The following is a 57,457-nucleotide window of genomic DNA, read 5'->3' as shown; positions in this document are numbered from 1 at the left end:
TGGCTTTGAACACAGGAGCATTTTCATAACCGCGATCGGCTCCCAATACGGAAATGAAGACAAAATGCTCTACGCCATTGGCTTTCGCTTGGTCTATTAGTTCAATATTGGCGCGGTAATCTAAAGATAGGGCATCGCTATCAGAACCGTGAGCGCTGATAATATACTGGACACCCCGACTAGCTTTCTGGATATCCCTTTCCTCTAGCAAGTCACCGATGAAGATTTCTGCACCCCGGTGTTCTAACTCGCTGTAGCGCGAGGTAAGGCGGACAAATGCCCGCACAGACTGTTCTCGTTGCCGTAGGAGTCGCACAACTCTGCGACCAATTCCTCCCGTTGCTCCAGTTACCAGAAACATATAAATACCTAAATTGAATACTTTCAGCGTTTATAGTTCTTGAAATACTCGATATATGCTCAAAATCCGTTGAGCAATACTTAAACAACCTGAGCATATCTTTATACTTTGTTACTATGATCAAGATATCCTCACGCCAACTAAGCCAATAGGTCACACTTTATCCATCTTAATACTCTAAAAATGATCCCCCACATCCTTGTAGATGCAAGGGATAAGGTAATTGGATTAGTTTTACTGGCTCAACAAGTCAATAGCTTGTTCAAGCGACATCTTAGCCTTGTGCAAGTTCAGCAGGTTCTCCTGGTCGTAGCGGTCAGGATAGCTTATTTTCTTACCCTCTAAAGTTATCCAAATTAGTGCTCGAGTGTGTGAATTACTGGAATGAGTCAGCAATCAAGCATATTGCCTTCTCAATATGCTTGATTACTTGCGGAATACATCAAAAAAAGAAAGTAAACTGGGGTTTGAGTAAGTAAAAGCTGATTTTGCTTGCAGAATACACTGAAATGAGAAAGCAAACATAGCTTTTGAGTACGAATTTGTAGAGAGAAACTGTCCTGTGATTCCCGTTTTGCTTGAGAATACACCACAGCAGCCTAAACTCCCAATTTTTCTTAGGGGTCATACGTGGGTTGACTTTCGGACAGATACTGATGAGGCTATGGAGCAATTAATTTGGGGCATTACTGGAAAGCCGCCAGAGCGAAAACCAAAGCTACAGCCAGTAATTCAAGCCGATGACCTCAGTTCTGAGAAGGGAGTAACCTACACGCAATTGCGAGATTTGCTAGCAGCAGGCAAGTGGAAAGAAGCGGATGAGGAAACTTTAGCTGTCATGCTCAAGGCATCTACCAGGGAAGAGGAAGGCTGGTTTGATACCGAATCTATCAATAATTTTCCCTGTACTGACTTACGCACCATTGACCAACTTTGGGTAAAATATAGCAAGGGGCGCTTTGGCTTTAGCGTTCAGAAGAAAATTTATCTCGAATCTGGTGGAAAGGCTGACGGTGAATATTATGAAGAAGCCTGGGAAAAATTTGGCGATCGCGTAGGATGGAGAGTGAAAGGTGAGTGGATATTTGTTGAGAAAGATGTAGTTTTTAACACTTTAGCGCCTAAAGGACACTTACCCTTCGGGTGTGAAGGTTGGTGGATTTTGACAACTGAATCTAATGCTTTGTGGGGAGAATCTTTTCTCGCATTTAGACTTATGAAGTTTAATATATAAGCACTTCAGACTTTTATAAATATTTGTAGTAAGGTTGTTTTCAACTAGTTAATCAACATTTCAGAGATTCGATACCTGGCACTGTAGGTTGATAACAATTAGCTTGAATAAACTTTTCTGCTACCTCCTGCACTTCAGTACTTTCTGACACCTTCAAGGTGACTGAAATTCTTGTTTTCCCAATTTAAAATCTCCCCACATCTTTGTAGATGCAGGGAGAGTATTAACAATTAAAAATTGTTTCAGACGGGGATTTAAACGCTTTGTGCAAACAGCCCACTTCAAAACTATTCAGCAGCTTTGTTATTAGCCCTATTAGCACGCGCCTCAGCCGAAGCCATCACCTCATCAAAATTCTCTAGCACTTCGCCAGGGAAGTTTTCCAAAACTCTGGTAGAAAGCGCAACCCGCCCTTTACCCTCATCCAAGTCAATAATTACAGCTTTAATTGGCTGACCAACTTGAAATACTTTCTCTAAAGAATCAATGAATTTTTGGCTTACCTGCTTGATATGAAGCAAAGCCCCCATACCATTTAAATCGACAAACACACCAAAAGGTTTGATGCCAGTAACTTTACCTTCCACCAATTGACCTAGTTCTAATAAGCTGAAGTTGCTAGAACGAGTTGCTAAACGCTGGGAAAGAATAAGTTTGTTGGTGTTTTTATTAATTTCCAAAAAGCCCACAGTCAAATTTTGACCTTTGAGTGCTTCTAAATTATCACGCTCTGCCAGGTGCGATCGCGGAATAAATCCCCGCAAAGAGAGAATATCGACAGTGACACCACCTTTATTCACACCCATAACCCGTACTTGCACAGTCTGAGCATTTTCCTGCATTTCGGTCAGTCGTTCCCAAATCTGCTGAATTTCTAACTGCTTTCGCGAAAGGGTGACTTGACCTTCTGCATCCTGATCTCGGATAATCAAAAACTCCAGTTCCTCTTGTAATGGCAGCACCTCCGATAAATCAGTAACTGCTCTCAAAGAAGCCTCATCGCGTGGCAGAAAAGCTGACGACTTGCCACCAATATCGACATAAGCTCCATCATGGTCAAGTTGGAACACTTTGCCATGTACAACCTGTCCTTTTTGAAACTGATAGTCGTGTTTTTCTAGTGCCTTAGCAAAATCGTCCATTGTAAATGACGAATTGGCTGTTTGAGAAAGTTTCGATTCGGAGTTCATGACTTTTGAAGATTAATTGTTATTTGATATGGTGCAACTGAAGTTTAGATTGTTATTTGTCATTTGTCCCTTGTCTGTAAGTTACGCGATGTGCAACTTAATATTCTGACCTCAATTCCATTCCTTTATCCTAAAAGGAGAGAGGCTTTGAATTTTCCCCGTTCCTTATGAGGCAAGGGGGTTGGGGGGTTAGGTTTGAGTAAAAGTTGCACACAACGTTGTGGTTATTAATAATGACAAATGACAAAAACGAACTTGGCTGCGTATACTTCAGTTCAGTTGACCAAAGAGTTGTTTTACTTGCTCCCAAGCATCAGCAGCAGCTTTAGGATTATAACTGGCACGATGGTCACAGAAAAATCCGTGGTTAGCTCCATCGTAGCGAAACACACGATGAGGAATTTTATATTTTTCTAACTCTGCTGCAATTTCATCTACTTGTTCAGGTGGGATGCTAGTATCTTCTTTGCCAAAGAAGGCATAGAGAGTGCCTGGAATCTCTTTGGTGCGGGTGACAGTGGGAGCGCCACCTCCTGGTGTGCGGGTGGTAATTCCAGCACCGTAGAAAGAAGCCGTAGCTTTAATATCTGGTAAGGTGGCTGCAAGATATGCAACATGACCCCCAAAGCAGAAGCCAATACAGCCAAAACCATCTTTTTTCACTTGAGGCAGATTTTTCAGGTAGTCAATTGCTAGTTGAATATCGCTCAATAACTCTGATGCTTGAGTTTGCATAGCGTAGCCTCTGCCCGTTTCAATATCTTCGGGTGTGTATCCGGTTTCAAAACCAGGAGCAGTACGTTGAAAAAGTGCAGGTGCAATCGCTACATACCCAAGTTTCGCAATCCGTTCTGTAACTTCCCGAATGTGAATGTTGACACCAAAAATCTCCTGCAATACTACGACTCCTGGGTAAGATCCAGATTCTTTTGGCTCTGCCAGATAAGCAGACACTTGAATATTATCTTGCAAAAGATTAACCGTTGTGGTAATTATTGCTTGCTCTGTCATAATAATTTTTACTAGTGCTATGTGATTAGCCCTGTGTTTATTTGATATAACTATGCCAGTATGTCCAGCTTATTTGCAATTAAATTATCAATTACCAATAATGAGCGCATTAGAAATTTCTACCAGAAAAACTTCATGTGTAAATAAAATATTTGACATGTAGCAAATGCAGCTGGTCACTAAAGTAGTGCTGAGTTAAAAGTGCCGAGTGCCGAGTAGGAAAGCAACACTTAATACTCAAAACTCAGCACGGGCTAAACGCCCCGCTATCGCTAACAGCACTTACTATTCAGGAGGTTTGCTGATGATTCAATTCCGTATTCAGCCAGACAGCGAAATTCCCGCATCAACCCAGCTGTTTAATCAAATCCGGTTTGCGATCGCTTCCCGGCAATATCCCCCTGCTTACAAATTGCCGAGTACACGAGCGCTGGCAATGCAAACTGGGTTACATAGAAATACCATTAGCAAAGTTTATCGTCAACTAGAAGAAGACGGATTTGTTGAAAGTCTGGCTGGTTCGGGAATTTATGTGCGTGCCCAAGGTCATGAGGGCGGTAGTAGGTTGCAATCACCAATTCTCAAACAAAATCCTGATGCATATCAAGTTGTTCAGCAAGCACTTGATGATCTGCTCTCCCAAGGATGTTCACTCAATCAAGCTAGAGAGCTATTTTTAGCGGAAATTGACTGGCGCTTGCGTTGTAGTGCGCGGGTACTAGTTGCAGTTCCATCTTATGACATGGGTGCTGGTGAGTTGATGGTCTATGAATTAGAACGATCGCTAAAAATCCCAGTACAGTTGGTAGCAATGGAAGAATTAACAGCTGTGCTAGATAAAACTACCTCTGCGACAGTAGTCACAAGTCGGTATTTTATCAGTAATGTGGAAGCGATCGCCGCTCCTAAAGCTGCACGGGTAATTCCTCTGGATATCTACGACTACACCAAAGAACTCAACCTATTGAAAACCCTACCAAAAGAAAACTGCGTAGGCATAGTTAGCCTTAGTTCCGGGATTGCACGAGCAGCAGAAGTTATCCTCCACGGTCTGCGGGGAGATGAATTACTAGTGATGACTTCGCAACCAAAAGATGCTTATAAACTTAAAGCTATGGTTAAACGGGCTGAGGTAATTATAAGTGACCAAGCCAGTTTTGCGGCAGTGCAAGCAGCCGTGCAAGCATCTGATGAAGATATTATTCGTCCACCGAAGCTGATTAAGGTTGAAAATTATATCGGCGCTAACTCGATTAACTTGCTAAAACGAGAACTGGGTTTAAGTTAATCTCAAGATAATTCTACCAACATCTTTGAGAGCAACTGATACAGGAGGGATAGGATAGTGCAGATTGTGATTGTAGGCGCAGGCCCAACAGGTGCAACACTTGCCCTGCTTCTTGTAAAACGTGGTATTACTGTAACGTTAATTGAAGCAGCAAAAGACTTTCATCGTGTATTTCGCGGTGAAGGATTAATGCCCAGTGGCTTAGAAGCTTTAGAGGAAATGGGTTTATCGGCGTTGTTGGAGGATATTCCCCATCGACAACTTGACGCGTGGGAATTCATTATCGGGGACAAGCAGTTGTTTCGAGTTGATGAACCAATGGGGACAACCCGACCCTGTACACTGGTTTCACAACCACCACTGCTCAAAGCACTGATTTGGTCAGCTCAAACCAATGATGGGTTTGAATTTATCCAGGGTTTTCCTGTCAAGGATTTGCTATGGAGTAATCAACGTGTCGCAGGTGTAGTATTGAGCAATGGAAGAGAACTTACTGCTGACTTAGTGATTGGGGCAGATGGTCGAAATTCCCTAGTGCGACAACGTGTAGGATTGGAATTAATACGCCAGCCTAAAAATATTGATATTCTTTGGTTTAAACTTGCCGCCAGCCCTGAGTTTGCAGAGAACAATGTGTTTCGTACAATTTTAAATGGCGATCGCGTATTTACCATCTTTCACGGAGCAGAGTCAGGAAAACTGCATCTGGCTTGGATAATATCCGCAACCGAAAACACTGATTGGAAACAAGCTAACTGGGCAGAGATTTTTGCCTCACTATCGCCCTCATGGCTAGCAGAGCATTTCCGTAATCATGCAGACACCATCGAATCTCCTATTCGGCTCTCTGTTGTGGTCGGTTATTGTCCACAATGGCAAGCACCAGGGGTATTGCTTCTGGGTGACGCTGCACACCCAATGTCTCCTATCCGTGCTCAAGGAATTAATCTCGCATTGCGTGATGTGATTGTCGCTGCTAATCATCTTGTGCCGCTGTTGCACAGAGAAACCGAACACCAGGATATTGACATGGCACTATCGCACATCCAAGCAGAACGTCAGCCAGAAATTATCCACGCCCAGCAACTCCAGTTGGAGGAAGCTAAACAAGGTGAACTACTGCGAAAAAATGCACTGCTGCGTTCGCTGTTGATTCAACTTGCTCCCTTGCTCCGTAAAACAATTAAAAAGTCTTGGTTAAAGCGACAAGATAAAATGCGTCAAGGTATTACACAGGTACACTTAACTGTTTAAAAAACCGCTATTAGTTATCTGACTTGTGGTTTTGGCGTGTTAATTTGCAAAAACTCTTGTACACGTTGCAGATAAGTTGGTACATCTTCCAACATTGGGAAATGCGCTGTATTGGGAATCATCGCAAATTCCACTTTGTCACTCAGTGCCGCTGCTTGACGCCCCATCTCGGCTGGAATAATTTTGTCATACTCCCCCGCCACCAGTAGAGTTGGCACTGTCAGCTTGGCAAATTCTTGCGGCATCAATTCAGCTTGAGCCTTACTGACTGAAGTAAAAATTGTCCCTAAAGCCGCGTCATAATCTGCTTCGAGAAAATCTTGCAAAAAAGCTTGACGCTCAGAATGTGGTATGGAACTATGCAAAAATCTGGCCATAAACATTCGGTCAACAAATGGGATTTTGCTTAACCACTTGGGACGGAATTTTACTACATAGCCACCAAATTTATGAAAAGCACTAAAAGATTTTTCGTCGTACTCAAAAACGCCGCTACAGGTTAAAATTCCTCGTTCTACTCGTTGAGGGTAGCGGTTAAAAAATAAAGTCGCAACAGAAGCGCCCATCGAGTGAGCATGGATATAGACACGCTGAATATGCAACCCATCTAACAAAGCTGCCAAATCATCAGCGTATTCCTCTAATTCATAGGTTAATTCTCTAACTGCCTCTGATTCTTCCTGAGGGGACTCGGACTCGGCAACAGCTTCACTTGCTTGGGCTATGGTTAGTTTACCACGAGAACGGCCAAATCCCCGCAAATCGTAGAGTAAACAATCAAATTGCTCTGATAAAGCATCAGCAGTATTTTGCCAATATCTAGCTGAACCAGCCCAACCGTGAATGAAAACCATCACTGGTTTTACCGAAGAACCAGATGGTTTTTTCACCCATTCGTAGTAATGCTCAACTCCACGAACATTAATATAAGGCATTTGTCATTTATCCCTTGTCCTTCGTCCTTTGTCATTAGCCATTTTTTACTAATGACTAATGACTAATAACTAATGACTATTAAGCTGATTCTGGCTTCGGTAGTGAAGACGGATGTATTATCAATTCAGCAGTTGATCGCTTCTCGACCATCTCCCGTGTTACTGTACAGCGTGTCACATCCTTACGGGATGGTAACTCATACATTACATCTAGCATTAATTCTTCGACAATACCACGTAATGCTCTAGCACCAGTTTTACGGCGGTAAGCTTCTTGAGCGATCGCTCGTAAAGCATCTGGTTTAAAATCTAACTGGACATTATCCATCTTCAGCAGCTTTTGGTACTGCTTCACCAAGGCGCTGCGTGGTTGGGTAAGAATCGCCATCAGCGCTTCTTCATCTAGCGGATCTACTACTGCTACCATTGGCACGCGCCCAATAAATTCTGGAATCATGCCAAATTTTACTAAATCATCCGGTTCTAGATGGCGGAGAGTGTCTGCTGCTCGTTTCTCCTTCGATTGGCCTTCTCCCGGTTGCACAAAGCCTATCGCTTTTTTGCCAACTCTTTGATCCACCACTTTTTCTAAGCCCACGAAAGCGCCACCACAGACGAACAAAATATTACTTGTATCAATCTGGATGCAATCTTGATAGGGATGCTTGCGCCCTCCTTGGGGTGGTACATTGGCGATCGTTCCTTCTAACATTTTCAGCAAAGCTTGCTGCACACCTTCGCCAGAAACATCGCGGGTAATTGACGGATTCTCACTTTTACGAGCAATTTTATCAATTTCGTCAATGTAAATAATTCCCCGCTGCGCCTCCTCTATATCTAAATCTGCTACCTGCAAAAGTCGCAGCAAGATATTTTCTACATCTTCTCCCACATATCCTGCTTCCGTCAGCGTCGTAGCATCAGCCACGGCAAAGGGTACATCCAGGATTTTCGCTAGGGTTTGCGCTAACAGAGTTTTACCGCAACCAGTCGGGCCAATTAACAAAATGTTGGACTTTTGCAGTTCTATTGCATCATCCGCCCCAGCTTTGCCACTGGCTTTAGACTGAACGACCGCCAGCCGCTTGTAGTGATTGTAAACAGCTACTGACAGCACTTTCTTCGCTTCGTCTTGACCAATGACGTGTTCGTCTAGATACTTTTTAATCTCTCTTGGCTTGGGTATTTGATTAAAAGAAATACTAGAAGAGTGGGTACGCCGTTTTTGAGGTGGTTCTGCTCTTGGTGCTGGTTGTGCTGCCGCACCATTGGTATCGAGTAACTCCTCGTCTAGTATTTCATTACACAAGTCAACGCATTCATCGCAGATGTAGACTCCCGGCCCCGCGATTAATTTACGCACCTGCTCTTGAGACTTGCCACAAAATGAACATTTTAAATGGGAGTCGTACTTAGACATACCAGCCTCTTATTTCAGAATGGTGACGTTTTCCCCTGCTATGGGAAGATTTTGCCTGGAAATGACCTGATCAATCAAACCGTAGTTCTTCGCCTCTTCTGCCGACATAAAAAAGTCGCGCTCAGTATCTGCTTCAATTCTTTCTAAAGGTTGACCAGTATGATGAGCCATTAACTGATTCAACTTAGCCTTAATGTAAAGAATTTCTCTGGCTTGAATTTCAATGTCAATGGCTTGACCTTGAGCGCCACCAAGCGGTTGGTGAATCATAATCCGGGAGTCGGGCAGAGACATTCGCTTCCCGGCAGCCCCTGCTGTCAACAAAAATGCCCCCATGCTCGCGGCTAATCCAAAACAGATGGTAACAACATCAGGGCGAATTTGCTGTATTGTATCATAAATTGCCATCCCTGCGTAGACCGAACCACCAGGAGAATTAACATACAGTTGGATGTCCTTTTCTGAGTCTTCGGCGTCTAGGAATAACAACTGAGCCACAATTGAGTTGGCTACAGCATCGTCTATTGGCGTTCCCAAAAAGATAATCCGCTCTCGCAGTAGGCGGGAGTAGATGTCGAAAGCCCTTTCTCCCATGCCAGATTGTTCTACCACCATCGGCACGATGTTGCTAGGGCTGTTCAACTGGGAGTTAATCTTTATTCGACTTAAGTTGCTGATGGGGTAATTTCCCGATTGCGATCCAAGCATACAATCAAATTTGACGATAATTGAGGACAAATGTTTCAACAGCATGTGCTGCCTTTTCAAGGAATGGGATTTTTATAAGCTACGTGTTAACCATTATGCCTCATATAATTTCCTCTCGTGTAACACAGTATCAAGCTCAGGCGATAACAGGTGTCACTATTTGCTGAAAATTCATTAATTCTTTAATTCTTCTGCCTTCATCTTTGAGTTTTGAGGAGTCAAGAGGCAATGGTCTTTTATTTCCTCCTGCTCCCTCATCTCCTTTACCTTACCCATTTCACCAGTACTTTAACTCAGAACTGGTGAACTCATGGCTGTGGAATTTTTTATTGTCCTTCTGTGACTTCTGTGGAAGCTTCGCCGCTTTCTAGCTCGGTCTGAGGTGCATCAGCATTAACATCTGATTGTGCCAGTTCCGTTTCCTCTGTGGCACTCAAGGAACCTTCGGGTACAAGTTCAACTGAGGAGTGTTCTAAAAGCCAATCGATGATTCTTTCGGTTAATAGTTCGTTTTCCACCATTGAACGCAGTTTATCTTCATCAACGTCTTGTTCCTCCGAGTACTGCTGTAAAAGTTCTGTGACTCTGGCTGCGATTTCTTCTGGTGTTACCTCGATAGATTCGCGTTTACCGACTTCCCGTAAGGATAAGGAGCGTTTGATGCGTTCAATGGCCTCAGTGCGCGATCGCTCCCGCAACTGAGGAATAATATCTTGAGTAAACAACTTTCTCACATCCAATCCCTGCTGAGACAGTCGGATTGCTGTTTGCGTTAGCATTGCATCCACTTCTTGCTCAATCAATGTTGCTGGTAAGTCAACTTCTACGTGCTTGAGCAGTTCTGTTAACAAGGCTTCCTGCTTATTTGTTTTTGTTTTGTCGTCCGCCTCTTTTTGATATTGCTCTACCAAAGAAGCGCGTAACTCCTCTAAGGTTTCAAAATCGCTGATTTCTTGGGCGAAATCGTCATTTACTTCTGGTAGCTCCTTTTCCTTGAGTTCTTTGAGCGTCACGGTGAAAGTTGCTGCTTTTCCAGCTAAATCTTCATTAGCATATGGATCTGGGAACTGCGCTGCAATTTCTCTAGTTTCTTCCGGATTCATCCCTACTATTCCCGAAATAAAGCCTGGAATAAACTTATCTTCCTGCAACTCAACTTGAAAATCAGTTGCTTCGGCTCCGGGAATAGGTTCTGGTTCGGCTGTTTCGTCTTCGCCCTCGACTTTAGAGAATACACCTTTAAAATCGACTACGGCGATATCACCGATTTGGGCTGCACGTCCTTCCACAGGAATCAATGTCGCCAATTCTTGACGTTCCTTATCCAGCGTGTTCTCCACTCGTTCTAAATCGTACTTGACTTCTTCAGCCTTGGCTTGCAAATCAGTGTACTGCACTAGATTCACTTCTGGTTCTACATCGACAGCAGCCGAAATCGTCAGGGGTTTTCCAGGTTCATAATTCTTAATCAAATCCTCAAAGGAGGAGCGCAATTGCGGCTGGCCTATTGCCGGGATAGCTTCTTGTTTGACTGCTTGCTCAATGCCATCTTGAATTAGTTCTTCCAGCGCTGCTGCCTTGATTCGAGTGGTACCCAGCCGTTGTAGCAATATCGGCCGAGGCACCTTGCCTTTACGAAACCCAGGAATATTGGCAGTACTCGCTAAGTTTTTAATGACCTGTTCGTAAGTTTGCTTAGTAATTTCCGGCGTAATCTCTATTTCCAGGCCAATTTGGCTGGCGGGAAGTTTTTCCTGGGTAACTTTCATGCTTCGTCTCTAGTTTTCTGGTATTTTATACTCCGAGTACACACAAGACGCAATAATTGTTCGCGTTTATGGCTTGATGTCTCTTAAGGGAATGGGAGTTTGCCAAAAGGTCTTATGACATCCAAGGATGGATATTTGTCCTGGGACAAAGATCCAGTTTACTGCCAATGACCAAGGACTTGACATTTTACCTTCATAACAAATAGTTAATAGGGCATTAGTCATTAGTCAAGAGTTATTCTCCCCCTGCTTCCCCTGCTCAAGAACTGCTGCCCCACTCTCCACTCTCCAGTCACTCTGAACTTAGGAATTAATTATTCAGCGGGTTAACACCGTGATATCCTGGTTTTCAGCGAGTGGTTAGTACTCCCAAGTTAAAGTTATAGTATTGAGTCTAGCTATTATTAAGTTGTGATAGGAGAGTGGATCTATACCTAACCGCATAGCTCAGTTTTATCCTGTACTGGTTTTATGCATTTCGATCCTAGTATATTGATCATCTTGGTAAGTAACTTGCAGCCAAGACGTTTGTTGCCTTACAGGTGGGATGCCTGTTAAACGTCTAAGTGCAGATATCTCCATTCTTCTGCTAAATGGCGGTTTGTTGTATAATAATATATAGTTTAAATCGATAGAAAAATTGGATAGCCATTGTTGTAGAATGCAACATTACTTAACTTATAAAACAAATGTATTAGATATATAGAGATAGACTAAATTAGAGAAAAATCAAAACCTATTCAAAATGTCTTTCAAAATTGCGATCACTATTTAAATAGAAGTAAATTGTCAATTGTTCCAAGAAATTGCACATAAATCTCTTAAAGGAGGAATCAAGTTTGTCGAAATCCTATCGTGTAGCTATTTTGGGAGCGACTGGTGCAGTGGGTACAGAGTTGCTGGAATTATTAGAAAGTCGTAATTTTCCTGTTGCTGACTTGAGGTTATTGGCATCAGAACGGAGTGTCGGGCGATCGCTGCCATTTAAAGATGAAAATATATTAGTAGAGCAGGTTCGTGATCGCGCCTTTGAAAATGTGGATATAGTACTGGCTAGTGCAGGTGGTTCCACATCCAAAAGTTGGGCAGCAATTGCCGTCGAAAAGGGCGCAGTGGTAATTGATAACTCCAGTGCTTTTCGGATGAACCCGGAAGTTCCCTTAGTCGTACCAGAGGTAAATCCATTAGCCGCAGCTAATCACCAAGGCATTATTGCCAATCCTAACTGCACAACAATTTTAATGACTTTGGTAGTATGGCCATTGCATAAAATTAAACCAGTGCAACGCATCGTCGCCTCAACCTACCAATCTGCTAGTGGTGCTGGTGCTAGAGCAATGGCAGAAGTCAAAACCCAAACAAGCGCTATACTACAAGGACAGCCAGCAGTTGCCGAAATATTGCCTTACCCATTGGCATTTAATTTATTCCCGCATAATTCACCATTAAACGATTTGGGTTATTGTGAGGAAGAAATGAAAATGGTCAACGAAACCCGAAAAATATTTGGCACGCAACAAATTAAAATCACTGCAACCTGTATACGGGTTCCCGTACTCCGTGCCCACTCAGAAGCCATTAATTTAGAATTTGAAACTCCCTTTAGTGCAAAGGAAGCCAGAGAAATTTTAAATTCCTCCCCCGGAGTAAAATTGGTAGAAGATTGGGGAACTAATCATTTTCCGATGCCAATTGAAGCAACAGGTCGAGATGAAGTTTTAGTGGGAAGAATTCGTCAGGATATTTCTCATCCTTGTGGTTTGGAATTATGGTTGTGTGGTGACCAAATCCGCAAAGGGGCAGCATTGAATGCAGTACAAATCGCCGAGTTGTTGGTAGAAAAAAATCTACTCAAACCATTAGCTATTAGTCATTAGTCATTAGTCATTGGTCATTGGTTAAGTGACAAATGACTAATGACACTTGAAAGCAATTTGCAAATAGGTTATTACAATAAAAAACCACCAAGATACAAAAACATGGGTAATCAGGAGTGAAAAAAGGGTGGGAGATTTTGGCAATGTTTTAACCGCTATGATTACGCCGTTTAAAGCAGACGGTAGTGTGAACTATGATGTAGCGGCAGAACTGGCAGCACATCTAGCTAACAACGGTACAGATACATTGGTGATGTGCGGCACAACAGGAGAATCCCCTACGCTAAGTTGGGATGAGGAATACCAATTATTTGTCGAGGTGTTGCAGTCCGTGGCAGGAAAAGCCAAGGTGATCGCAGGTTGTGGATCAAATTCCACCAAAGAAGCGATCGCTGCCACCCAAAAAGCGTCTAAAATAGGAGTACATGGTTCCTTACAAGTTGTTCCTTATTACAACAAACCGCCACAAGCGGGATTGGAAGCGCACTTTCAGGCGATAGCACAAGCCTGTCCCGACCTACCGTTGTTGTTATACAATGTCCCTGGTCGTACGGGACAAAACCTTCAGCCAGAAACAGTTGCCCGGTTAGCTGAGGTTAGCAATATTGTCGGGATTAAAGAATCCACTGGTAGTATAGATCAGGCAAGCGAAATTCGTCGCTTGACACCAAAAGAATTTTACATCTACTCTGGTGATGATTACATGACTTTGCCCTTGTTAGCGATCGGGGCAAAGGGTGTGGTAAGTGTGGCTTCTCATCTGGTAGGAAATCAACTACAGCAGATGATCCAAGCTTTTAGTGCAGGGAAAATTGAGGTAGCCAGCGAGATTCATCTCCAACTCTTCCCGTTGTTTAAAGCTCTATTTCTAACTTCAAATCCCATTCCAGTAAAAAAAGCACTGAAACTTCAAGGTTGGGAGGTTGGTTCAACTCGTCCGCCGCTATGTGAAGCTGATTTAGAAGTCAGTCAAAAGTTAGAAGCGGTTCTGAAAGAACTTAGTTTAATCTAGCCACCACCTGGTTAAGCGCTGGTAATCTGCTCCTTACCAAAGATACATATAAACAATGACCATAATTGTTCATAAGTTGCAATTTAAAAACCTGTGTTAGGACTGATAGATATACTATGAATCCTTCAGTGTAGTATCCATTTTATTGAATAAACAATTGAAGATATCAATTAAAACTTGATTGCTTTGGAACTGACTTAACAGACAAATGATGTTGTCTAAAATACAAGGAAAGTTAACTATCAACTTAATTAACCACAAGTAACAATCTAAGGAGAAAATGGCTAAAAACGAAGCTAATAATTCCGCCTTGAAAATTATTCCTTTAGGCGGTTTGCATGAAATTGGCAAAAATACCTGTCTTTTCGAGTATGACGATGAAATTATCCTGTTAGATGCAGGATTAGCTTTTCCCACAGAGGCGATGCATGGAGTAAATATTGTTTTGCCAGATACAACCTATCTGCGGGAAAATCGCCACAAAATTAAAGGGATGATCGTTACTCATGGTCATGAAGATCATATTGGCGGGATTGCTTTTCATCTCAAGCAATTTGATATCCCGGTGATTTATGGCCCTAGACTAGCAATGGCAATGCTAGAAGGTAAATTGGAAGAAGCGGGAGTCCGCGATCGCACAGAAATCAGAACTGTTCTACCCCGTGATGTCGTGCGGATTGGCAAAAACTTTTTAGTGGAATATATCCGTAACACCCACTCCATCGCTGATAGTTTCACTGTTGCCATTCATACTCCTCTTGGTGTAGTAATTCACACAGGGGATTTCAAAATTGATCACACCCCAGTAGATGGTGAAAAGTTTGACTTGCAACGCCTAGCAGAACATGGCGAAAAAGGCGTCCTTTGCCTGCTGAGTGATTCAACTAACTCCGAAGTCCCAGGATTTACACCTTCGGAACGTTCAGTTTATCCCAATCTGGAGAGAGTATTTAGTCAAGCTACCGGGCGATTGTTCGTTACTACCTTTGCTTCCAGCGTGCATCGGATCAACATGATTTTGGATATCGCGAAGAAGCAAAACCGTGTAGTGACGGTTGTGGGGCGTTCCATGCTGAACTTGATTGCTCATGCCCGCAATTTAGGTTACATCAAGTGTGAAGATAATCTGCTGCAACCATTGCACGCAGTCCGTAATCTACCTGACGAAAAAGTTTTAGTTTTAACTACAGGTTCTCAGGGTGAACTGATGGCAGCAATGACTCGCATTGCCAACAAAGAACATCCTCACATCAAAATCCGCCAAGGAGATACGGTAGTATTCTCTGCTAACCCAATTCCCGGAAATACGATCGCTGTAGTCAACACCATTGATAAATTGATGATTCAAGGGGCGAAAGTGGTCTATGGTCGAGATAAAGGGATTCACGTCTCCGGTCACGGCTGTCAGGAAGAACAAAAGCTGATGATTGCCTTAACTAGACCCAAGTTCTTTGTGCCATTTCACGGCGAACATCGAATGCTGGTGAAACATGCAGAAACGGCTCAGAGTATGGGCATTCCCGCCGAAAACATGATTATTATTCAGAATGGTGATATTGTCGAACTAACTGAAGATGCCATTCGCGTCGCTGGGAAAGTGCCATCTGGTATAGAACTGGTGGATACTACTAGTTCGGGTATGGTAAGTGCCAAAGTTTTACAAGAACGGCAACGCATGGCTTCAGAAGGCATTATCACGATCGCAGCTGCCATTGATTGGAATGGTAAACTGTTGGCAAAACCAGAAATTCACCTCCGGGGTGTAGTCACAAGTGTAGAGCGATCGCTGTTACAAACCTGGGTAAAACAACGGATTGAAGAAATCCTGACTGTGCGCTGGTCAGAATTTGCTGCTGGGGAAGGTGAAGCAGCAGATATAGACTGGGGTGGATTGCAAGGTACTTTAGAACGAGAATTGCAACGTTCCATCCGTCGGGAATTACAATGTCAGCCATCTGTGACTTTGTTGATGCAAATTCCTGATGAGCCGCCTGTGAAAGTTGCTGACGGGAGAAGACGCCGCACTCGGACTGCTGCTCAGGTAGCATCGTAGAGAATTTAAGATAAAAATCTCACTGCAAAGCGCACAGACGTAAAGTTTTTCTAACGTCTTTGCGTTTTGGCGTGAAATGTCTGGAGAACAATAACAACAAGGTGGATTTAGGGTTTTTTGTCCTCATCCTTGTATAAAGTTTTTTGCTTGGCGCTGACCTTAAATTCTGCTCTGCCGTATGGTTCCTCTAAATGTATATCGTTAATTTCGACTTCATAGGGGTAGTTTATTAACTCACTCAAAGCTTTTGCTAAGGCTTCTTCAATCTGAAGGGGAGACACAACTTTAAGAAAATGTCTCTTTGTTTTCGCTTCGCGCTCCCAAAGATCATCTAGCTCTATATCTCTAATGTAGATTACAACGAATAATTATTTTTAATTGTGGCATAATGCATCTATCCAGGAGGATTCCTCGGAGGCGATCGCTATGACTAAAACACCAACAAAAATTAGTACTCTTGAGGAATACATCAATTTTGATGATGGCACAGACAAGCGCTATGAACTTGAGGATGGGGTGCTGCTAGAAATGCCTCCTGGTACTGGTAAGCATGAGGCGATTATCACTTCACTGTTAGTTCGCTTCTTTTTAGAAATTCAAAGAATGGGACTGCCTTTACAACCGCGTCCTAATGGTACAGAGGTGTTGACTAATAAACAACCCAGGCGACCTGATATTTGTGTGATTACCAATCAACAGGCACAAAGTATTGAGAGTACTTCGGCTATCCTCAAAACTGCTCCACCCCTATTAGTTGAGGTGGTAAGTCCTGAATCTGTTGACCGAGACTATAACCAAAAAACCTCTGAGTATGCAGCTATTGGTGTGGTCGAGTATTGGATTGTTGACCCCTTAAAAAATAAGATGACAGTGTGTTTGCTAGACAATGGTAGTTACAAGCAAACTGTGTTTACTGGAAACCAGCAGATTATTTCTCAAACATTCGTAGAACTAACCCTGACAGCCCAGCAGGTGTTTTCAGCTTAGGGTTGTTGTTACATATCCTCAATGAACCCAGAGGTATAGTAGAACTAAAGTACATAACGTTAGTGGCGCTCCAAAACGCAGGTGTTCCCAAAAAGTTAGCTTGTAGCCTAAATCAGTAGCAGCTTCTACAACTATCAAGTTGGCGACTGAACCAAACAAAGTCAAATTACCAGCCAAAGTTGATCCGGCTGCTAACAATAGCCAATACTTACTGTCACCTGAAGGAACCAGGGGATGCAGCAGAAGTACAGCAGGCACATTAGAAATTAAGTTAGATAAAATAACAGTTACACCCAAAAAACTTGCAGCAGAATTGATTGCATGGGTAAATGGCTGGAGCAAATTCAACTTTTGCGTGACTCGCGTCAGGATAAACAATCCAGAAAACATTACCAGCAGGTTCCAATCGACCTTTTGCAAAATGCGTTGCGGTTTAATCCGGCGAGTGATTAGCAATAAGCTAGCAGCAACTAAAGCAGACTCCGCTAAAGGTAAACCGACAGTAAATGCAATCAGCAGCCCAATTGTGATGACTAATGTTTTTTTAAATAAAGGTTTAAAAATACGTTGATTGCCAACTGTTACCTGTTGGCAAGGTTTGACTGAACGCACATCTGGGTAAAATAGCCACAGTAATATTACTTGAATTACCAAGCCGACAAGGGCAACTGGAGCCAATACACGCAGAAAATCTAGATAGGAAATACCTGAAAAGGAGCCAATCAGGATATTTTGAGGATTACCGCTCAAGGTAGCTACCGAGCCTATATTAGTTGCACCTGCGATCGCTAGTAAATAAGGAATTGGATTTAAGCCCAAAGCTTGAGTCAGGCTCAAAGTTAAGGGTGTGAAAATCAACGCTATAGTGTCATTGAGAAAAAAGGCGGAGAGAATACCACTACCAAAAGTTAAGGCAATTAACAAACCTAGAGGACTGCGAGTGATACTCAATATCACTGAGATTGATCGTCTAAAAAACCCTGCAAAGGATAGGTTGGCATTAACTACCATCATGCTCAAGAGAAATACAATGGTATTGGCATCAATGGCCTGCCATGCCTCCTGTAAATTCAGAATACCTAAAGCAATTAAAAAGGCAGAACCGACTAAAGCAATGGTGGCGCGGTTCATGCGTAAACCAGGAATGTAGCCCAATGCTAACCCCAGATAAGTTAGCCCTAAGACGCTATAGGTTGCAAATTGCAGAAGAATCACTTTTTTTACCGAGACTTTGCGACGAGCGATGTTTCATGACTAGCTGCTCTATATTTACTGAGAAAACCAACCCACCTGGCTTTAAGCCGCAGCCGCGTCTACAGACTTCTCTCTACTTCTACGGCATCCAGCCAGCAATTAACAGGACGCTCTGAAGTGGGGAAGCGGGAATACGGAGAGGAAAAACCCCTACTAGGGTATAACTGATATTTATACTTAGCAAAAATACTTCCAAGAAAACCTTGTATTAAGGTTTGTAAATGTTACACTAAAACCTATCCAATGACAGATGTCTTTACTAAAATCTTAAGTATGTCAAGTTATGAACAAGATCGTAATATTACACTACCGATCCCTAGAAAATTGCGATTAACTTGACGTAGTAATAAATTAAGTTCTGACTTAAGTGGCTAATCAGATATTACATTATATCGCAGTCAGGACGAGATTCTTCCGGGAAACTTCGTTTCCACATTGTATATATTCATCAAAAAGATGAATAGCCTCAATAACACAGGGGATTAACCATGAAGGTATTCGACAATACCACAAAAAAGATTTTTCTGGCAAGCTGGGTATCAATCAATCAAGCAGAGACTAGTGACCATAAAGTAACCCAGCTGAACCCTTCTGTTTCCAAATCTTACTGGAATATTCTCCAACCCCTACGGCAGCGTGTAGATAGCATTCAAGTCCGCGATCGCCAACTAGCTCACCGCTTGTGCAAACTGATTCCATCTCAGTGTCCCTTTGAGCGAGATGTCAAATTATTCGGGAAAACCCTGTTTCACATTCCGCCCATGTGCAAGCTCAACCCCTTATATGACGAAGTGGTTGGTTTACGTTTCCGAGCACTGTGCTATCTAGCCGACGATTGTGGCGAAGATGTGTCACAGTACTGCTAATACAGAGTGCTGTTAGCGGTAGCGGGGCATTTAGCCCGTGCTGAAGGAAAAGTTACGAGTAAGGAGTGAGGAATTAAAAATAAAACTCCTAACTCTTAACTCCTAACTTCTAACTCATAACTATTTTTTTTGCCATTTTTGGATAGCATCCTGAGCATCTTCGTAAGCGCCTGTCTCCTCTGGCACTAAAGCAGCGGTCGCAATTGCCGCATTACGTTCTCCTTCGGCGGCGCGATGCTTGGCCAAATCTAAAATTTTCTCACTCCATTTATTGATTGATTTTTGGGCAGTATCAAAGCCTGGTTGACCTGCTGGTACTTTCTTGGCAACTTCGATCGCACGATTGTAGGTAGATGCCTGTCCGGACTTAATTAAGGCATTAGCTGCATCTAAAAGAGTTATGTTACTCACATACTGCTTCCCTTCTAGCCGCCATAGGTTCATTGCTGCTTGTGCTTTGGCATAGGGGGCTTCATCTTTGGTGATTAATTGTGCGGCAGCAATGGCGCTAGCATACTGTCTTTGTTTAGCACGACCTTCTGCTAAATCTAAAATCATCCGGCTCCAAATCTTAATATTCTCCTGAGCTTGTTCATACAGTGGTTCACCGGGTTTAATTTTCTCGGCTGTAGCGATCGCCAAGCTCAAATCGCTAGCCTGAGTTTGTCTGAGCGACATTTTTGCCAAGTCTAATACTGCTTGATTCCGGTTTTTCGACTCGGAACTAGAGGCTATTTGAGCGCTAGATTGGTTGTTGCGTCTAACTGGTAGAGTGCGTAGGCGTAGCCCGTCGTAGACATCGTTTGGTAAATTCTGGACAACCTTGGGGTTGCTAGCAGTAACATTGGGTGATGTCCTTGATATTTGCTTAATTCTAAAAGTTTCTTGATTACGAAGAAAAACTACGGCGATTAAACCTGCTACCAGCAAACTGCCTCCGCCCCACAAGATAAATTGTTTCCAAAAAGGGATACTTGGCTGATTCGATGGCAATCGAGAGACGTAGCCTTGGGAGGAATTAGGGATAAATCTTCCTTTGGTGTTTACTCTTAAAGAAGTTTCCGGCATTGGCTGGGAAACTAAATCAGCAGCCGACTTTTGGACTTGTTGACCCTTGGACTTCTCAACTTTGTGAGCCACCTGTTGGGAGGAGTTCACAGTAGCTTCTTTCCATCTGCCTTGAGCTGCTGAAGTTCTAGGGGAATCGTCGAGGGGGGGAGCCGCAAGGGCAACAGCAAAGGATTCTTCAGGGTAAATCACCGGATTTGCTTGAAAGTCGCTTTCTATTGCCAATTTTGGCAAGATTACTTGCTGCCTTGATGGGATGATAGTGGCAGGGTTTTGAACAGGACGCCAGTGGTGTTGACATAATTTTGGCATGAGCAGACTCAGGTAGCTTTCTAAATCTGCTAAGTTGCTGCCATTACCAGAACGCAAAGCTTCTAACAAAGCTGCTGTAAAGAATCCGTGACCTAATTCGCTACTTTCGTGAGAGAACTGCTCTGGTTGACAAGAAAGAATTGTAGCGATTTGTAGTTCTTGAGCTAGTTCTATTGTTTCTTCACCAACGGGAGCATCCGCTTGGGTGCCAAAAGCGCGGTTGATATCGAGTATTAGCAATACATTCAGGTCAGCAAGTTGCAGACTTTGTGTTAGCGATCGCAATTCTATGCCAGTCTCTTGTACAAGTTCGGGGTTGCCCTCTGCTGGCATTAAGTAATCTTTGCCTTTGTAATTGACACCATAACCGCTAAAGAATAACCACAGATAGTCTTGCGGTTGCCAACTTGTCGCTGCCAAATCTTCAAGCAGCAGCAAAATATTCTCTTTAGTCGGATAGGTGGATCTATCCCCAATCGGCGGCGAAGTATCTGTCATTAACAGGCAGTGTTTAGGGAAAAAACCTGCATCTGTCACCAAAAAATCCTCTAGTGCCTCAGCATCTGCTTGAGCACAACTTAAAGGTTGAAATAACTGATATTGATTGATGCCAATCGCGATCGCCCAGTAATTTGCCATCCCGCTCTTTGTCAGTTATTGTTTGCTGGTCTTAAAATTGCGGTCGGCTTTGCCAAAAAAACAAAGCTAACCTATGTTTTATAGTCTAGGTGATTCTGAGCGAATCTTCAGTTAAAATGTAATTTTTATTACGTTATTTTACTGGAAAATACCTTTCACCTAATTTTAATAACAGATCATCATTAAGGAGATAAAAGGTCATGAGCAAGATTTCTGCTCACCTACCATCATCGATCACTCCCTTTTCAGTTATTAGCCAAATTGCCAGAAGAATCCGGATAGTTCCTTTAGTAGTTTTGCTGTTATCTACCGTTCCTGCGTGGTTTGTAACGGAAGCGATCGCACATAAGGTTGTGCGAGCTTACACCGCTAGAGTTGACCTGGCGATTGACCGCCTGCCAGATGAAAACTACGAAACCGTTCTCACAAGAGCGGAAGCAGCCGCTAGGGCAGCTGCTCAACGGAGTTTCGACCAAGATATCTTGGTGACAGATGTTTCAATCATTGTGTCCGTACAAAATTATGGATTGATCGCACCAGTTCTGACATTAGAAGTTAGTCGTCCACAATGGCGATCGCGCCCCGATGCTCAAAATTGGGCAACTTACTTCAAAACTGCGCGATCACTACTTTTCTTTGAAAAAGAGCCGACAACCTCTAATACAGTTCCAGCAGCTAGCAGTCTGCCAACCCAAAAATAGCGGCGGGGACAATGGGATACAAAGACGCTCCTAAATCCCATGTCTAAAGTCTCTTGATTCAAACAATAAATATTTTTCTTCTCCATGTCCTCGTTGGTCACCATTGAAATTCCCCGCGTCTTTGCACGCCAGTTGCTAAAGAGCGGGTTCCGCTTTAGCGGTACAAGTCGGCACCGGACGGCAATCACTAGATAAGGAAAAGCCTTTATTCCTGCTGGCTTCCCAACGCACTAGCTCGTCTCTATATCCCCACTTCAGTCTCAACCGATCAATTCAACTTATTTATTCCTGACTCAACTGTTGTCCTTGGCGTCAGTGGATGGCCTAGAATAAGAAGGTTGTCAAGAATCGCGATATCTGCTGACATGGCTGTTCCTAAGAAGAAAACTTCCAAATCAAAACGAGATAAACGTCGAGCTACCTGGAGGCATAAAGCCGTCGTCGAAGCTCAGAAAGCTCTATCTCTGGGTAAGTCGATTTTGACTGGACGTTCTACATTTGTTTATCCAACTGCTGAAGAAGAGGAAGAAGAATCATAATTTCCCAGTCAGGAAAAGCATGAACAGCACCGATAGATTTGATTGCCAAAGTCACCAATCAAACTTATTACTAGTGGATAAACGCTTTTTCTTAGCTTTCCTGATTGCATTATCAGAAAAATGCTGAAATCCCCTGATCAAGAGCAACGCAATTGCGCTTTTCGTACTTCAGGCAGGAGAGTGTCAAGAATCATAGATACTCTACACAAGCTGATTAGATCAAGAAAAATTGGTAGTGAGTAATTGGGAACATCCATTACCCATTACCTATCATTCATGAGTAATGATCAAGTAACTATATAAAAGTAAAATATCTGCTGCTGTTGGCAACTCAGCAAAAAAGCTTGTAAATATCTTAAGAAAACTTATTTTTCTCCAACTATGCTAGGAAAATTTTTTCATAAACCAGGGAAGGAAGAGGGGGAACGTGTCCCTCCAGGTCAACACTTAGCTAAAGGTTTCCCCGTATTAACTTACGGTGCAACTCCCCAAGTTAGCACTGAAGAATGGGAGTTTCGAGTTTGGGGTTTAGCAAAACCTACTACCTTTAGTTGGTCAGACTTTATGGCGCTGCCTCAACACGAATTCACAGCCGACTTCCACTGTGTAACCCGCTGGTCTAAACTGGATGTCAAATGGACTGGCATTAAAGTCATAGATTTCATGGGTCTGATTGAGCTAGACCCGAAAGTAGCCCACATTATGGAACACTGCTACGGCGGCTACACTACCAATATTTCTATAGAAGATTTTATACGGGAAGAAAATTTCTTTGCCTTTAAAGTATTTGGTGAAGACCTTCCAGTTGAACACGGTGGCCCGATGCGGCTAGTTGTGCCCCACCTTTACGCTTGGAAAAGTGCTAAGTGGATTAATAGTTTAGAATTTTTAGCTAGTGAAGAACTTGGTTTTTGGGAGCGGAATGGTTACCATCGCCGTGGTGAACCTTGGGCTGAGGAGCGTTACAGCAACGCTTTTGGGTTTTAATAGTTAGGAGTCAGAAGTTAGAAGTTAGGAGTTAAAATTTCATAACTCATAACTCATAACTCATGACTATTAACCCAGAAGTTTTTTGATTAGCGGTAATTTGCCCTTATAAGGAGCGTATCGCCATTTTAAATCCAGCCAGAAAGAGTTTTGCAATACACTTTTATCATGGGAAAAAGTGTCAAAACTAGCTTTGCCGTGATAGTTGCCAATACCGCTATCTCCCACCCCACCAAATGGTAAAGATGAGACACCAACCTGCATCACTGTATCGTTGATACAGACTCCACCAGAGGAAGTTTCCTGCAAAACTCGCTTTTGTAGATTTTTGTTTTGAGAAAATAAGTATAACGCCAAGGGTTTAGGTCTAGAGTTAATCAAGGCGATCGCTTCTGCAATGTCAGTATATTCAATAATGGGTATAATGGGGCCAAAAATTTCTTCCTGCATTACAGAATCTTCTAAGGAGACAGTATCAATCACTGTAGGGGCAATATAACGCTCTGAAGGTTGATTTTCTCCACCGATGATAACTTCACCATCTTTGAGAAAGTTAACCAATCTCTCAAAGTGTTTTTGACTGATAATCCTGGCATAATCAGGACTGTTTGCTGGATTATCGCCATAAAATTCTTTCAAGCATTTTTCCAGCCCATCTATTAAATCTTTTTTGATTTTTTTATCAACTAAAAGATAGTCAGGGGCGATACAAGTTTGTCCAGCATTAATAAATTTGCCCCAAGTGATTCGTCTGACAGTGTGTTCAAGATTAATGTCAGTATCTACGATACAAGGACTTTTACCGCCTAATTCTAAAGTAACTGGTGTGAGATATTTGGCCGCTGCTGCCATGATGATTTTGCCGACGGCTGTGCCACCAGTAAAAAAGATATGGTCAAACTTTTCTGCAAGTAGTTTTTGACTTGCTTCTACGCCTCCTTCTACCACTGCAATATAAGCTGGGTCAAAATGTTTAGCAATAATCTTAGCAATGATACTAGAGGTATGAGAAGCAATTTCTGAAGGTTTGATAATTGCACAATTCCCGGCTGCGATCGCACCTATTAAAGGTGAGATAATTAAGTTAAACGGATAGTTCCAAGGCCCAATAATTAAGACAACCCCTAGCGGTTCTGGATAAATTTGGGCTGAGTAAGAAAAAAAATCAAAGGAAACGGCTGCTTTTTTGGGCTTAGTCCAGTTTTTCAGATGTTTTATAGCATAATCAATTTCCTTAATTACGCCGATTTCTGTAAGGTAACTCTCCAATTCTGGTTTATGTAAATCTGCTTGTAATGCTTCGACTATTGACCGTTCATGCTCAATAATTGCTTGCTTGAGATTTTTTAGTTGTTCAATGCGAAAATTGACATCTTTAGTTTTGCCAGTTTGAAAAAACTCTCGTTGATTCTGGATAATATGACCAACGTTAGATAATTCAGTCGTAATCATTGTTTTGTCCCTTAAAAAACTATTTTTTTGATGTTAGCGCTGCTAAATAAGCATATTTAATTAGTCAATTTTTAGGGTTTGAATTCACAATGGGAATATTTACTTTAAATTATTGAAAGATAGTAGTAAAGTTATAAATTAGCAATTATTATGGTAAGAATTCGATAATTTATAATTTATAATTGCTAATTTTCTCATGTTTTTGTGGGTAGAAGGACAATAAATATACTGCCTTTGCCCAACTCAGAATTAAGCAGAATAATGCCTTGATGTGCCTCGACAATTCGGCGAGCAAGATACAGTCCTAAGCCACTACCAGAAGTTTTGTGGCTGCCTTGGCGAAATCGTTCAAATATGGTGGCTTGTTCTTCAGGGGGAATACCTGGGCCTGTATCCGCTATTTCAATTCTAATGTAGTCAACGGAATTGGATTTTCCAGATAACTGAGATTGACTACTTTTATCAAACTGGGGTTGAGAAGTAAAACGAATAGTAACAGACCCAGACTCGGTAAATTTGATCGCATTCCCGATAAGATTAGTGAATAGACGATGCAATTCTAAGCGATCGCCCATGACTGTGTTTGTAGTTGACTCCTCAGTAAAGTCCAAATTTAGGGACAGTGTTTTATCTTGAGCTAGGGGTGCTAATTCTCCATTCACCTCCTCTAGCAATCGACTCAAATTAACTGGTTGAAATGCCAAAGTTTTGCGACCTGCTTCAAAGCGATAGACTTCCAATAAGGTATTGACCATAGAAAGGAGGTTGATATTGCTACGGGACATGATAGCGATTACTTCCTGCATTTGCGATGATAATGCTCCCAACGCTCCTTGCTGAAATAGCATCAACATGCGATCAGCCGCCACCAAGGGAGTGCGTAAGTCGTGGGTGAGGCGGGAGACAAAATCTTCTCGCTGGCGGGCAATTTCATCACGTTCATCCATACTATGCTTCAAGCGCAGGAGCGATCGCACTCGTGCCAGCAATTCATCTACTGTTACAGGTTTGCGGATAAAATCATCAGCACCCAAGTCTAAACCGTGGGCGACGTTGGGCGCATCATGGGCAGTGATCAGCAATATGGGGATGTATTGCGGTAATTTCATTTCTCCGCGAATGTGCTTAGTGACTTCGTAGCCGTCCATACCTGGCATCATCAGATCCAGCAGAACCAAGTCACAAGGAGAAGCTTTCAATTCTGCCAAGGCCGAAATCCCATTTTCTGCGGTGCTAATCGTGTAACCTTCTTCCTCCAAAATAGTTTTGATCAAAAACACGTTATCAGGAGAGTCATCGACAACTAGAATTTTGTCAGAGCGAGAAGATTGTGAAGTCATATAGATGCAAGGTACGGGGTAAAAGTAAATTTTTGTAAGACTAGCTGTATTTGTAACAATTTGTCTGCCAAGTTTTTTAGTAAGCCTCCCTACCTAAGAAGTATTTTTTACTATTAAATTATGGCTGGTAAAATTTTAGCTTTGGATACAGCAAATGGTGGAATGACTTATATAGTCTTTGATGTATCGGTTTTCGTAGGTAACTGGAGATATAATTGCGTAGGCGATCGCCCAAGAGTTAAGAGTGCCTTCTGAGTTACTTAGGACAATATACTTCTTATGGTAGAGCGAACTTTCCCGTATTTAGGATAGGCCCTGTTCAGCATTCTGCACAATATGTTTTCAAAATTAGAACATAGAGGAAACCGTTGCCTTTTTCACAACTAGCCACTTGTGTCTGAATTGCTCTCTTTTGCTAGCTCCGGCAGAGATTTTAGAGATGTTTTGAGCAAAATCCAATCTAGATAGAGTACAAAAATCTGCATTTTCAGAAAATGGTTAAGGCGTTGGAAGCTTTTATCCGTCAATAACCATGCCCAGATTTTTTCCAGTAGTAGCTTTAGGATGACTTCAATAGACTTGTTGATAATTAGGGGGATTAGTGTTTCTAGCATTGCGTTGCGATCGCCTCAGTTACTTGATTGAGTTCAATGTCGCAATTTTGTTTTGTAGTTATTTATTTGACTTCTAGTGACTTAGATTGACTTGTCTTGACATATCTTTACTAGCCGCCAATCTCTGTAAACACAAGCTAGACTGAACTTTAAAGCGATTTCACATTAGGTATATGTCGTTACCAAGAGACTTCCTGACACAACTAGAGCAATACAGCGAATTGTCAAACCGAGAAAAGGCAGTCTTTTTGGAAATCTTTGGTAATGGCAAGAGTCGAGTTCAAGTTACACAAGTGCTAAACATTTCTGACAGCAATCTCAGCAGTTGTCTAACGGGGATTTACAAAAAATTCCATATCAATGGCAGTGGGCCTGTGAAAGAAACCCGCTTTCGGGAATATCTCCAAAAGCGATATTCACAGCAGAAACCTGCTGATAGCTTAACTGCTGATATTGTAGAGGATGATATTGATTTTCTAGTTCAAGAAATCCGCGAAAAGGTTAAACCCAGCATTAAAGAAAAATGTGGAACCATGCGCGTGCTGGATATGCCTCAGCCGATTGAGTTAACTGGAGAGCGAGGTATTTATACTAACGTCAACATTTTAGAGAAAATTACAGGACGCAGGCGACTAGATATCCCTGAACTGTTGCATAACTGTAATCCAGAACACTTTGATCGCTTTGGACTCAGCCGAGTAACAGAGAAGCGAGTATTGGGACTAGAAGTGGTGCAACGCTACAGTAAGCTAATGGTTTTAGGAAAACCCGGAGCAGGTAAGACCACATTTTTGAAGTATTTGGCGATGCAGTGCATTGAGGGACAGTATTTGACAAACCGAGTTCCCTTATTCATCACCCTCAAGGACTTGGCAGAAGCGCCCAAACAGCCAAATGTATTGAAATATATTGCTCAACAATTATCAAGTTGTGGAGTGAATAATGCCAGCATTAAAGCAGATCAACTATTGAAAGAAGGTAAGACATTAGTGTTACTAGATGGGTTGGATGAAGTTCGTGAAGAGGATACGAAGCGTGTCTTACGGCAAATTCTGGATTTTTCTGAGCAATTTCATACCAATCAGTTCCTGATTACCTGTCGAATTGCTGCCAAAGAATATACCTTTGAACGCTTCACTGAGGTGGAAATGGCAGATTTTGACCAAAAGCAAATCGCCATTTTTGCTGAAAACTGGTTTCGGTTAAGTGACCCGGTAAAAGGTGAGCATTTCATCCAAAAACTGAAAGACAACAGACCGATCCAAGAACTGGCAACCAATCCACTATTGTTAACACTGCTGTGTTTGGTATTTGGGGAAAGCGCAGATTTTCCAGCAAATCGTTCCGAACTCTATAAAGAAGGGTTGGATGTATTGCTCAAAAAATGGGATGCTAAACGCAACATTGAGCGTGATCAAGTTTATAAAAATCTGTCGCTGCACCGTAAAGAAGATTTGCTGAGTCAAATTGCCCTTACTACCTTTGAGCAGAAAGATTATTTCTTTAAGCAAAAAACAGTTGAAGCATACATTGCTGATTTCATTCGCAATTTACGTGATGCTAGTACTGAGCCAAAGGAATTAGAACTAGATAGCGAAGCAGTTTTGAGGTCAATTGAAGCACAACATGGATTATTGGTAGAAAGAGCAAAGGGAATCTATTCTTTCTCCCATTTGACGTTTCAAGAATATTTCGCTGCTAGGGAAATAGTTGCTAATTCTGCCTGGAATAATTTAATGGAAAATGCCACTGATAAACGCTGGCAAGAAGTATTTTTACTCACAGCAGGCATGATGCGGAAGGCTGATGATTTAGTACAGTTGATGAAGCATAAAATTGATTTAATAGTTGCTTTAGATGATAATTTGCAGAAGTTTTTGAGGTGGGTACAAGAAAAATCATGTACAATAGATATTTCCTATAAACCAGTTGCTATACGTGCATTTTATTTTAGTTTATTTAAGATTTTTAGCAAAAATGATTATCATCATGTTGATATTACACTTGCTATCTCTCTTGATACTGATATTAATGACATTCTTAGCAGCCTGAAAGCAGATGACGAACATTTATCAATTGCAAATAACTTGAGTCTGGATTTTCACCTTATTGCTTCATATAGTATGGTAAAAAAGCAATTTTTTATTTACGAAACAAAAAATAATATCTATCTAATGACTATACAGGTAATTGATATACTTAAACACGTATATGCCTATGTCTCTGAATATAAACTGAAGCAATCTATACAAAAGCTCAAAGATGAACTTCCTAGTAAAGATCAAGTTCCTAATAAAAATACAAATACCAGAGACAAGCTAATTAATATAAAAAGCTTTAAAGAACGCTTTCCAGATTGGTGGTTAGCAGATGGTGAACATTGGACTGAGCAACTGAGATTATTGATGATTGAGTATCGTAACATCGGTCATAAATGGCGGTTTAGCGATACACAAGAGCAACTGTTACAGCAGTATTACACTGCCAATTTACTACTAATAAATTGTCTTAATAGTGATTGTTATGTTAGCCGCGAAGTTAGACAGGAAATTGAAAATACTTTGCTATTGCCGATGAGTGAGTTAAAAAATAAAAATTAGAAATTTAACTGATAATAGAGATGTTTATATTGTCAATCTTGGTGACTATTTGATGAGGAATAAATACTTAACTTCTACTAAAAAACAAGTATTTGCTCATTTATCAAAGGCGATTCTATCTAAAACTTGCTGGAATTCTGCTGTGGAAGGAATTGCGATCACACCCATTACACAATTTGTACTGACTGAGTATTAATTTCTGTTAAATTAACCAATCTTACATCATTTGTAAACAATGTTGCATTTAGAGATTTTGCAGTTGCTGCAATTATTGCGTCAGGAAGCCTGAGTTTGTATTGTTTGCGAAATGCAATTGTTAAATTTTTAATATTACTATCAATACCAATGATTGTAATTTTATTTAAAAAATCAATAATTTGTGTTTCTTCTTCTAAACTGAGACTTGGATAAGAGAGCAATTCAATCTCAGTAATCAGTGAAATAAAATATTGTCCTAATGGTAGTGGATTTACCAAGCGACCACCCAAAAAATACAAGACTACATTTGTATCTAAAAAAATCAAAGGTTGTATCAACACTACTCATCCCTAATTTGCTGCTGATATTCCAAAGGGTCTTGAGTTAGTTGAATTATACCCGCATATTGGTTTAAATTAAACTCTTGTTTTTGTTGTGATTGATGAACTTCTAATATCTTCTCGATTTGCTGCCAGTCTTGATAATCAATCAACACTGCTACCGGACACATCGCTTCATCAGTCACAATTTTTTTCTTAAAAGGTAGCATAATTTTCTACATCAGATACAACATTTAACTATTTGATCGTAACTCCAAAACAAAAAATTTATCAGGGCAATATTACTCTCGTCCTTAAAAGCGATAAGTTGCTTGGTCATGAATTAGAACAAAAAGTACCTCTGTGCCATTGGCAAAACTGTCGCAGGTTCACAAATTAGCAACTCACCATCAGCCCTTACTTCATAGGTTTCTGGATCAACTTCAATGTGGGGTAGTGCATCATTCAGCCTCATATCCTGCTTACTCAATTGGCGTGTTCCAGAAACTGCAACCGCTGTCTTTTGTAAACCTAACTGGCTGGGAATTTCTTTCTCTAAAGCTGCTTGCGAAACAAAAGTTAATGATGTGGCATTCTTAGCACCTGCAAAACTACCAAACATCGGTCGCATATGCACTGGTTGCGGTGTGGGAATACTGGCGTTAGCATCGCCCATTTGCGACCATGCAATCATTCCGCCTTTAATAACTATCTCTGGTTTCACCCCAAAAAACGCCGATCGCCATAAACATAAATCTGCTAATTTTCCCTCTTCCACTGAACCCACATATTGAGCAATTCCGTGAGTGATCGCTGGGTTAATTGTATACTTAGCAACATATCTTTTTGCCCTAAAGTTGTCTGCTTTTTGCTCTGTTCCCTGTGCGTTAAGACTTCCTCGTTGCACCTTCATTTTGTGAGATGTCTGCCAGGTGCGAATTATCACTTCGCCTACTCGTCCCATTGCCTGGGAATCGGAAGAAATCATGCTAAATGCGCCTAAGTCGTGCAAAATGTCTTCGGCAGCAATGGTTTCTCGGCGGATGCGGGACTCGGCAAAAGCTACATCTTCGGCGATCGCAGGGTCAAGATGATGACATACCATCAACATATCCAGGTGTTCATCTAAGGTGTTGAGAGTGTAAGGACGTGTAGGGTTGGTGGAAGATGGGAGAACATTGGCTTGGCTGCAAACTTTGATAATATCTGGTGCGTGTCCTCCGCCTGCGCCTTCGGTGTGATATGTGTGGATGACACGATTCTTGAAAGCGGTGATCGTATCTTCAACAAATCCGGCTTCGTTCAGGGTATCAGTATGAATCGCCACTTGTACATCATATTCATCGGCAACGCTGAGGCAAGTATCAATTGCTGCGGGTGTGGTTCCCCAGTCTTCATGTAGTTTTAACCCGATTGCACCGGCGGCTACTTGTTCTACAAGTCCTTGGGGTTGACTGGCGTTACCTTTACCCAAAAATCCTAAGTTGACAGGAAAAGCATCAGCAGCTTGCAGCATCCGGTAAATGTTCCAAGGGCCGGGGGTGCAGGTAGTGGCATTTGTACCCGTAGCTGGGCCAGTACCGCCGCCAATCATGGTGGTAATACCAGAAGCGATCGCAACTTCAATCTGTTGGGGACAAATAAAATGAATATGGGCATCGATACCGCCAGCAGTGAGAATCATTCCTTCACCAGCTAAGGCTTCAGTTCCGGGGCCAATAATAATATCTACATTGTTTTGAATATAAGGATTTCCGGCTTTACCAATTTTGAAAATTTTGCCATCTTTAATGCCAATATCCGCTTTGACAATACCCCACCAATCGAGAATTAAGGCATTGGTAATTACTAAATCAACTGCACCATCGGCGTTAGAAATGGGGGATTGTCCCATTCCATCTCTGATAACTTTACCACCGCCGAATTTTACTTCATCGCCGTAGGTAGTGAAATCTTGTTCAACTTCAATAAATAATTCTGTATCTGCAAGTCGGATGCGATCGCCTACTGTTGGGCCGTAGGTTTCAGCGTAGGCGCGGCGATCCATTCTGTAAGGCATAATGCTACCCCTGGTAATGGTGTTGATTTTAATATTTTTCAGCAACCTTATGGAGATAAGGTGATAATTTTTGTATAACTTGATAGTTTTAGGATGGCAGTAAATTTAGGGAAATAAATATTAATGAAATAAAACTGAAGTTAACAGGAATGAAAAATATTTGGCACATTTACTAAAAATTTTACGTATAAATACAGATTATACTGCAATGTTTACATAGGTAAACTAAGAAAGCAGATGTTAAAATCACCTGTTCAATTGGCTGCCTACTTGAAACGGAGAGAGGGGCGTGGAATTCTCTAGAATGTAATTCAAATAATTAATCCATTAAGCTAAATATTGTGTTTAAGAAATTATGTTATGCAATTTTCTACAATACGGCAAAGACAAAGGCGCTTTCGAGAATTTGGGTTTATGTTATAAGTGAGCGTTCTTGGAGGCGTAAACAGAATGACTTTAGCAGATGTAATTTCCATAGCTCGAAAGCTTTCTCCATCAGAAAAGCTTAAGCTAATTCGCATCCTTGCCGAAGATTTAGATACAGTCGAGGATATTTCTCCATTGGAACCCTTCAAAACTTACGATTTACCTACTCCTTATAATAACTTTGGGGCTGGTGCAGTCATGATGGAAGCACTCAACTTACAGGATTCCAGTCATTAAGCTGTATGCGGTTCAATTATTCCACTACAAGTTCCACTCAAAACGAATTTGATAGCTTACCCAGAATTCCCCTACTTTTAAGTCGATAAAATTACAGCATAGAAGCAAATGGTTTAGTTGATAGCGGTGCTACTGTCAATGTTATGCCTTATCAAATAGGGCTTCAACTGGGTGGCATTTGGGATGAACGTAAAGCTATTATTCAATTGGCAGGAAATCTCAGCAATCAACCTGCTATACCATTTTTCGCAAGGGCTGAAATTAGCAATTTTCCACCTGTGCAGTTAGTATTTGCATGGGTAAGAAGTCTTAACGCTCTTTTAATTCTTGGACAAACCAATTTTTTCTTAGAATTCGATGTTTGTTTTTACCGTTCCAAATTGGAGTTTGAAATTAAACCTATTCAATAAGCTTTTTTAAACGCGAAGGAACGCTAAGGGAAGTGCAGAAGTTTGCGGAGGGTTTTTAGAGGTTTCCGTTAATTTTGCTGTTGAAGCCGTAGACTTGGCGAGTACCAACAAGGGGGATTAGAGTGATTTGTTTTTCATCCCCTGGTTCAAAGCGGACTGCAGTTCCTGCGGGGATATCGAGGCGCATTCCTCGCGCTTGTTCTCTATCAAAGTTTAAGGCGGTGTTAACTTCATAAAAGTGATAATGGGAACCGACTTGTATGGGGCGATCACCTGTATTTGACACTTGCAATTTTACAGTTGGACGACCAACATTTAGTTCAATTTCACCTGCTGGTGTGATAATTTCTCCAGGAATCATAATAAATTCAAAAATTAACGGATTGGATTATGTACTGTCACCAACTTTGTACCATCAGGAAAAGTAGCTTCAACTTGCACTTCATGCACCATTTCTGATATCCCTTCCATAACATCATCCCGCGTTAACAAAGTTGTACCATAACTCATCAATTCTGCTACATTTTGCCCATCTCTTGCACCTTCTAAAATGGCAGCAGAAATATAAGCGATCGCTTCAGGATAATTCAGTTTTAAACCCCTTCCTTTACGTCTTTCTGCTAATAAAGCAGCTGTAAAAATTAATAGCTTATCTTTTTCCTGCGGCGTAAGTTGCATTCGTACTTCCTCCTCTGTAGTTCGTTCAAACCTGCCATACTCTTGGTATACAATTACCACGATTCAAAAAAGAAACTCGCAGCATCTGCCAAACATCAATAAACCAGTTTCTCACCTCAGATGTAGAAGAACCGCGATATCGACACAATAATCCATGTTGTAATCGGCTAACTCCCGCTTCACCTTTCCCATACCATAAATTTCGCGTTTTTTCGACGATTTCTGCTGAAACTGCACCACCAACCCAAACTAGACTACCTACTACTGGTTTTCCAGCCAAGCCGTGGGGACTGTGAAAAATGTCTTCGCTACCCCATAACCATTGCCGATCAATCCACAAGGGAACATCTTGTTGCCAAATTTCGGTGTGCGATCGCCATTCTCCTTGCAAGAATTTCTCTTTTCTAGCACTGCGACCAAATCGGGTAATTTCCCACCCTAACCAACTGGCCCCGGTTGCTAATTCTACCCGTAAATCTTGCCGATAAATCGCACCGTTAAATAAAATTGTCTCTTGCGGCAACCATTCTAAACAAGCACCTGCATCAACTTGCATCTGGATTAATTGTCTAGCTTGTAAGCCATTGCTGCGATATAACTTGCTTGCAGCAGCTGTGGTGATTAAGGTTTGGGCTTGGGGTTGGAGGTGGATGTTAGAGGATAGGCGATCGCCTCCCACCACTCCCCCAGCTGTGTGTAAAATGACGCTATGGCAAACTTTTTCCCCTTCTGGGTAAAATGGACGTTGCACCTTCAGGGGCGCTTGTTGGTGATTGTAAATTAATTGGGTTTTACCCTGGCGATCGGCATAGATTAAATTAAGTTTGCCATGCCAACCTTCTGCTATTTCTGAGTTGCAAGTCATTTATAAATTTAATATTAAAATTCAGACAGCTTAGATTTATTTAATGTATTTTTTGCGGCTTCTCTTGCAATTTATTATGATTTTTTCGCCAATATTACATAATCATCTAATGCATAGCAGGACTGATACTTTTGACCCAAATACTGTTGGAGTATTGGATTCATATACAGTTGCTTTGGTAATTTTTCTTTAGCAATCTTAGCAAAATCAGCAGCAGAAGAAGGTTTTCTTGAACCTGTTGAAGTGAGATATTTATACCAAATTAATTCTAATCCCAATTCTGCCATAAATTTATCTACTACATTTTTTTCCTGCACTTGATTTTCAATTTGGTGAACATCGTAAATTTTGAATAACTTTTTATCTTGCACAATTAACAGAATATAACCTGACTTTTTTAAGCTACTGACAAATATTTGCTTGTAAGTATTATTAGCTTCAGCTCTCTTAGCTGGATCTGCAAAGAAGCAGTGGGAAATTACGATAAAGTCGAAAAAGTCTTTGGGTAAATTATTCGATTGAGTTTCCCAAGTAAAAATATCAGTAGTAACAAAGCGGAAATAAGCATTCACTGTGGTTAGACGCGACTCTATATATCGTCGCCAAAATTGAAGTCCACGAAACTGGAAAGCATCTTGTTTTTCTAAAGAGTAGTAAGATATGTGCATTTGCGGGATATGAAAAAAACCGCTACTACTTTGGAGAAATAAAGCTAAACCATAAGCAACTGTTCCTGGGCCTGCTGCAATATCAAGGATATTAACCTTACTTGGTAGTAAAGCATCTTGGTAAATGAGAAACCAAGCTAAATATATGCAATATACATTTTCTAAAAAATACTTCATAAAGTAGACATGAGGAGTTAGACTAAAACGGTAGTCTGGGTCTTGTCCAATTTTTAAGTTATTAATATCCTCAAGAGCGTCTTCTAACTTAATAAATAACTGTTTGTCAGGAATTTTACTGAATTCTTCTTTGAGATATTCAACTAGTGTTGATTCAAAATCATCAAATATCCGTTCATCAATACCAGTAGATTGCAGTTTATATTCATCATGTTGTATGAAATTAAAAATATTATAGATATATTTAACAAATTTTTCATCTGGCATTAATATGAGATTAGCTTTTTGTTGAGATGCTTCTGTTAGTTGTTTACTTAAAGTTTCTGTTTGTCGTTTGTATTCTTGGGAATAACGTTCAAGTTGAAGTTTATCCCTAAATAGTTTTTCTAACCATGAGAATGTTGCACCTGATTTTTGAATCTCTTGCAATAGTTGGACTGCACGTCGGATATCCCCGCGTTTTAAAGATAATTTGAACTGCTGACTTCGCCACCAATTTACGATAGAGTTATTCATAACCAAATCCCTCTTTCCCCTCCATAATTTCTACACCTGGAAGCCGAGAAACTAATTTTTCCTTAAATTTCATATAGCTTAATTTCTCATCTTCATACCACCAAGCGTATTTTTGCTTAATTTCTTCAGCTTCTTGGCGAGTTGATGCCATAAGAGAACGACTCTGGCTAGGATGAAAAGCTTGAATTACAACTCTATCGGCGATGGCTAATTTGTCAATAAAAGCAGCTTCATCAGTTGGTAAAGTAGGAAGTAGAGGGGTAATAGTGATAGAAATTTTGGGAAGAAAACCTTTGAAATAATCAATACTTTGTTTAATTTTAGTGATAGAATTTAATCTGGCTTTAATACTGGGCGATCGCGGTTCAAAATCTTTTCTCACTAATTCGCTACCAGTAGGAATGCTCATATTTATTCGCAATCGCTTAAATCGTTGTAAATAATCAATATCTCTAGTAATAATTGGGCTACGAGTTTGAATCACCAAAGTTGGAGTTGGATAACCGTCAATACTCACATCAAGCATTACATCCAATAACCGACGAGTCAGTTGATGTTTAGATTCAAGTGGTTGATAAGGATCAGTAACACTACTCATGTATATACTAGGAGGAATCTGGGGATTTTTTTCATACCATTTTTTTAATTCCTTCGCTAAAATATCAGCAGCATTTTCTTTAAAAATTACCCATTTACCCCAGTCTTGGCGCATTTGAGCATTAGGGGTAAATGCAGCAGCATAGCAATAACTACAACCGTATTGACATCCTCTGTAAGGATTTAGAGTAAAATCATAATTACTAATAAAACCAGTAGCTTTTGTTAAGAGTGATTTAGCACTTTGTGCAAAAACATTGACATCTCCAAACTTTTCTCGGACTAATTTGGTAGGAGTGCATTCGCAATAACCTTCATATTTTGGTTGTGCCATGTGAATCCTGATATTTATTGAGAGTGAATTAACGCACCCTACTTCTTATGATTCCCATTTTTATTTTTAAATGCTCTGTCAGAAAATCGGTTGAGTGGGTTTAAGGTATGTAAGGGAGTTATTTCAGGATTAATTTGGCTCATGGGTTTTTATGTAAAGGTAGAAGTTCGTGCGATCGCTGTAGTTCCGAAAAGCGATACGATAGAAACGAAAGTGGTCAAAACGTAATAACTGCCTACAAAAATGGAAAGATTGCTAAACATCCACATTGAGAAATTACCTGAAGGCGTTTATTTAGCAACATCTGATCAACTTCAAGGTTTAGTAGCTCAAGGACGAACTGTTGCTGAAACTTTAGAAATTGCCCGTGATGTAGCGCGTAAGTTATTAGAAGCACAATCTCAGGATCAAGAACTAGATTATTTGCAACCAATAGCTGAACAATTTAACTATCCTTTAGTTGTGGGTCAGTAGTCAATTCATGGGACGGCTAGCTGGGTTTAGCTACAGACAGATTATCAAAATCTTAAAAACCTTTGGCTTTGTTTTTCATCGTCAAGCCGCAGGGAGTCATGAAATCTGGTTTAATCCTGAAAATAACCGTTACACTACTGTTCCCAATCATTCTGGTGATATGCCAGAAGGAACATTACGTGCAATTTTAAAGCAAGCTGGTATTGAACCTGAAGATTTTCTTAACCGCTCTTAGTAATAAAGAAGGTTGTTATTCATTTTGATTAAGCTTGTTCCTGCTGTTCTAACCAAGCTACCAAATCAGCAACTTCAGAAAAATCAAGCAAATCTTCTCCCAACTCCTCTAACTGTTCAGCAGATAAATTACGAACCTGCTCAACTAATGATGCATCAATATCACCAAAGCGCCGTTTCATCTGACGACTAATCAATTTAAACGTTTCTTTTTGAACGACATCTTGATAAATTACAGACTCTTTCACATATCCTTCTGCAAAAATTTTAGTTCCTCTTTTGCTGTTCTAACCAAGCTACAAAATCAGCAATTTCGGGAAAATCAAGCAGTTCCTCTGCCAAATTTTCTAACTGTTCAGCAGATAAACTCCGAACCTGCTCAAATAATGATGCATCGATATCACCAAAACGCCGTCTAAGCATACGACTAATCAATTTAAACGCTTCCTTTTGAACGATATCTTGATAAATTACAGACTCTTTCATAATATCCTCCTGTAAAAATTGACTAACCAAATCCTTGTCAAACCGCAAACCTGCCAGAATTTCTACACAACCCGCGATATTTTGTCGCTCCTCCCTATCTGGAATTGTAGCGACTTGTTCAGCCACTTGTGCCAGTAAACTTTGCGGCGAATCAGTTCGTGTCAAACTTGCTAAAGGTAACAGCGCCGGATTAACTAAAAATAGTGTTGAATCTTGCTCCCAAAGACGAACAACCTGATATTGGTGAATCGTCGTATTGTCTCGATATTCTTCAGTAAAAGCGATTTCGTTAGTAGTTTCCTGCAAAAAGATTAGCACTTGCACTACAGGACAACGGTATTGGCGCTTCAACCTCACTGAATAATCGAGCATTCGGAAATTAAGCGCCGGATTAGATTTCGCCAAAGTTTGAAATTCAATGTGCAAAATTTGGTTAGCCGCTTGCAAAAATGTCACAGAATCTGCACGAATTGGTTCAAGCGTGAGTTCCGTTTTTAAGACTTCAATTTGTTGCACCTCTACCCCAAGCAACCAACGCACAAACTCGGCTGGGTACTGTTCAGCTAAATATTTACAAGCGTTGTCGTAACTCACCCTCTTCCTCTTCTCCTGACACAAAAAAACAGCCGCTTTCTTTACGGAAGCAGCTGTTTTCACAAATTATCTGACTACAAAGTATTAGTAATCGAAGTCTCCACCGCCAGCGCCAGCGCCAGCAGGAGCGCCATCCTTAGGCTCAGGCTTGTCAACTATGATACATTCGGTTGTCAACACCATACCAGCGATAGAAGCAGCGTTTTGCAGAGCAGAACGAGTCACCTTAGCAGGGTCAACAATACCAGCAGCTAACAAATCGACAAATTCGTTTGTCGCAGCGTTGTAGCCAACGTTGAATTCTTTCTCTTTCACGCGTTCAGCGATCACAGCACCATTCTGACCGGCGTTTTCAGCAATCCGCTTCAGAGGTGCAGGTAAGGCGCGAACGACAATCAAAGCACCAATCAACTCTTCATCTTTAAGGTTGCTCTTTGCCCAAGTTTCCAAGTCGGGAGCTAGGTGAGCCAGACTTGTACCACCGCCAGGAACGATACCTTCTTCTACAGCAGCTTTAGTAGCGTTGATAGCGTCTTCTAGACGTAACTTCTTGTCTTTCATTTCGGTTTCGGTCGCTGCACCCACTTTCACGACCGCAACACCACCAGAGAGTTTAGCAAGACGCTCTTGCAGTTTCTCTTTGTCGTAAGAAGATTCGGTTTCATCGATTTGACGACGAATCTGTTCGACACGAGCCTTAACACCAACTTCGTTACCTTCGGCAACAATTGTAGTGCTGTCCTTAGTGATGGTGATCCGGCGAGCTTTACCCAGGCTATCCAGCTTGGTGTTATCTAGCTTCAGACCAGCATCTTCGGTAACTAGTTGACCACCAGTTAAAACAGCGATGTCTTCTAGCATAGCTTTGCGGCGATCGCCAAAGCCAGGAGCCTTAACAGCAGCCACGTTGAGGACACCGCGTAAACGGTTTACTACTAAAGTTGCCAAAGCTTCTTTTTCAATATCTTCGGCAATAATCACCAAAGGACGACCAGCACGAGCTACTTGCTCTAAGACTGGTACAAGGTCTTGTACTAGGGCGATTTTCTTATCGGTCAGCAGTAGGAAAGGCTCATCAAAAACCGCTTCCATCCGTTCAGCGTCGGTGGCGAAATAGGGAGAGATGTAGCCTTTATCAAAGCGCATCCCTTCAGTAATTTCTAACTCGGTGAACATCGATTTCCCTTCTTCTAGGGAAATTACGCCTTCCTTACCCACTTTGTCCATTGCTTGGGCAATCATCTGACCAACTTCTTCGTCATTACCAGCCGAGATTGCACCAACTTGGGCAATGGCTTTGGAATCTTCCACTGGACGAGCATGTTCAGCAATTTTTTCTACGAGGAAGCTGGTAGCTTTGTCTATACCACGCTTGAGGGAAATCGCATTAGCACCAGCTGCAACGTTCCGCAAGCCTTCTTTGACGATCGCATGGGCTAAAACGGTGGCAGTGGTGGTGCCATCGCCCGCAGCATCGTTGGTTTTTGAAGCAGCTTGACGAATCAAAGCTACGCCAGTGTTTTCAATGTGGTCTTCTAATTCGATTTCTTTAGCAATGGTTACACCGTCATTGACGATTTGCGGTGCGCCAAATTTCTTTTCTAGAACTACGTTACGACCTTTAGGGCCAAGGGTAACAGCTACAGACTCAGCCAGGATGTCAATGCCTCGCTCTAGGGCGCGACGGGCGTTTTCGTTGTAGATAATGCGCTTTGCCATAGGTGTCTAAATTCCGGGAGTAAGTCAATTTTTTCTTGAATTGGGCATTGGGGAGTAAGTGCGTTGGGGAGCCACTGCGTTGGACGGGTTTCCCGGCTTAAAGCAAGTGGCGTCGGCTTTGCCGACTTGAAACAACTGGCGTCATCGGGCATTGCTAATGATTTCTATGCCCCATTCCCTATACCCCACTAGATAACGACTGCTAAAATATCTTTTTCAGAAAGCAGTACATATTCTTCGGTGCCGAGTTTGATGTCAGTGCCAGCGTACTTAGAGTACAGCACCTTATCGCCGACTTTAATTTCCAATTCCTGACGGCTACCGTCATCATTACGCTTGCCAGGGCCAAGGGCGACTACTTCCCCTACCTGGGGCTTTTCCTTGGCGGTGTCGGGCAAATACAGACCACCTGCGGTCTTTTCCTCAGAGGCGCTCACTTTTACGAAAACGCGATCGCTCAAAGGTTTAACTGTAGAAACGCTTAAAGATAAAGCTGCCATATTATTTTCTCCAGAGTTTAGCACTCTCAACTCCTGAGTGCTAATCTATCGAAAAGTGGCGTCCAATGGCAAGAATTCCTTGAGTACGGGTTCCCGAACTAGAAGATCATCAGTGTACTTAAGTGTGCTCAAGTATAAATGCTTAAATATTTATACTTAAAGAGTTCCGTTCTGTAAGTTACGAATATTTTTATCTGGTCAAAGGGAGTTCGGAGTTATAAGAATTCTTCCCCATTTCCCATTACCCAGTCCCCATTCCCCATTCACTTTTTCAATCAACTTTATTTGCAAAGCTTGGAAATTGTTATAGAACTGTAATCAGGGAGCCACTCGATAAGTAACAATACAGTGATCCAGTTCAGCCATCAAATCCCCAAAACCACTAAGTCTCCAGAACATAAAGCCCTGAGTAATTGTGTAGAAACTTTAGGAATTGCAAAAATTCAGCGACACATTCTTATTTGCGCTGACCAGACAATTGCTAACTGCTGCTCAAAACCAGCTAGTCTGGAATCCTGGGAATATTTAAAAAAGCGACTTAAAGAGTTAAAACTTGATGAGCCGCAACAGAGTCATCCCATTTGCGTCTTTAGAACTAAAGCCAACTGCTTGCACGTTTGTTGTTCTAGAACCATAATGGTGGTTTACCCTGATGGGGTCTGGTATCGCCAAGCAAACCCAAAAGTTATTGAGCGGATCATCCAAGAACACTTAATAGGCATAATGGCGGTTGAAGAATATGCATTTTTAACCTATCCTTTGCCAGAAACTTCCCTAGTTTCTTGTGAACACCTTATAGAGGCTTAACAACCCAAGGATATGGTATAACAGTAAGCTTTAAGAAAGTGCGGGTTGGTTTTGAGGTAGGGTCATCTTTAAGCCAATACTTACTTGTGAGTCAGAAGGATTATTATTTAATCAGTGTTTTTTCGCCCGTCACTTTCAATGCGATATATAATAGCGCATTATAGATACTACTGCTATACGTATCCTTGCTGGACTTTTGCTATCGAGCTACTAGTCTCTTGAAAGTGCTCGGCATTTTTGAGACTTCGAGACAGTAAAGGCAAGTTAAGTAGGAAAAAGGACAACATCTCGAATTAACCCACCATAGAGGATAAATATTCAAGACTTTGATGGACCGAAGCGCGACAAGTGCCACTGCTATGAAAGAGCCCAGCATGAAAGATCACAAACGACTTCTATTGATTGATGATGACCCTAACCTCATCTTGCTGGTGAAGGATTACTTAGAATTCCGGGGATATGAAGTCATCACGGCTGAAAATGGACGTGAAGCTCTGGAAATTTTAGAGCAAGATGTTCCAGACATGATCATTTGCGATGTGATGATGCCGGAAATGGACGGATATACTTTTGTGGAACAAGTCCGGCAAAACGAACGCACCAGCTGGATTCCAGTTCTTTTCCTTTCAGCTAAGGGACAAAGTGCAGACCGAGTTAAGGGTCTGAATAAAGGTGCTGATGTTTATATGGTCAAGCCCTTTGAACCAGAAGAACTCGTAGCGCAAGTTGAATCCTCGCTGAAACAAACTATCCGTTGGAAAGAACACCAAGCTAAAGGAGGCGAAAACGGTTCCCGTATCCAGGTTCCCTTCGATGTGCAATTAACCCCAACCGAACTGAAAGTAGTCCAGTTTGTCGCTAGGGGTTTAGCTAACCGGGAAATTGCTGAAGAACTAAATGTTAGTCAGCGCACGGTTGAAAGCCATGTGTCCAATATGTTGGGCAAAACCAATCTCCACAACCGCACTGAACTAGCGCGGTGGGCGATTGAAAATCAAATGGCTTAAACAAAGTTAAGAGTTAAAAGTTAGGAGTTATGAATTATGAATTTTTTAACTCCTAACTCCTAACTAAGATTTATCACCCATCTTCTTCGGGGCTAGATTGGTGCAAAACTTCTAAATCCAGTTCATCCAGGTAAGTTAAGGCGCTTTCAATCTGGGAAGTCGTTCCTCGTAGTTTCAGATCCAAACAGCTATATTCTGGCACGTTAGTGCTTATCTGAGCATCAGCAATAATGATTGTGACCCCATAGTGAGAAACCAGTCATGAAATGACTGGTTCCTCATGCAAGTCTTTAGGAATGCGAACCTAGATGCGAGTTTGGGTGCGTCTATTATCTAAAATATCTGTATTAGATTTTACTTGTTTATTTGGAATTGCCATTCTAGCTTCCTACTCGACTTCTGGGATGAGGGTTTTACTTTGCACAATTCTTTTAACATTAGCGTCACTTATCCCACGCAGGCAAGCAAGAAAGTATTTGCTTTTGCAAACCATTAATCTAGATTTGGTAAATGTGAAAAATTGCTCCTAATTCGGTAGTTATGAGGTTAATTGTTATTCTATAGTGCTTTTCGAGCAGATTTAATATAGCCAATCTGTAGGGTTACAACAATTGTTGTAACCCTAATTTATTGTATATGAGATTTAATACTGAAGTGATAAGTGCTATATATGTTACTTTGTCAAAATTTTAGGGAACTCTACTAATAGAACCTTAATAGGTTTAGCCCTCTGTTTAGATATCAATAAAAATCGATTCTTTAGGATATTTACTTCTGTGTAATGACCTATTGTATAAATCCCCATTGTCCAAAACCTGTTGACCCAGTGAATGCAAACAACCTTATTTGCCGTAACTGTGGGTCAGAAATACTGTTGCAAGGTCGCTATCGGGTAATCAAACAACTAGGACAAGGTGGCTTTGGTAACACTTTTGAAGTTGACGAGTGTGGGAAAACTAAAGTTTTAAAAGTGCTGACTGAGAAGAACCCCAAAGCCATTGAACTGTTTCAGCAGGAAGCAAAGGTTTTAAGTCAGCTAAACAGTGTGGGTATTCCCAAGGTAGAACCAGATGGTTATTTTACTGTTTTACCTAAAAATAGCTCTGTACCATTGCACTGTTTAGCAATGGAGAAAATTGAAGGCGTAAATTTAGAGCAGTGGATGGAATTTCGTAATTATCAACCTATTTCTGAAACTCAAGCTCTCAATTGGCTCAAACAACTTGTAGAAATTCTCGCTTTAGTACACGCTCATCAATATTTTCACCGTGATATTAAGCCTCAGAATATCATGCTGCGACCAAGTGGGCAGCTTGTCTTAATTGATTTTGGTGCAGTTCGACAAGTCACGACAACCATTGTGGCGGGAAATTCCCATACCAGAATTATTTCACAAGGCTATTCACCACCAGAGCAACAAAACGGTTATTCAGTACAGCAGTCAGACTTTTTTGCATTGGGACGGACTTTTATTTTTCTGCTCACAGGTAAGGAACCCCAGGATAAAGAAATTTATGACCCTCTGACAAACGAATTGCACTGGCGAAAATCTACACTCAATATTTCTCCACTATTGGCAAATTTAATCGACCATTTAATGGCTCCTACTGCAAATCATCGTCCTCAAAATACGCAAGTGATTTTGCAGAAATTGGACGGAATAGAAAAAAAGTTACAAACGCCTAGAATACTATGGCAACAAACGGCAATTCAATCAATCAATGGGTCTAAGTCTGCTGCGTCATCTAGTTCTGTTGCTACTGTATCAGTCAGTGGAGCTAAATCAGTCAATGCCTCTTCTAGCCAGACTCAGAAAAGCCAAAAACTTTGGCAACTTCTCATCGGTTTAGGACTGGGATGTTTTGCTGTTGTTATTGCGGCTATTAATCAACCAAACACCAAAAATCCGGTTTCTGTTTCTCCTCTAGAAAATGTTCCGCTAGCTATTCCTAGTCCAGTTACCCAAATTCCTGAAATCCCATTAACTACTAACTCTCAACCTACAATAAGTCCTTTAACTTTGCCTACATCTGACAAAGTTGAAGCCGAACAAGCTCAAACAGAGGAGATAGAAAAACAAAAACTTCAGGCTGCTTTCAAAGCGGAGGAAGAGAGACAAGCGGCTATTAGAAAAGAAGCTGCTGTTAGAACAGCAAGAGAGCAGTTAGAAGCTGTGGTAAGGGAAAGAAGAGAGATGAGGAAAGGAAGAGAGCAGTTAAATGCTGATATAAGGGCAAGGGCTTTAATAACACAAAAAAGGCAACAAGCCGATAAACAGCAACAGACAAAAATTAACCTTGAAAAAGCTAAACAAGCTTATTTGCAAACTAAGGAGCGAGCAAAAACAACTGTAGCAACCTCAAATAAACGGCAATTACCATCTAAACAAGAAGTTCCAACAAAACAACCAAGCAATGCAGTAAATACAAATGATGATAGGGATAATATCCCTAATCCTTGGGAATCTACATATCCCATACCTAAAACTTCCAATGAATTAGAACAAGTAATAAGAGAGGGAAATCAATGATGAAATTCGCAGTGAAAAGCTTAATTACTTTGGTGGTAACTAGCTCGGCTTTGTTGTTAACACCAATGAAAAGTGATGCACAGGTAAATATGACTAGACTAGCTCAGGTGGCGAAAAGCTGCCAAGAAGATATATTTTCTTCTAACTATTACAAGCGAATGGGATTTGATACAAATAGTATTAATCAATATCTGAGAAATTCCTATAATTATAACAAAGAGCAAGCAATCAGCTATTTTATCAACAATACCTGATATCCTTTCTTTAAGGCTGCTATGTATGACAATATTTGTAAATTCATTGCCGAAAACTTCAAAGATGACTTGGCAACTTGGTTACTAGGTTCACCGATTAAATTAACAGAACTTAGCCCTACTGAATTATCAAACGAACCAATTCGCGCCGATTCACTAATCTTATTGCAATCTGATGATTTAGTTCTACATACTGAATTTCAAACTGATGCTGATGAAGATATCCCCTTTCGGATGTTAGATTATCGGGTTAGGGTTTATCGCCGCTTTCCTAACAAAGAAATGCGTCAAATAGTAATCTATTTGAGAAAGACAAGTTCACAATTAGTCAGTGAAAACACTTTTAGATTAAACAACACTTACCATCAGTTTGAGGTAATACGGCTGTGGGAACAACCTACAGATAGGTTTATGAGCATTCTAGGTCTATTACCCTTTGCCGTGCTAAGTCAGACAAACGATCCTACAATGGTATTAACCCAAGTAGCTAAAGCAGTTGAAGCAATTAGCGATCGCCAGCTACAAAGAAATATAGCTGCTGCCAGTGGCATTTTAGCAGGTCTGGTGTTAAATAAAAATGTAATTAGCAAGATTTTAAGGAGTGAGATTATGCGCGAATCAGTCATTTATCAACAAATCCTAGAAGAAGGTGAAGCCAAAGGTAAAGCAGAAGGTAAAGCAGAAACAACAAGAAAGTTGGCTTTAAATTTGCTACGAATTGGAATGAGTTTAGAACAAATTGCTCAAGTTACTGAATTACCTATTGAGCAAATTCAAGTTTTACAAGAGGAGATTCAAAAATCCTAATTTTAACTAATAGCTTTAGAATATATGCGATTATACAAGCAAAACCCGCGAATGCGGGTTTCAAAGTTTTTATTAGTCCGCGCCAACGGACTTGGTTTGTGTAGATGCAATTTATAATCGCCTGGTTTTCAAATTCTCAAACTAAAACTCAGCACTTTGTGGTGTACGCGGAAACGGAATCACATCACGAATATTTCCCATACCAGTCATAAATTGTACGAGTCGTTCAAAACCTAACCCAAAACCAGCGTGGGGGACAGTACCATAACGACGCAAATCAAGATACCACCACAAGTCTTCTGTTTTTAATCCTTGTGCTAACACACGGCGTTCTAAAATATCTAAACGTTCTTCGCGCTGCGAACCGCCGACAATTTCGCCAATTTTAGGTGCAAGAATATCCATTGCGCGGACGGTTTTTTCATCGTCGTTTAAGCGCATATAAAAAGCTTTGATTTGCGCTGGATAATCTGTAACGATCGCAGGCTTTTTAAATAATTGTTCAGCTAGGTAACGTTCGTGTTCTGATTGTAAATCTAAACCCCAACTCACAGGATATTCAAATTTAACATCGGCTTTTTCTAAAAGTTTAATGGCTTCTGTATAAGTTAAGCGTTCAAACTGATTATTAATAATATTTTCGGCTGTTGCCAATACAGATTTATCAATGCGTTCATTGAAAAATTCCATATCTTCTGGGCAAGTTTCCAACACATACTTAAAAATGTGTTTGAGAAACGCCTCAGCTAAATCCATATCGCCTTCTAAGTCACAAAAAGCCATTTCTGGCTCAACCATCCAAAATTCTGCTAAGTGGCGGGACGTGTTGGAATTTTCTGCACGGAACGTAGGACCAAAGGTGTAGACGTTACTAAACGCCATCGCCATCACTTCCGCTTCCAACTGGCCGCTAACTGTTAAATATGTGGGTTTAGCAAAAAAGTCTTGGCTGTAATCTACTGCTTGGTTTTGTGTGCGGGGAATATTCTTTAAATCTAAACTGGTAACGCTAAACAGTTCACCCGCGCCTTCGCAGTCGCTAGCAGTGATGATCGGTGTGTGTACCCACAAAAAGCCTCTTTCGTAGAAAAATTGGTGAATTGCTGTCGAACAAGCATTTCTGACGCGGAAAACTGCACCAAAAGAATTGGTACGCGATCGCAAATGTCCAATGGTTCGCAGAAACTCAAAGGAATGGCGTTTCTTTTGCAGGGGATATGTATCGGGATCAGCTTCTCCATAAACTTTCACAGACTCGGCTTTCAACTCAATCCGCTGTCCTTTACCCAGAGAAGCCACTAATACTCCTGTCACCTCAACAGCAGCACCTGTATTTAGTTTTTTCAATATAGCTTCATAGTCTGGCAAATCTTGATTAATCACGACTTGCAAATTAGCTAGTGATGAGCCGTCATTGACTTCAATAAAAGCAAACCCTTTGGACTCGCGTTTCGTCCGCACCCAGCCTTGAACTTGGAGAGACTCATCAGGTTGACCACTTCGCAATATTTCTGCAATTCGTCGATTTACCATATTTATCCAGCATAAGACTTTAATATCCAGCCTATGATAACGCCCATTCCACCAAAGCGGACGACTTGCCAGAAAGGTTTTTTGAGGCTACGCCAAGAAAATAACTGGCTTTCTAAGTTTAGTTCTAGCATTTCCAACTGCTGTTGAATTTGCCGTAACTCTGCTTTGATTTCTGGTGTCTGAGATTTATTGTGCTTGAGTTTATCTCGGTGCTGTTGCCATTGTGCCTGTTGTTGGCGATCGCGCTGCACTTGATCGTAACGTTCTCTTAAGGACAAGAGCGATCGCTCTACTTCCTCTAGTTCTTGTTCAAAATCTGGTTCGGGATTTTCTGCTGACGACTGTGATTGTTTAGACGGCTTCATTTACAAGTAGTACAGTAGAAGTAAATGCAAATGTGCCAATAATTATGTCTCAATCTACCCAGCTGCCTAAAACCACTCAACTGAATGAACTTAGTACTTTGGAACTAGCTCAAGCCCTCATGGAAAGGCTGAGTATCTCCCCTAACGATTGGCATCGCCTCAAGTCTAACCGCAATTCCCGCGCTAATGAACAAGTGGCAGCAGCTATTGTGTATCTTTTAAAAAATCAGCCACAAGAAGCTCAAGCTAGATTAGAACAGGCAATTGGTTGGTTAGATCGCTCCATTTCTGCCCCTCCCTGCCCAACTCACGAAAAAAGTTAGGAGTTAAGAGTGATGAGTTAAAAGTTTTAAACTCTTAACTCTTAACTTTTAACTCCTAACTCCTAACTACCCTACCGTCGCAGAGATAGTCCTCGGCGATTTTCCATTTGTTTACAAAGCCTCAATTCTGTGCCTTTGCGGTTCCACTCTACCTGATCAAAAATTTGATAGAGAAGACATAAACCACGACCACTTTCTGATTCATCTGGTGGTAAATAGTCTGTTGGCTCCTCATCACTACTCGATGAAGGAGTAAAGCCACTACCCTGGTCTGATATTATCCACCAATATTGATTATCTATTAAGGAAAAACGGACTACAACTGTCTTACTTGGATCAAGATTATTGCCATGTTTAGCTGCGTTTACTAGGGCTTCTTGAAGTCCTAGCCGCAATTCTGCTTGTAACTTCGTTGGAATTTCTGCCAACAGTAAATCTAATATTGGACAAAGATAGAGGGTTGAGGCAAAACTAATAGTGCCCCAATAACGTCCAACTGGACGGAGTGAAATAGTAATCACAAGAGAAACCCCATAGCTTTCAGTTAGCTAGACATCAGTTTGCTATTACAGGCACCCTGATAAAACTTGAGGTGGTCATGCTGCCTTCAAACTTGCGTCTTTAAAACTAAATTTTGAAAATGCTAGGGAGCATTGGCTGTATGTATGAGTTGGGATTGTTTAGATATATAGCGGCTGGAATAAATTAGATAATCAAGTTAGCAACTTAAAAAGATGCTAATAATTTAATAGAGTATCGGCATACTCTAGTTAATTGCCGATTTTTCATTTACACAATCCAATTCATATTTTTAAGAGCCTATGCAGCTTGAATTTATTTAAACAAAATGAATTTCTATTTTTAGCTTAATTCAATTTTAGCATCTTTGGTATGCAGTAAACTACAAATTTAAAATTTCAGTTTTTTTTAAAGGATTTAGTATCCTTGTCCAAATGTGATAGCACAAGAAAGGCGGCAGCTTCAACATGAGCAGTTTGAGGAAAAAAATCGGCAGGTTGTACCCGTGTGATAGTATATTGCCCATCTTCACAAAGCAATTTCAGGTCGCGGGCCAGGGTAGCTACTTTACAGCTAACGTAAACGATCCTATATGGTTTCAATTGGCGTAAAGTGTCGATGACAGTGCGATCGCACCCCTTACGTGGCGGATCAAGTATTACTACTTCTGGTATTATGCCCATTTTTGTCAGCAATTTCTCTACTGCCCCAACTTGGAATGTCACATTATCAATTCCGTTACGCTGGGCATTCAAAATAGCTTGTTCTACTGCTGCTGGTTGCACTTCTAATCCTGTAGCAATACGTACTTTTTTGGCGAGGGGTAAAGTTAAAGTCCCAATACCACAGTAGGCATCAACTAGCAACTCATGCCCTTGAAGATTGAGTTCTGATTGAATTACCTGCAATAGTGCCTCTGCTGTTTCTGTATAAACTTGGAAAAATGTATCTGGGCGCACTTGAAATTCCAATCCAGCAAAATTTTCACGCAGGTGTGGGACTCCAGCGATGCAACGGGTTTCTGATCCAAAGATAACATTTGTGCGATCAGAGTTGCGATTGAGCGATACTCCGACTAACTGAGGATAGCGCTTTAACCATTCCTGGGCTTGGGTTTCAATTCCTGATAAATTCCAGTTATTCACCACCAAAGTCAGCAACATTTCTCCAGTATGTCGGCCAATGCGTAAACCGAGATGGCGAATTTGTCCAAGGTGGCGCTGTTCGTCATAAATTTCCCAACCCCGTTGTTGGATATCCTGCTTAACTTCGGCAAGTAAGGGATTTAATCGCGCGTCTTGGACTGGACATTGATTTAAATTAATTAATTGGTGACTACCTTTTTGGTAGTAACCAGCTTGTATCTGTCCTGTTGCCGATGTGCCCAGAGGATATGTAGATTTATTCCGGTAGTTTAAAGCAGAAGGGGCGGCAAGTACCGGATCTATCGGTGGTTGGACAAAACCGCCAATGCGTTCCAAAGCTTGGATAACTTTATTTTGCTTGGCTACTAGCTGGTAATCATAATTAATATGTTGCCACTGGCAACCACCGCACTTATCCGCCACAATACAACTAGGTCGTATCCGGTGGGGGGATGGTGACAATAGCTGCTGGAGCTTCCCGTGGGCGTATTTGGGTTTAACATGTACCAAGCGCACAATCGCGCGATCGCCTGGGACAGTATCTGGGACAAACACCACACGTTCATCAGCACGTCCCACACCATCACCTGTATCACTCAGGTTAGCGATCATCACTTCAATTAATTCACCCTGTTGCCAAACTATTTTAGTCATTAGTCATTAGTCGTTGGTCATTAGTCATTGGTTTAGTTGTCCTCCCCTGCTTCCCCTGCACCCCTGCCCCTTCATCCCCCTCATCTCCCCAAACAGATAAATTCAATACATAAGTCGCTCCTATCCCTTCACTTGTGTACCTCAGACTCGCTAAACTAACAGATAATATTTCAGGTGATTTCAATAATCATGACTGTAATTAGCCAAGTTATTCTCAAAGCCGATGATGAACTGCGTTATCCCAGCAGTGGCGAACTTAAAAATATCAAAGACTTTTTGCAAACCGGCGTACAACGGACGCGGATTGCAGCTTCTTTAGCTGAAAACGAAAAAAAGATAGTTCAGGAAGCAACCAAACAACTTTGGCAGAAGCGTCCTGACTTTATCTCCCCCGGGGGTAATGCTTATGGAGAACGCCAGCGTTCTTTATGCATCCGTGATTTTGGCTGGTACTTACGCCTAATTACCTATGGTGTACTTGCCGGCGACAAAGAGCCAATTGAAAAGATTGGTTTAATTGGCGTGCGGGAAATGTACAATTCATTGGGCGTTCCCGTGCCTGGAATGGTAGAAGCGATCAATTCCCTCAAAACAGCCTCCCTTAGCTTACTGAGTGCGGAAGACGCTGCCGAAGCAGCACCTTACTTTGATTACATCATTCAAGCGATGTCTTAATACAAAGTGTGTGCTAATTCTAGGAGTATACTTCCGGTCTACTAGAGTGAGTGCAAGATATTAGCGCTCGATAGGCATAAGATCCTCAATTTGATCATACCCTCCCCACATTTGGTAGTGGCTGTGGCAAAATCTTTGTCAAGTTATCAACCAGTTGTGGGGAAATTTTATTGGGTATAGTTACGGGGCATGGGGCATTTCTGAAAGAATGAAGGATATATGGACATAAAAAACCGACAGTCCTTGATTAAGGCTGTCGGCAATTAAGTGTGTTCCCTATTAATGACTCGGCTAGAGTTCAGTTGTCATTAATTATGCCTAGTTAGCCATCGCAGGGAGACGATCCTAATCATAAATACGTGTGATTCTCGTCACTTGATTGTTACAGCTAAACTGCATATACTCGAATAATCTCTGAGTTCCAGTAAATCTATGCAAGTTTGGAGCTAAGAGTATATACGCTGCTAGATACTTTTTCAGCTTAAGAGCAAATAACACCAATTAGACACTCAGGGGTTGAAACACGAAATAGAGGAATTAACAAACTCATGCCCCGTTTGCCAAAGTGCTGTAGTCAAAAGAGCTATCTGCAAAGATGAATTTCTCAAAGCCAGTCGTAGACAAGCTAATGGAGCTTCCATTATTGTTGAAACTGATATTGGCACTTTTAAGGGTATTGCCAGAAATCACACCAGATACGAAGAGTTCAGAGCGATTAAAAGCTCTCAGATCGAGGGTGTCAAAACCGTCCCCACCATCAACAGTTGCTTCCCCGAATCCTTTGAAGTAGTCATTCCCAGTGCCTAGAGCAATCTTGATGCCGCCACCGATAGAGACTTTCTGCTGAACTCCATCTAAGATACTGGTGGCGATAAGAGAGTCATTGCCATCGCCAGTCTTGATGATTCCTTGTCCATAAATGCCATAGGCAATACCAGCAATTGTTGAAGATGTCTGTCCGGTAAGCTTGTCAGAACTATTGCTCCGTCGCCTGTATTCAGACTGCCACTGTTAGCGATGCCTGTCCCATCTTTGCCCTGATCAACGCCGATGCTGGCAGCAGCCGTGCCCTTAATGGTGTCATTTCCTGAAAGCGTATAAATAAAACCTGCAGTTAAAATATCAATACCAATTGTCGGTGATCCATTTAACTCTTTCCCAACTAAAGTGTCAGAACCAGGGGTAGCGATGAAATTCGGTGGAACGGTAAGTTTAGCCATGCTCAAAATCCTCTTTATTAGATTAGTAAGGTCAGTTTGCTCATTGAGATGAGTAGTCTCTCAACAAAATTCCCAAAACCCTTTATTCAAAAGCCATTCAGTAATTGAGTCCGCTGTTGTAGAAGTCACTTCAGACAAATGAAATACCAATGAAATATATCAGATTTCAGAGTATTAAAACTTGCGATCGCTTTTTATGAATTTTTTCTGCCTTTAGATAAATGGCTCCTTTGACAGGCTGATAGCCATTTCCATAACCTGGAAATCATCTATGCACATTACAATAAAGTAAAATTTTATACTTTAATTTTCTCAATATAATTACTACTATTTCAGGATTTAATATAATTTCCTTTTAGACGTATTACAAATATTTATTAAGTAAATTTATTTAGTTTCTTTTTAGCATTTAGCCATGAACCATCCTAGAACTGCACCTACAGGGCAAGTAAATCGATAGAATAATGCTCTGTACAATTGGTGCATTATTTCCATGACCGCCACATCTCCTGCTTTCTTTTCCCCCCAACAAATCGCCGCGGAAGGTCTTAAACCAGAAGAATACGCAGAAATTGTCCGTCGGTTAGGTCGTCATCCCAACAAAGCTGAACTGGGAATGTTTGGGGTGATGTGGTCAGAGCATTGCTGTTACAAAAATTCTCGACCTCTACTCAAACAATTTCCCACTGAGGGGCCCCGCATCCTCGTGGGCCCCGGTGAAAATGCTGGTGTTGTAGACTTGGGTGATGGACTCCAACTAGCCTTTAAGATTGAATCCCACAACCACCCCTCAGCAGTCGAACCCTTTCAGGGAGCCGCAACGGGAGTAGGAGGCATTCTCAGAGATATCTTTACAATGGGTGCGCGTCCCATTGCCATATTAAACTCACTGCGCTTTGGTTCTTTAGAAGATGCCAAAACCCAACGGCTGTTTAGCGGTGTAGTGGCAGGAATTGCCCATTATGGTAATTGTGTGGGAGTGCCCACCGTTGGTGGCGAAGTTTACTTTGACTGTGCTTACTCTGGTAATCCTCTGGTGAACGTTATGGCACTAGGGTTAATGGAAACACCAGAAATCGTTAAATCTGGAGCATCTGGCTTAGGCAACCCCGTGCTTTATGTTGGTTCCACTACTGGGCGCGATGGTATGGGGGGCGCGAGTTTTGCTAGCGCAGAATTGAGTGATCAGTCAATAGACGATCGCCCTGCTGTGCAAGTGGGCGATCCATTTTTGGAAAAGTCGTTAATTGAAGCTTGTCTGGAGGCGTTTAAGACAGGTGCAGTTGTCGCTGCCCAGGATATGGGAGCAGCAGGGATCACCTGTTCTACCTCAGAGATGGCGGCAAAAGGCGGTGTGGGAATTGAACTAGATTTAGATAAGATTCCTGTAAGAGAAACGGGGATGGTTCCCTATGAATATCTGCTTTCAGAATCTCAAGAACGGATGCTGTTCGTTGCCCACAAGGGGCGTGAGCAGGAATTAATCGACATTTTTCACCGTTGGGGACTTCAAGCAGTTGTCGCCGGTACAGTCATAGCTGAACCGATCGTGCGGATTCTCTTTCAGGGTGAAGTAGCAGCAGAAATTCCGGCTGAGGCTTTGGCAGAGAATACCCCACTATATCACCGGGAGTTGTTGGCAGAAGCCCCAGAATATGCCCGTCAAGCTTGGGAATGGACTGCTGATTCCTTACCTGATTGCACAACTGCTGGAATAGAACTCCAAGGACGTCTGCAAAGTTGGAATGATATTCTCTTAACTTTGCTCGATACACCCACGATCGCTTCTAAAAGCTGGGTATATCGTCAGTATGACCATCAAGTGCAGAATAATACAGTAATACTGCCAGGTGGTGCAGATGCCGCTGTTATCCGTTTGCGCCCCCTAGAAAAAATCCCTAATCAAAAATCCCCAATCCAAAATCTAAAATTAGGGGTGGCGACGACGGTAGATTGCAACCCTCGTTATGTTTATCTTCACCCTTATGAGGGAGCTAAGGCTGTGGTGGCAGAAGCTGCACGCAATCTTACCTGTGTGGGTGCAGAACCTCTGGCGGTGACGGATAACCTGAATTTTGGCTCTCCAGAAAAACCGATTGGTTACTGGCAATTGGCAGAAGCTTGTCGCGGTTTGGCAGAAGGTTGTCGAGAATTGGCGACACCCGTCACAGGCGGAAATGTCTCTTTGTACAATGAAACTCTTGATGCTCAAGGCATTCCACAACCCATTTATCCTACTCCTGTTGTGGGTATGGTAGGCTTGATTCCCGATATCACCAAAATTTGTGGTCAAGGTTGGCAAGCCATTGGCGATGTGATTTATCTTCTCGGATTGCCTCTGGCATCCAAAATCAGTTTGGGAGCATCCGAGTATTTAGCCACTATTCACGGTACTGTTGCCGGAAAACCGCCACGGGTAGATTTTGACTTGGAACGCCGCGTCCAGAAAGTTTGTCGTGAAGGAATTCGTAATGGTTGGGTACGTTCAGCCCATGATTGTGCTGAGGGGGGAGTGGCGATCGCTCTAGCCGAATGTTGTATTGCTGGCAACCTTGGTGCCCAAATCAATTTAGAAATAGCATCAACTCAGGCACTGCCTCGCCTTGATGAGGTGCTGTTTGCCGAAGGCGGTGCCAGGATTTTAGTTTCTGTAGCATCAGAACAACAAGAAATTTGGGAATCATACTTAGAGGAACATCTGGGTCAAGAATGGCAAAAACTGGGTATAGTTAGTAATTTCGAGACGGGTTTGGGGGTTTTCACTACTGATAACCAAGCCTTAATCAAAGTTAGGATCGAAGATATGAATGATCGCTATTCCCATGCGATCGCCAGACGTCTCGCCATCCACACCACTACCCACAGTTAAAGAAGTTAGGAGTTGAAAGTGAGCAATTAGGAATAAAAAGCATAACTCCTCACTCCTCACTCTTTTATTAACTTCCCTGAGCATAATTACGGTACTGTTTTAATGGATGGTTAAAGATTTGTTAAGAACTCTGCCACCATCTATCGACACAATCCCAGTGACTTGACCCCCCCACCAGGAGCAAAGCTAGCATGATTTCTATTCATTCTGTCACTTCGGATGAATACCCCGAGCAGACCAACAACCCAATCAATAGTCATGATAATCAGCCTGACAAGCCAGAAGAAGCTTGTGGTGTTTTTGGTATCTACGCACCAGCAGAAGACGTTGCTAAACTGACCTACTTTGGATTGTATGCCCTCCAGCATCGGGGTCAAGAATCAGCCGGTATTGCCACCTTTGAGGGTACACAAGTACATCTTTACAAAGACATGGGCTTGGTGTCTCAAGTTTTCAATGAATCCATTTTGGATCAATTGCCTGGTAGCCTTGCTGTTGGTCACACTCGTTATTCCACCACAGGTTCTAGCCGCAAAGTTAATGCCCAACCCGCAGTGCTGGAAACCCGTTTAGGTTCATTAGCATTAGCACATAATGGCAATTTAGTCAATACAGTGCAACTGCGTCAAGAGTTGCTTGAGAATAAATGTAACTTAGTCACAACAACAGACTCAGAAATGATCGCTTTTGCGATCGCAGAAGCCATTAATGCTGGTGCAGATTGGCTAGAAGGTGCAATTCAGGCAGTTCATCGTTGCCAAGGAGCCTTTAGTTTAGTTATTGGCACTCCTAACGGCGTTATGGGTGTTCGTGACCCCAATGGCATTCGCCCCCTAGTAATTGGGACTTTAGCTGGTAATCCAGTTCGTTACGTTTTGGCTTCCGAGACTTGTGGTTTAGATATCATTGGAGCCGAATACCTGCGAGATGTAGAACCAGGTGAATTAGTTTGGATTACTGAAGAAGGTTTGGCTTCCTATCATTGGAGTCAACAGCCTCAGCGGAAATTGTGTATCTTTGAGATGATTTACTTTGCCCGCCCTGATAGTGTCATGCACAACGAGAGTTTGTACAGCTACCGAATGCGGTTAGGGCGGCAACTAGCAGCAGAGTCTTTTGTAGATGCCGATATTGTTTTTGGTGTTCCTGATTCTGGTATACCTGCTGCTATTGGATTTTCCCAAGCGTCTGGTGTATCCTACGCCGAAGGTCTGATTAAAAATCGCTATGTTGGGCGAACTTTCATTCAGCCAACTCAAACCATGCGCGAGTTGGGTATCCGGATGAAACTCAACCCCCTCAAAGATGTGCTGGCTGGTAAACGAGTGATCATTGTAGACGACTCGATTGTGCGGGGTACTACCAGCCGTAAATTGGTCAAAACCTTGCGTGATGCTGGTGCAGTAGAGGTACATATGCGAATTTCTTCCCCACCAGTAACTCATCCCTGCTTCTATGGCATCGATACCGATTCTCAGGATCAGCTGATTGCTGCTACCAAGTCAGTAGCGGAAATTGCCAAGCAACTGGAAGTAGACAGCCTCGCCTATCTCAGTTGGGAGGGAATGTTAGAAGCGACACGAGAAGACACTAATAATTTTTGCTCTGCCTGCTTCACCGGAGATTATCCTGTAGCGATTCCTGAGCAAGTGAAGCGTTCTAAGTTGAGTTTAGAAAAGGTAGTGGTGTAGGGGCTAGGGCGTGTTTTCAAACTATAACCATAATAAAATGGAGGCGATGGCTGCGCCAACGTCTTCGACGAACGTAATCATAGCTGTATAATTTA

The 57,457-nt window shown here is 41.7% G+C and carries 59 protein-coding genes (1 of these 59 cut by a window edge); 27 read left to right on the top strand and 32 right to left on the bottom strand.

The features are described 5' to 3' along the window. Window positions 1-361 carry the 5' end (the start) of an SDR family oxidoreductase gene (locus V7L29_RS18725; RefSeq protein WP_334736440.1) on the bottom strand. Its footprint begins 515 nt before the window's first position, so the window shows 361 of its 876 coding nt (coding positions 1-361); its start codon is at window positions 359-361; its stop codon lies off the left edge, out of view. 562 nt (window positions 362-923) lie between these two features. On the opposite strand from V7L29_RS18725, the gene V7L29_RS18720 reads away from it, so the two are divergent. Then, window positions 924-1,595 (top strand): GUN4 domain-containing protein, encoded by a 672-nt coding sequence (locus V7L29_RS18720; RefSeq protein ID WP_334691462.1) that lies wholly within the window; start codon window positions 924-926, stop codon window positions 1,593-1,595. Between the two features lie 287 nt (window positions 1,596-1,882). Here the strand turns inward: V7L29_RS18720 and V7L29_RS18715 are convergent, their stop codons facing one another. Both V7L29_RS18715 and V7L29_RS18710 read right to left on the bottom strand, forming a co-directional pair. Then, on the bottom strand, window positions 1,883-2,785 hold the full coding sequence (locus V7L29_RS18715) for a S1 RNA-binding domain-containing protein (RefSeq protein ID WP_334736439.1): 903 nt from the start codon (window positions 2,783-2,785) through the stop codon (window positions 1,883-1,885). 270 nt (window positions 2,786-3,055) lie between these two features. Then, entirely contained in the window at window positions 3,056-3,796 is a 741-nt protein-coding gene (locus tag V7L29_RS18710) for a dienelactone hydrolase family protein (protein ID WP_334691464.1), read from the bottom strand. A gap of 304 nt (window positions 3,797-4,100) precedes the next feature. Between V7L29_RS18710 and V7L29_RS18705 the strand changes: the two genes are divergently transcribed. Continuing rightward, window positions 4,101-5,084, top strand: a complete 984-nt coding sequence (locus V7L29_RS18705) for a GntR family transcriptional regulator (RefSeq protein ID WP_334691465.1) — start codon at window positions 4,101-4,103, stop codon at window positions 5,082-5,084. Between the two features lie 54 nt (window positions 5,085-5,138). After that, on the top strand, window positions 5,139-6,338 hold the full coding sequence (locus tag V7L29_RS18700; protein ID WP_334736474.1) for an FAD-dependent oxidoreductase: 1,200 nt from the start codon (window positions 5,139-5,141) through the stop codon (window positions 6,336-6,338). 14 nt (window positions 6,339-6,352) lie between these two features. Here the strand turns inward: V7L29_RS18700 and V7L29_RS18695 are convergent, their stop codons facing one another. The 4 genes from V7L29_RS18695 to tig form a co-directional block, all read right to left on the bottom strand. Continuing rightward, the gene (locus tag V7L29_RS18695; protein WP_334691466.1) at window positions 6,353-7,273 is read right to left on the bottom strand and encodes an alpha/beta fold hydrolase; all 921 of its coding nucleotides are present in this window, start codon (window positions 7,271-7,273) and stop codon (window positions 6,353-6,355) included. Between the two features lie 79 nt (window positions 7,274-7,352). Further along, a complete protein-coding gene (clpX, locus tag V7L29_RS18690) occupies window positions 7,353-8,693 on the bottom strand; it encodes an ATP-dependent protease ATP-binding subunit ClpX (protein WP_334691467.1) in 1,341 nt (446 codons plus the stop codon). A 9-nt stretch (window positions 8,694-8,702) separates the two neighbouring features. After that, window positions 8,703-9,401, bottom strand: coding sequence for an ATP-dependent Clp endopeptidase proteolytic subunit ClpP (gene clpP / locus V7L29_RS18685; protein WP_334691534.1), 699 nt, complete (start codon window positions 9,399-9,401; stop codon window positions 8,703-8,705). 326 nt (window positions 9,402-9,727) lie between these two features. Beyond that, window positions 9,728-11,170 (bottom strand): trigger factor, encoded by a 1,443-nt coding sequence (gene tig, locus V7L29_RS18680; RefSeq protein ID WP_334736438.1) that lies wholly within the window; start codon window positions 11,168-11,170, stop codon window positions 9,728-9,730. 839 nt (window positions 11,171-12,009) lie between these two features. Between tig and V7L29_RS18675 the strand changes: the two genes are divergently transcribed. The 3 genes from V7L29_RS18675 to V7L29_RS18665 all read left to right on the top strand — a co-directional run bounded on the left by V7L29_RS18675 (window position 12,010) and on the right by V7L29_RS18665 (window position 16,112). Further along, the gene (locus tag V7L29_RS18675; protein WP_334691469.1) at window positions 12,010-13,047 is read left to right on the top strand and encodes an aspartate-semialdehyde dehydrogenase; all 1,038 of its coding nucleotides are present in this window, start codon (window positions 12,010-12,012) and stop codon (window positions 13,045-13,047) included. 127 nt (window positions 13,048-13,174) lie between these two features. Next, window positions 13,175-14,059: a 4-hydroxy-tetrahydrodipicolinate synthase gene (gene dapA / locus V7L29_RS18670; RefSeq protein ID WP_334736437.1), complete on the top strand. Its 885-nt coding sequence runs from the start codon at window positions 13,175-13,177 to the stop codon at window positions 14,057-14,059. Between the two features lie 280 nt (window positions 14,060-14,339). After that, window positions 14,340-16,112, top strand: a complete 1,773-nt coding sequence (locus tag V7L29_RS18665) for a ribonuclease J (RefSeq protein ID WP_334691471.1) — start codon at window positions 14,340-14,342, stop codon at window positions 16,110-16,112. A 107-nt stretch (window positions 16,113-16,219) separates the two neighbouring features. Here V7L29_RS18665 and V7L29_RS18660 read toward each other — a convergent pair whose 3' ends face one another. Beyond that, complete coding sequence (locus tag V7L29_RS18660; protein ID WP_334691472.1) at window positions 16,220-16,393, bottom strand: hypothetical protein; 174 nt, start codon at window positions 16,391-16,393, stop codon at window positions 16,220-16,222. Window positions 16,394-16,538: 145 nt separating this feature from the next. Between V7L29_RS18660 and V7L29_RS18655 the strand changes: the two genes are divergently transcribed. Next, window positions 16,539-17,099: a Uma2 family endonuclease gene (locus V7L29_RS18655; RefSeq protein ID WP_334736436.1), complete on the top strand. Its 561-nt coding sequence runs from the start codon at window positions 16,539-16,541 to the stop codon at window positions 17,097-17,099. Window positions 17,100-17,117: 18 nt separating this feature from the next. On the opposite strand, the gene V7L29_RS18650 is transcribed toward V7L29_RS18655, so the two are convergent. Then, window positions 17,118-18,314 (bottom strand): anion transporter, encoded by a 1,197-nt coding sequence (locus V7L29_RS18650; RefSeq protein ID WP_334691474.1) that lies wholly within the window; start codon window positions 18,312-18,314, stop codon window positions 17,118-17,120. A gap of 527 nt (window positions 18,315-18,841) precedes the next feature. On the opposite strand from V7L29_RS18650, the gene V7L29_RS18645 reads away from it, so the two are divergent. Further along, the gene (locus V7L29_RS18645) at window positions 18,842-19,219 is read left to right on the top strand and encodes a Mo-dependent nitrogenase C-terminal domain-containing protein (RefSeq protein WP_334736435.1); all 378 of its coding nucleotides are present in this window, start codon (window positions 18,842-18,844) and stop codon (window positions 19,217-19,219) included. 120 nt (window positions 19,220-19,339) lie between these two features. On the opposite strand, the gene V7L29_RS18640 is transcribed toward V7L29_RS18645, so the two are convergent. Then, the gene (locus tag V7L29_RS18640; protein ID WP_334736434.1) at window positions 19,340-21,238 is read right to left on the bottom strand and encodes a caspase family protein; all 1,899 of its coding nucleotides are present in this window, start codon (window positions 21,236-21,238) and stop codon (window positions 19,340-19,342) included. A gap of 200 nt (window positions 21,239-21,438) precedes the next feature. Here V7L29_RS18640 and V7L29_RS18635 point away from each other — a divergent pair, with 200 nt between their 5' ends. From V7L29_RS18635 to V7L29_RS18625, 3 genes are all read left to right on the top strand, one after another. Next, entirely contained in the window at window positions 21,439-21,939 is a 501-nt protein-coding gene (locus tag V7L29_RS18635) for a hypothetical protein (RefSeq protein ID WP_334736433.1), read from the top strand. A 365-nt stretch (window positions 21,940-22,304) separates the two neighbouring features. Further along, window positions 22,305-22,478, top strand: a complete 174-nt coding sequence (gene rpmF / locus V7L29_RS18630; RefSeq protein WP_012407602.1) for a 50S ribosomal protein L32 — start codon at window positions 22,305-22,307, stop codon at window positions 22,476-22,478. A 381-nt stretch (window positions 22,479-22,859) separates the two neighbouring features. Next, entirely contained in the window at window positions 22,860-23,465 is a 606-nt protein-coding gene (locus V7L29_RS18625) for a sulfite oxidase-like oxidoreductase (protein WP_334691478.1), read from the top strand. Window positions 23,466-23,534: 69 nt separating this feature from the next. On the opposite strand, the gene V7L29_RS18620 is transcribed toward V7L29_RS18625, so the two are convergent. Further along, complete coding sequence (locus V7L29_RS18620) at window positions 23,535-24,917, bottom strand: aldehyde dehydrogenase (RefSeq protein ID WP_334736432.1); 1,383 nt, start codon at window positions 24,915-24,917, stop codon at window positions 23,535-23,537. A gap of 194 nt (window positions 24,918-25,111) precedes the next feature. Then, window positions 25,112-26,257: a hybrid sensor histidine kinase/response regulator gene (locus tag V7L29_RS18615; protein ID WP_334736431.1), complete on the bottom strand. Its 1,146-nt coding sequence runs from the start codon at window positions 26,255-26,257 to the stop codon at window positions 25,112-25,114. Between the two features lie 120 nt (window positions 26,258-26,377). On the opposite strand from V7L29_RS18615, the gene V7L29_RS18610 reads away from it, so the two are divergent. Next, window positions 26,378-26,512: a hypothetical protein gene (locus V7L29_RS18610; protein WP_334736430.1), complete on the top strand. Its 135-nt coding sequence runs from the start codon at window positions 26,378-26,380 to the stop codon at window positions 26,510-26,512. 128 nt (window positions 26,513-26,640) lie between these two features. On the opposite strand, the gene V7L29_RS18605 is transcribed toward V7L29_RS18610, so the two are convergent. Continuing rightward, a complete protein-coding gene (locus V7L29_RS18605) occupies window positions 26,641-26,871 on the bottom strand; it encodes a hypothetical protein (protein WP_334736429.1) in 231 nt (76 codons plus the stop codon). A gap of 173 nt (window positions 26,872-27,044) precedes the next feature. On the opposite strand from V7L29_RS18605, the gene V7L29_RS18600 reads away from it, so the two are divergent. Further along, complete coding sequence (locus tag V7L29_RS18600; protein WP_334736428.1) at window positions 27,045-29,471, top strand: NACHT domain-containing protein; 2,427 nt, start codon at window positions 27,045-27,047, stop codon at window positions 29,469-29,471. A gap of 167 nt (window positions 29,472-29,638) precedes the next feature. On the opposite strand, the gene V7L29_RS18595 is transcribed toward V7L29_RS18600, so the two are convergent. From V7L29_RS18595 to ureC, 3 genes are all read right to left on the bottom strand, one after another. Beyond that, window positions 29,639-30,010, bottom strand: coding sequence for a type II toxin-antitoxin system VapC family toxin (locus V7L29_RS18595; RefSeq protein ID WP_334736427.1), 372 nt, complete (start codon window positions 30,008-30,010; stop codon window positions 29,639-29,641). Then, window positions 30,010-30,219 (bottom strand): hypothetical protein, encoded by a 210-nt coding sequence (locus V7L29_RS18590; RefSeq protein WP_334736426.1) that lies wholly within the window; start codon window positions 30,217-30,219, stop codon window positions 30,010-30,012. Before V7L29_RS18590 ends, V7L29_RS18595 begins: the two co-directional genes overlap by 1 nt. A gap of 113 nt (window positions 30,220-30,332) precedes the next feature. Further along, on the bottom strand, window positions 30,333-32,048 hold the full coding sequence (ureC, locus tag V7L29_RS18585; RefSeq protein WP_334736425.1) for an urease subunit alpha: 1,716 nt from the start codon (window positions 32,046-32,048) through the stop codon (window positions 30,333-30,335). Window positions 32,049-32,498: 450 nt separating this feature from the next. On the opposite strand from ureC, the gene V7L29_RS18580 reads away from it, so the two are divergent. Beyond that, on the top strand, window positions 32,499-32,711 hold the full coding sequence (locus tag V7L29_RS18580; RefSeq protein WP_334736424.1) for a hypothetical protein: 213 nt from the start codon (window positions 32,499-32,501) through the stop codon (window positions 32,709-32,711). 143 nt (window positions 32,712-32,854) lie between these two features. Then, window positions 32,855-33,121, top strand: a complete 267-nt coding sequence (locus tag V7L29_RS18575; protein WP_334736423.1) for a hypothetical protein — start codon at window positions 32,855-32,857, stop codon at window positions 33,119-33,121. A gap of 55 nt (window positions 33,122-33,176) precedes the next feature. Here the strand turns inward: V7L29_RS18575 and V7L29_RS18570 are convergent, their stop codons facing one another. The 5 genes from V7L29_RS18570 to V7L29_RS18550 form a co-directional block, all read right to left on the bottom strand. Continuing rightward, a complete protein-coding gene (locus tag V7L29_RS18570; RefSeq protein ID WP_334691486.1) occupies window positions 33,177-33,482 on the bottom strand; it encodes an urease subunit beta in 306 nt (101 codons plus the stop codon). A gap of 14 nt (window positions 33,483-33,496) precedes the next feature. Continuing rightward, window positions 33,497-33,799 (bottom strand): urease subunit gamma, encoded by a 303-nt coding sequence (gene ureA / locus V7L29_RS18565; RefSeq protein ID WP_334691487.1) that lies wholly within the window; start codon window positions 33,797-33,799, stop codon window positions 33,497-33,499. A 25-nt stretch (window positions 33,800-33,824) separates the two neighbouring features. Next, entirely contained in the window at window positions 33,825-34,664 is an 840-nt protein-coding gene (locus tag V7L29_RS18560) for an urease accessory protein UreD (protein WP_334736422.1), read from the bottom strand. 74 nt (window positions 34,665-34,738) lie between these two features. Beyond that, window positions 34,739-36,025, bottom strand: a complete 1,287-nt coding sequence (locus V7L29_RS18555; protein ID WP_334736421.1) for a photosystem II assembly protein — start codon at window positions 36,023-36,025, stop codon at window positions 34,739-34,741. Then, a complete protein-coding gene (locus V7L29_RS18550; RefSeq protein ID WP_334736420.1) occupies window positions 36,018-36,956 on the bottom strand; it encodes an SPL family radical SAM protein in 939 nt (312 codons plus the stop codon). The genes V7L29_RS18555 and V7L29_RS18550 overlap by 8 nt, the downstream gene beginning before the upstream one ends. Before the next feature lie 243 nt (window positions 36,957-37,199). Here V7L29_RS18550 and V7L29_RS18545 point away from each other — a divergent pair, with 243 nt between their 5' ends. Together V7L29_RS18545 and V7L29_RS18540 are read left to right on the top strand one after the other, a co-directional pair. Further along, window positions 37,200-37,430 carry a type II toxin-antitoxin system HicB family antitoxin gene (locus V7L29_RS18545; protein WP_334736419.1) on the top strand — a complete coding sequence of 77 codons (231 nt, stop codon included), beginning with the start codon at window positions 37,200-37,202 and terminating at the stop codon, window positions 37,428-37,430. 7 nt (window positions 37,431-37,437) lie between these two features. Further along, window positions 37,438-37,665 carry a type II toxin-antitoxin system HicA family toxin gene (locus V7L29_RS18540; protein WP_334736418.1) on the top strand — a complete coding sequence of 76 codons (228 nt, stop codon included), beginning with the start codon at window positions 37,438-37,440 and terminating at the stop codon, window positions 37,663-37,665. 28 nt (window positions 37,666-37,693) lie between these two features. Here the strand turns inward: V7L29_RS18540 and V7L29_RS18535 are convergent, their stop codons facing one another. From V7L29_RS18535 to groES, 4 genes are all read right to left on the bottom strand, one after another. Then, on the bottom strand, window positions 37,694-37,912 hold the full coding sequence (locus V7L29_RS18535; RefSeq protein WP_334736417.1) for a DUF4351 domain-containing protein: 219 nt from the start codon (window positions 37,910-37,912) through the stop codon (window positions 37,694-37,696). Window positions 37,913-37,931: 19 nt separating this feature from the next. Continuing rightward, on the bottom strand, window positions 37,932-38,744 hold the full coding sequence (locus V7L29_RS18530; RefSeq protein WP_334736416.1) for a DUF4351 domain-containing protein: 813 nt from the start codon (window positions 38,742-38,744) through the stop codon (window positions 37,932-37,934). 84 nt (window positions 38,745-38,828) lie between these two features. After that, on the bottom strand, window positions 38,829-40,463 hold the full coding sequence (gene groL / locus V7L29_RS18525) for a chaperonin GroEL (protein ID WP_334736415.1): 1,635 nt from the start codon (window positions 40,461-40,463) through the stop codon (window positions 38,829-38,831). 188 nt (window positions 40,464-40,651) lie between these two features. Then, window positions 40,652-40,963 (bottom strand): co-chaperone GroES, encoded by a 312-nt coding sequence (groES, locus tag V7L29_RS18520; protein ID WP_292766180.1) that lies wholly within the window; start codon window positions 40,961-40,963, stop codon window positions 40,652-40,654. Window positions 40,964-41,311: 348 nt separating this feature from the next. On the opposite strand from groES, the gene V7L29_RS18515 reads away from it, so the two are divergent. Both V7L29_RS18515 and V7L29_RS18510 read left to right on the top strand, forming a co-directional pair. Next, window positions 41,312-41,770: a (2Fe-2S) ferredoxin domain-containing protein gene (locus V7L29_RS18515; protein WP_334736414.1), complete on the top strand. Its 459-nt coding sequence runs from the start codon at window positions 41,312-41,314 to the stop codon at window positions 41,768-41,770. A 329-nt stretch (window positions 41,771-42,099) separates the two neighbouring features. Continuing rightward, window positions 42,100-42,777 (top strand): response regulator transcription factor, encoded by a 678-nt coding sequence (locus V7L29_RS18510; protein ID WP_012407592.1) that lies wholly within the window; start codon window positions 42,100-42,102, stop codon window positions 42,775-42,777. Between the two features lie 73 nt (window positions 42,778-42,850). On the opposite strand, the gene V7L29_RS18505 is transcribed toward V7L29_RS18510, so the two are convergent. Then, window positions 42,851-43,036, bottom strand: a complete 186-nt coding sequence (locus tag V7L29_RS18505; protein WP_334691536.1) for an NIL domain-containing protein — start codon at window positions 43,034-43,036, stop codon at window positions 42,851-42,853. Window positions 43,037-43,558: 522 nt separating this feature from the next. On the opposite strand from V7L29_RS18505, the gene V7L29_RS18500 reads away from it, so the two are divergent. The 3 genes from V7L29_RS18500 to V7L29_RS18490 are packed head-to-tail and all read left to right on the top strand — an operon-like array spanning window position 43,559 to window position 46,368. Beyond that, window positions 43,559-45,307, top strand: coding sequence for a serine/threonine protein kinase (locus tag V7L29_RS18500; protein ID WP_334736413.1), 1,749 nt, complete (start codon window positions 43,559-43,561; stop codon window positions 45,305-45,307). Further along, window positions 45,304-45,561, top strand: a complete 258-nt coding sequence (locus V7L29_RS18495) for a hypothetical protein (protein WP_334736412.1) — start codon at window positions 45,304-45,306, stop codon at window positions 45,559-45,561. The genes V7L29_RS18500 and V7L29_RS18495 overlap by 4 nt, the downstream gene beginning before the upstream one ends. Window positions 45,562-45,582: 21 nt before the next feature. Continuing rightward, window positions 45,583-46,368: an Rpn family recombination-promoting nuclease/putative transposase gene (locus V7L29_RS18490; RefSeq protein ID WP_334736411.1), complete on the top strand. Its 786-nt coding sequence runs from the start codon at window positions 45,583-45,585 to the stop codon at window positions 46,366-46,368. 141 nt (window positions 46,369-46,509) lie between these two features. On the opposite strand, the gene asnS is transcribed toward V7L29_RS18490, so the two are convergent. Both asnS and V7L29_RS18480 read right to left on the bottom strand, forming a co-directional pair. Next, window positions 46,510-47,901, bottom strand: a complete 1,392-nt coding sequence (asnS, locus tag V7L29_RS18485) for an asparagine--tRNA ligase (protein WP_334736410.1) — start codon at window positions 47,899-47,901, stop codon at window positions 46,510-46,512. A 2-nt stretch (window positions 47,902-47,903) separates the two neighbouring features. Then, a complete protein-coding gene (locus V7L29_RS18480; RefSeq protein WP_334691499.1) occupies window positions 47,904-48,266 on the bottom strand; it encodes a hypothetical protein in 363 nt (120 codons plus the stop codon). Window positions 48,267-48,310: 44 nt separating this feature from the next. On the opposite strand from V7L29_RS18480, the gene V7L29_RS18475 reads away from it, so the two are divergent. Beyond that, window positions 48,311-48,589 carry a DUF6439 family protein gene (locus tag V7L29_RS18475; protein ID WP_334736409.1) on the top strand — a complete coding sequence of 93 codons (279 nt, stop codon included), beginning with the start codon at window positions 48,311-48,313 and terminating at the stop codon, window positions 48,587-48,589. 71 nt (window positions 48,590-48,660) lie between these two features. On the opposite strand, the gene V7L29_RS18470 is transcribed toward V7L29_RS18475, so the two are convergent. The 3 genes from V7L29_RS18470 to V7L29_RS18460 all read right to left on the bottom strand — a co-directional run bounded on the left by V7L29_RS18470 (window position 48,661) and on the right by V7L29_RS18460 (window position 51,091). Next, the gene (locus tag V7L29_RS18470) at window positions 48,661-49,110 is read right to left on the bottom strand and encodes an ATP-binding protein (RefSeq protein WP_334736408.1); all 450 of its coding nucleotides are present in this window, start codon (window positions 49,108-49,110) and stop codon (window positions 48,661-48,663) included. A 396-nt stretch (window positions 49,111-49,506) separates the two neighbouring features. Beyond that, entirely contained in the window at window positions 49,507-50,907 is a 1,401-nt protein-coding gene (gene rlmD / locus V7L29_RS18465) for a 23S rRNA (uracil(1939)-C(5))-methyltransferase RlmD (protein ID WP_334736407.1), read from the bottom strand. Continuing rightward, window positions 50,900-51,091 (bottom strand): hypothetical protein, encoded by a 192-nt coding sequence (locus V7L29_RS18460; protein WP_334736406.1) that lies wholly within the window; start codon window positions 51,089-51,091, stop codon window positions 50,900-50,902. Before V7L29_RS18460 ends, rlmD begins: the two co-directional genes overlap by 8 nt. A gap of 5 nt (window positions 51,092-51,096) precedes the next feature. Between V7L29_RS18460 and V7L29_RS18455 the strand changes: the two genes are divergently transcribed. Next, window positions 51,097-51,582 carry an allophycocyanin subunit alpha-B gene (locus tag V7L29_RS18455; RefSeq protein WP_334691503.1) on the top strand — a complete coding sequence of 162 codons (486 nt, stop codon included), beginning with the start codon at window positions 51,097-51,099 and terminating at the stop codon, window positions 51,580-51,582. A gap of 516 nt (window positions 51,583-52,098) precedes the next feature. Further along, window positions 52,099-52,389 (top strand): hypothetical protein, encoded by a 291-nt coding sequence (locus V7L29_RS18450; RefSeq protein WP_334691504.1) that lies wholly within the window; start codon window positions 52,099-52,101, stop codon window positions 52,387-52,389. Window positions 52,390-52,436: 47 nt separating this feature from the next. On the opposite strand, the gene V7L29_RS18445 is transcribed toward V7L29_RS18450, so the two are convergent. Next, a complete protein-coding gene (locus V7L29_RS18445) occupies window positions 52,437-52,802 on the bottom strand; it encodes a hypothetical protein (protein WP_334691505.1) in 366 nt (121 codons plus the stop codon). Between the two features lie 493 nt (window positions 52,803-53,295). Here V7L29_RS18445 and purL point away from each other — a divergent pair, with 493 nt between their 5' ends. Both purL and purF read left to right on the top strand, forming a co-directional pair. Beyond that, window positions 53,296-55,671 (top strand): phosphoribosylformylglycinamidine synthase subunit PurL, encoded by a 2,376-nt coding sequence (gene purL, locus V7L29_RS18440; RefSeq protein WP_334736405.1) that lies wholly within the window; start codon window positions 53,296-53,298, stop codon window positions 55,669-55,671. A 191-nt stretch (window positions 55,672-55,862) separates the two neighbouring features. Then, window positions 55,863-57,362, top strand: coding sequence for an amidophosphoribosyltransferase (gene purF, locus V7L29_RS18435; RefSeq protein WP_334691507.1), 1,500 nt, complete (start codon window positions 55,863-55,865; stop codon window positions 57,360-57,362). The last annotated feature ends 95 nt before the right edge of the window (window positions 57,363-57,457 follow it).

This window comes from Nostoc sp., assembly GCF_036916575.1.
Lineage (GTDB): Bacteria > Cyanobacteriota > Cyanobacteriia > Cyanobacteriales > Nostocaceae > Nostoc.
This window is presented reverse-complemented; position numbering and strand designations above follow the sequence as displayed.

Coding starts and splice junctions, on each gene's coding strand:
- V7L29_RS18715 (WP_334736439.1), bottom strand. CDS start 2,785: ATGAACTCCGAATCGAAACTTTCTCAAACAGCCAATTCGTCATTTACA.
- V7L29_RS18710 (WP_334691464.1), bottom strand. CDS start 3,796: ATGACAGAGCAAGCAATAATTACCACAACGGTTAATCTTTTGCAAGAT.
- V7L29_RS18705 (WP_334691465.1), top strand. CDS start 4,101: ATGATTCAATTCCGTATTCAGCCAGACAGCGAAATTCCCGCATCAACC.
- V7L29_RS18695 (WP_334691466.1), bottom strand. CDS start 7,273: ATGCCTTATATTAATGTTCGTGGAGTTGAGCATTACTACGAATGGGTG.
- clpX (WP_334691467.1), bottom strand. CDS start 8,693: ATGTCTAAGTACGACTCCCATTTAAAATGTTCATTTTGTGGCAAGTCT.
- clpP (WP_334691534.1), bottom strand. CDS start 9,401: ATGCTTGGATCGCAATCGGGAAATTACCCCATCAGCAACTTAAGTCGA.
- tig (WP_334736438.1), bottom strand. CDS start 11,170: ATGAAAGTTACCCAGGAAAAACTTCCCGCCAGCCAAATTGGCCTGGAA.
- V7L29_RS18665 (WP_334691471.1), top strand. CDS start 14,340: ATGGCTAAAAACGAAGCTAATAATTCCGCCTTGAAAATTATTCCTTTA.
- V7L29_RS18655 (WP_334736436.1), top strand. CDS start 16,539: ATGACTAAAACACCAACAAAAATTAGTACTCTTGAGGAATACATCAAT.
- V7L29_RS18645 (WP_334736435.1), top strand. CDS start 18,842: ATGAAGGTATTCGACAATACCACAAAAAAGATTTTTCTGGCAAGCTGG.
- V7L29_RS18640 (WP_334736434.1), bottom strand. CDS start 21,238: ATGGCAAATTACTGGGCGATCGCGATTGGCATCAATCAATATCAGTTA.
- V7L29_RS18635 (WP_334736433.1), top strand. CDS start 21,439: ATGAGCAAGATTTCTGCTCACCTACCATCATCGATCACTCCCTTTTCA.
- rpmF (WP_012407602.1), top strand. CDS start 22,305: ATGGCTGTTCCTAAGAAGAAAACTTCCAAATCAAAACGAGATAAACGT.
- V7L29_RS18625 (WP_334691478.1), top strand. CDS start 22,860: ATGCTAGGAAAATTTTTTCATAAACCAGGGAAGGAAGAGGGGGAACGT.
- V7L29_RS18620 (WP_334736432.1), bottom strand. CDS start 24,917: ATGATTACGACTGAATTATCTAACGTTGGTCATATTATCCAGAATCAA.
- V7L29_RS18615 (WP_334736431.1), bottom strand. CDS start 26,257: ATGACTTCACAATCTTCTCGCTCTGACAAAATTCTAGTTGTCGATGAC.
- V7L29_RS18610 (WP_334736430.1), top strand. CDS start 26,378: ATGGCTGGTAAAATTTTAGCTTTGGATACAGCAAATGGTGGAATGACT.
- V7L29_RS18605 (WP_334736429.1), bottom strand. CDS start 26,871: ATGCTAGAAACACTAATCCCCCTAATTATCAACAAGTCTATTGAAGTC.
- V7L29_RS18600 (WP_334736428.1), top strand. CDS start 27,045: ATGTCGTTACCAAGAGACTTCCTGACACAACTAGAGCAATACAGCGAA.
- V7L29_RS18590 (WP_334736426.1), bottom strand. CDS start 30,219: ATGCTACCTTTTAAGAAAAAAATTGTGACTGATGAAGCGATGTGTCCG.
- ureC (WP_334736425.1), bottom strand. CDS start 32,048: ATGCCTTACAGAATGGATCGCCGCGCCTACGCTGAAACCTACGGCCCA.
- V7L29_RS18580 (WP_334736424.1), top strand. CDS start 32,499: ATGACTTTAGCAGATGTAATTTCCATAGCTCGAAAGCTTTCTCCATCA.
- V7L29_RS18575 (WP_334736423.1), top strand. CDS start 32,855: ATGCCTTATCAAATAGGGCTTCAACTGGGTGGCATTTGGGATGAACGT.
- V7L29_RS18570 (WP_334691486.1), bottom strand. CDS start 33,482: ATGATTCCTGGAGAAATTATCACACCAGCAGGTGAAATTGAACTAAAT.
- ureA (WP_334691487.1), bottom strand. CDS start 33,799: ATGCAACTTACGCCGCAGGAAAAAGATAAGCTATTAATTTTTACAGCT.
- V7L29_RS18560 (WP_334736422.1), bottom strand. CDS start 34,664: ATGACTTGCAACTCAGAAATAGCAGAAGGTTGGCATGGCAAACTTAAT.
- V7L29_RS18555 (WP_334736421.1), bottom strand. CDS start 36,025: ATGAATAACTCTATCGTAAATTGGTGGCGAAGTCAGCAGTTCAAATTA.
- V7L29_RS18550 (WP_334736420.1), bottom strand. CDS start 36,956: ATGGCACAACCAAAATATGAAGGTTATTGCGAATGCACTCCTACCAAA.
- V7L29_RS18545 (WP_334736419.1), top strand. CDS start 37,200: ATGGAAAGATTGCTAAACATCCACATTGAGAAATTACCTGAAGGCGTT.
- V7L29_RS18540 (WP_334736418.1), top strand. CDS start 37,438: ATGGGACGGCTAGCTGGGTTTAGCTACAGACAGATTATCAAAATCTTA.
- groL (WP_334736415.1), bottom strand. CDS start 40,463: ATGGCAAAGCGCATTATCTACAACGAAAACGCCCGTCGCGCCCTAGAG.
- groES (WP_292766180.1), bottom strand. CDS start 40,963: ATGGCAGCTTTATCTTTAAGCGTTTCTACAGTTAAACCTTTGAGCGAT.
- V7L29_RS18510 (WP_012407592.1), top strand. CDS start 42,100: ATGGACCGAAGCGCGACAAGTGCCACTGCTATGAAAGAGCCCAGCATG.
- V7L29_RS18500 (WP_334736413.1), top strand. CDS start 43,559: ATGACCTATTGTATAAATCCCCATTGTCCAAAACCTGTTGACCCAGTG.
- V7L29_RS18495 (WP_334736412.1), top strand. CDS start 45,304: ATGATGAAATTCGCAGTGAAAAGCTTAATTACTTTGGTGGTAACTAGC.
- V7L29_RS18490 (WP_334736411.1), top strand. CDS start 45,583: ATGTATGACAATATTTGTAAATTCATTGCCGAAAACTTCAAAGATGAC.
- asnS (WP_334736410.1), bottom strand. CDS start 47,901: ATGGTAAATCGACGAATTGCAGAAATATTGCGAAGTGGTCAACCTGAT.
- V7L29_RS18480 (WP_334691499.1), bottom strand. CDS start 48,266: ATGAAGCCGTCTAAACAATCACAGTCGTCAGCAGAAAATCCCGAACCA.
- V7L29_RS18475 (WP_334736409.1), top strand. CDS start 48,311: ATGTCTCAATCTACCCAGCTGCCTAAAACCACTCAACTGAATGAACTT.
- rlmD (WP_334736407.1), bottom strand. CDS start 50,907: ATGACTAAAATAGTTTGGCAACAGGGTGAATTAATTGAAGTGATGATC.
- V7L29_RS18455 (WP_334691503.1), top strand. CDS start 51,097: ATGACTGTAATTAGCCAAGTTATTCTCAAAGCCGATGATGAACTGCGT.
- V7L29_RS18445 (WP_334691505.1), bottom strand. CDS start 52,802: ATGGCTAAACTTACCGTTCCACCGAATTTCATCGCTACCCCTGGTTCT.
- purL (WP_334736405.1), top strand. CDS start 53,296: ATGACCGCCACATCTCCTGCTTTCTTTTCCCCCCAACAAATCGCCGCG.
- purF (WP_334691507.1), top strand. CDS start 55,863: ATGATTTCTATTCATTCTGTCACTTCGGATGAATACCCCGAGCAGACC.